Genomic DNA, 56,289 nt, shown 5'->3' with positions numbered 1-56,289 from the left:
TGCCAGTCCAGGTTCGAGCGTGCCAGGCGTGACACCTCCAGGGCAAGTACTGCACCCACTTGCCCCATCGAGACATCCGCCACCAGCGTCTTGAAGTCCTCGCGGCCCGTCATCTGCGCGCCCGAGTGACCGAGGTCCCGGTCCAGCGTACGGATCGCCGTTTCGGTCCAGCCCAATGCAAGCGCCTTGTCCTTCAACGCGTACTGGCGCTCGGTGCTCTCCTGATGGTGCAGCACCTGGGCTTGCGTCGACTGGCGGATATAAATGTACGCCGGCTTGCCCAGATGTTGCGGGGTGATCTTGGGGTTCATCGACGGCCTCCTCACTCGGTTCCAGCGCGGACCCGGCGGTGAGCCAGGCCTCGAGCATGTTGGCGATGAGTACGCCGGCCAGGTGCGGATCGATGCAGTCGGTGAGCGATGGCGTCTGGCTCACCGACGTCCCTTAGATCGCCTCGCGGCGGCGCAGTAGTTCGCGGTTGATCTCGCAGATCTCCTCGATGATCTCGCGAACCCGGTGATAGTTCGCCAGGCGCTCGGTGACGTCGGCGTAATCGTCTTGCGGCACGTAGTCCATTTGTGGCCGGCGGCCGGGAAAACTCACCGACAGGTAATACTTGGGGCCATGACCGGGGCCGTCGGCACATTTGCAGCCAGGTTTGCCGCAGCGCTTGTAGCGCTCGATGAGCGAGCCCCTGAGCAGCGTGTCCAGAGCCGGCATTTGCCGCAGCAACTGGGCACGACGCCTGCGCAAAGTCGACGATGGTGTGTCTTGCATGATCAGACCACGTATCTAACTGGTCTGATACTAGGTCAAGAATATCCATTGATCAAGCTCCTTTGGTGGATGACTTCTTCGAGGCCGAAACGGCAAGCTGGTCGATCAGGTCGATCAGCTCTAGCAGCATGTCCAGATCGAAGCGGCACGCGGTGACGCCAGCACCGTCGTGAACAGAGGGCATGCCCCAGTCGGTCCATTCGCGGGCAATGCTGAAGCTGCCGCGTTCTGCATGACCCAGAAGCAGCGTATCAACCCCGCCGACGCGCCGGGTCTTCAGTACTGGAAAACGTTGACCTTTTAACGGATGGAATGGATGGCAGATCTCAGCCCATCCCAAATACTCGTTGAGCGCTGGTGCAGTTCGCGCTAACCGTCCCCGTGATGAAATGCCGCGCCATGCAGGCGTTACATCTGCTGGCGTTGGAACCCGTTGCGGAAACCACCGCCGATCTGAATTCTTATGGGTTCAGACCGGAACGCTCTACTGCTGACGCTGGAGGACAATGCTTCATTTCTCTGGCAAAAAAGGCGAGTGCGGAATGGGTGCTGGAGGCCGACATCCAAGGCTGTTTCGACAAAATTTCCCACGACTGGATGATCGCCAATATCCCCACGGACAAGGTGATTCTAAAGAAGTGGCTCAAAGCGGGATACGTGTATCAAAACGAACTCTTCCCCACTGACGCCGGCACCCCGCAAGGGGGAATTATTACGCCGCCTACAATGTTGCATACTTTTCACTCCATCGTCTGAATCATTCGAATTCTCGCCTGCGAGAAGACCTCCGGGCTGCGGATCGATCCGGAATACGACGAGGATTTCATCCTTGTGGATTTCGACACGCTTGACCAGAGCCAGTACGATCTTGCGCTTCGTTTCGAGATCGATCGTAGCGAGTTTGTCCGTAACGGCACTTGCAAATTCCTCCAGCCGGTTGATGACCAGAAACAGTTCACTTTGAGCCACCCCGTGCTGCCGGGATTCCTGGATCTGCTGATCGACCTGCTCTAGCCGGTTCTTCAACTGCTGTATCTTCGGCTCGAAGTCCGTCCTGTCGATGATACCGTCGGCATAGCTGTCGATGAGCCGCGACTTGCCTTTCTCCAACTGAAACCTTTGCTTTTCCAGGCTGGCTGTGTCGAAGCCACTCTTTTCATTGCGTTCCATCGTCTCCAGTCGTCGTTCGTATTCTTTCTTCAGCCGACCTGGATGCCTCAACAGATCCGCGACCTGCTGCCATACGAGGTCATCGAGCCGATCCGTTCGCACTTGCAGGTTGTCGCAGATGCGTTGACCACCGAAGCGATAGGCATCGGTTCCGACACAGCGGTAATAAGCATAATCTCGCTGATGCCCCTTGGCCGCCGCCTTGCTGATTTTCTTGCCGTAGTACGCGTAACGGCATTGCCCACAAACAGTCAGCCCCTGAAGCAGGTAGAGCGGCGCGTTCTGGCGGCGTTGGCGCGCCAGCTTGCGATTCTCGGCAAGCTGCTCCTGGACTGAATGGAACATCACTTCGCTGACAATCGCCGGCACCGGGATTTCGATCCACTGCTGCGGGTCTGTGCTTGTTGTCGAGTATGTCCTCCTGGGCACTTCGGCGCTGTGGCGTTGGGTACGCACGCGGACATGCGGCAGGCGATCACGAGACTGGGTTTTACCGAATGCCGCTCGCCCCATGTAAGCGGGATTACGCAATATTCCCCATACCACACTACGGTCCCAGTACAGCTTGCCGGATGCCGTCACCGTGCCCGCCTCGGCAAGACGACGAACCACTTCGCCTATGCTCAGCCGGTCCATCCCGATCCACTGGAAGATAGTCTTTACCGTCGCCGCCTGCGGCAGTTCAATCACGTACTGGGCCGGTGTCCCATCGAGCTGCTTGCGGATATAACGGTAACCATAGGGAGCCGTTGATAGCACATTCACGCTTCCACGCTTTGCGCCATGAAGCTTACCGCGTCGATTACGCTCGGTGATCTTTGCCCGTTCGTACTCCGAAATCATGCCCTGCATCTGCAACAGCAGCGACTCTTCCGGTGTCGTGCCAATCTCATGATTGAGAAACACCACCTGCACGCCACACGCAGAGAACTCCTCCATCAGCAATGCCTGGTGTGCATACTTGCGCGCCAGCCGGTCGGGAGACAGGATGTACAGCCGATCAACCAGCCCGAGTGCAGCACGATCCCTGAGTCGCTCTAGCTGCGGTCTGATCAGCGTCGCGCCGCTTATCCCGGCGTCTATGAAGCACATGTCGTCGACAAGCTGCGCATCGTCAGCCGCAATGCGCTCCCTCAGCGCGGCAATCTGGCTTTCAATGGTGCCGCGTTTGGTCTGTTGTTCGGAGGACACCCGCGCGTAGAGCGCGACCATTGCAGCGTTGCTCATCGCTTACCTCGCTTGATAGCCGCTCGCCGTGTCTCCACGGGCCGAACAGCGGATGGCTGTGCCGTAGCGCGTGAATCTATCGGACTGAGCTGCTCGTACGCCTTCTGCAGCTGTTCGCCGGCATATCGGTTCGGTTCAAAGGCAAGACGGACACGCCAGTTCTTACGTCGTCCTCGGGTCATTGTCGCGCCTCCCTGTCCGCGGGAGCGATGGTCTCAAGGACGAGAACCGCATCGACGTCAGGACATCCTCTGGACCACGGCGCCAGACACTCCCTTGAAATGCGCAGACCCCATTTTACTCGCGAGTTTGCTATGTTGTTGGCGGAGCTATTTCCCCGGTGGCAGCCAACATGACGCTCGATGGCCTCGAAGCTATGCTCGCGGAAAAATTCCCGCGAGCGAAGCAGAGAGGACTGAAAATGAACATGGTGCGTTACGCGGACGACTTCATTATTACCGGCCACTCGAAGGAGTGGCTGGAACATGAAGTCAGGCCGGCAGTAGCTGAATTCCTGGCGGAACGCGGGCTGGTCCTATCACCAGAAAAGACCAGGATAACGCACATCAAGGATGGGTTTGATTTCCTCGGATGGAACATTCGCAAGTACAACGGCAAGCTATTGATGAAGCCGTCGAAAGCGAACGTCAAGGCACATCTTGACAAAATTCGTGAAATCATCAAGGCCAACAAGACGGCTAAACAGGCGAACCTGGTAAAGCTGCTCAATCCTGTTTTACGAGGATGGGCGAATTACCATAGCCATGTCGTCGCCAAGAAAGCCTTCGATCGGGTTGATCACGAGGTCTGGTCAATGCTATGGCGATGGGCGGCCAGAAGGCACCCCAAAAAAGGCGCCCCATGGATAAAAAGCAAATACTTCAGGGCCAAAGGTCTGCGGGACTGGGTATTTGCCGCCACAGAAAAAAAAGAGGATGGCACGACAAGAGAGGTCACCTTGCTGAAGGAATCGGACACGCCAATAAAACGGCACATCAAGATCCGAGCGGGCGCAAATCCGCACGATCCGCAATGGGCACCATACTTCGAATCCCGATGGGGCCAGAAGATACTGAACTCGACGCGCGGTCGCCGTAAGCTGTACCGTGTCTGGGTAAGGCAAGATGGCATGTGTTCCAACTGTCAGCAGCCCATCACAATGAACACCCGCTGGGATGTTACGCATATTGTGAAGCAAACTGACGGCGGCACGGATGCAGCAAGCAACCTCCAGGTTAACCATCTCAATTGCCGTAGAAATCCACAGTACGCCGGAAAATGAAGTTGTACTACCGGGTGTCGACAGATGCCTTTGCAGAGGCTTGAGCCGTATGCTCCTAAAGGCGCACGTACGGTTCTTAGGGGGCAGCAGCGCAGCAATGCGCTGCTGCTACCCGACCAGGACCACCGTGCCATCAAGCGTCGCACCCGACCGATGCTGGGCTTCAAGAATTTTCGTTGTGCACGCATCATTCTTGGCGGCAGCGAGTTCATGCACATGATCGTCAAAGGCCAGATGAAGGACGGGGGCATCGCGCAAACTCCCGCCCAACAGTTCTACTCTTTGGTCGCATGAGTAGTCCTCATCATATCGACATTTGTTTGACTCGTCTTCCTTATCGCGACAAAACCCGATCCACCGGGCTCGGGTATATGGCGAGCGCAAGCAGAACTTCGTGGGTCAACATTTCTGGGCGCGTGGGTATTTTGTGTCCACGGTGGGACGAGACGAGCAGCTGATTCGCGAGTACATCAAGCATCAGGAGCAGGAAGATCAGCGGCTAGATCAGATGCGACTGTGGTGATAGACGCGTGCCACCGATAGGTGGCGCAAGAAACCGGGGCGCGTTAGCGTGGACTATGGATCTCATTGACTTTCACTCTAAGCTCCTGATTTTTCGATACGTCGACTCGAATTGACCAGGGCTTCAGACATCCACGCTGGCATAACCGTGTCATCGGCATGGTGGGTGGTACGCAATGGCCTCGCATCGGGTGGTTTGGAACGAACACGAATACTCTGCTTCGGACAACAGCTTCAGGGCGAAGGCGGTGAGCGACGTTAGATTGGACCGCAAATCGATTCGCTGAACATCTCCGTTCGCGACGCGTGCCTATGACCAGGAGTGTGCCTGATTGAATAAAATCGTCTAACGAATGAAGGTTGTGGCCTTCTCGTGTGTCTGCATTCCAATCGTCCATGAACGAGGGTGTCACGCTTAACTTTCTTCACATTGACGCTGATCAAGGGACTAACAGCTTCAGGATTTGGGTCCAGCACGTTACCTGTTGCTCGCGCGGTTTGCGGGCAGCGACGTTGCCCGCCAGGTTGAGAAGAAACTGCATGCGCTACGTTCCCCTCCGGGTGTTGATCCCATCCGATTCAAAATGAGCTGGCCATGCCTGCGCTCTTGTATCGCTAAATGCGAGGTAACCGCCAGGAGCAATAGGAAGTGCGCTGATGAGGCGGTTTATCCCAGTTCATCCGCATCCCGGGTCACGGCGATGGCGGGATTCGTCCATCAAGACGTCGACCATCTCATTTATCTATGCAATTGCGTTCCGGTTCATTGTTTTCGGAGCGGCCCACTCGTGGCAGCACGGCACTACGATGAAACCTTGATTCACATCACTCGGCTGGTGAGAAGCGATGGCAAGATGGAGACGCAAGGTGAATAGGGGGGATGGCGAAATCGAGGAGCTTGGGTATGAAAGCGGCAAGCCTGTTGTCACATCAGGTCGACGCACTACGGGTGGGGATCAGAGCGTCGCTGATTCACATCTGAGCAATTGGCATCGATCTGGGTAAATAGGGCATAACCCGGGGCCTGAATGTTATGCGGGCGATATCCTGTCGCGCGAGTTGTGTCCAGCCACCATGATGTATCGATCAATATCGCAGCGAGGTAATTGTCATCAACGTATCGAGTGATGTTTGCGAAGGTGACTGGTCGGTTTCGGTAGAAACGAACCAGGCGGTTGGCGGCTTCGACTGCCGGATCCACATCCACCACAGTGCGCCAGAAGGTCCGTTTGAGCATGAATTCAAACACAGCAGCATTTTTGCGACCGAGCGCGAAGCGGTTCTCGCTGGTTTGCGTGAAGGCATGGTGTGGATTGAGCTGAAGATGTCGAAGTCGCTCAAGGTCTAGGCCCGAAACTCGTGCTGCCGCTGGCCATGTTTCGACGTACGTCGACGGCTGTGCCGGAACGGCGTATCCGCGGTAAGTCGGAATCAGGCACGCGTGGGTCGAGAAATCATCCGGCAGGCGCCGTTTCGCGCAAAGGGGCACCCGGCTCGGCAAGATGCCAGTCCACAGGGCGGCGAGTTTGCACAAAATGGGAGGCACCGGTCGAGAGGCGGCTTTAAGGGTGGGCGCGATGGCTGTTGCGATAGGAGCATGCGGGTTAGGCAGGACTTCACTCGGTTGGCATCGCTCGCAAGAGGCAGCGCTGCCACAGCGCGTTCTTTGTGCCGCCCCTTGAGGCTTGACGTCGACGTCGTCAAGCGGCTAGCCAGAGCGCGGGACGAGCCGGATAACGGCAGTGAGCAATGCTGAAAGTTACACGGGGCATCCTGGATGACGACGCGCAATATCGACTATCTGCTGCTTGGTGGGGGCGCGACCAGCGCAACTGCGGCTCGTGTGCTGCGCAGCGAAGACGCGGTGGCCAGAATTGCGATCTTGTGCGGTGAGATGCTCGCGCCTTATCAGCGCCCGCAACTGACAAAAGGGTTCCTCGGCGGCACCCTTGACGCATCACAGATGGCGATTCATGCGCCGGGGTTCTACGCGGAGCGCCACATCGAGCTTCTCCTCGGCGCGCGCGCCGTCAGCGTCAACCTCGCCGCCCACACCGTGCATACCTCCGACGCGCGCGCATTCCACTACCGTAAGTTGCTGATCGCCACCGGGGCATCCGCGCGCGTGCCGGATTTGCCGAACGCGACGCTGCGCGGGGTCCATTGTCTGCATAGCGTCGCCGACGCTGCGGCGATTCGCGAAGCCGCCGCAGGTGCCGGGCGCGCCGTGGTACTCGGTGCGAGTTTTATCGGACTGGAGGTGGCGGCATCTCTTCGGACGCTAGGGTTGAACGTCACGGTGATCGAGCGTGGCCGGCGGGTTTTACCGCTGCTAGGCACGCAAATCCTGTCAGACTACTTCATGCATCGATGCGTTGAGCGGGGCATCGAAGTGCTGCTCGATCGGAGCATTCGCGAGTTTGTGGGGAGCGGTGCCGTCGAAGCGGTCATGACCGACCGCGGCGAATCGATGCTATGCGACCTCGTGGTGGTGGCGATCGGTGTCACGCCTAACTGCGAGTTTCTGCGCGACAGTGGCCTCGTGCTCGAAGGCGGCATCGTTGCCGACGAGTTCTTGCGCACGAGCGACCCCGACGTGTTCGCCGCTGGCGATGTGGCGAGTTTCCCCGATGCGGTATTTGGCGTGCGCCGGCGCATCGAGCATTGGGACAACGCGATCCGGCAGGGACGGGTCGCCGCGCGCAATATGGTGGGCGGAAGTTTTCCGTACCGGGACGTGTCGATGTTCTATGGCGATGTGTTCGACGTTTCATACAATTTTCTCGGCCGCGCGGAAGACATCACGCAGACGGTCGAGCGGGGAACGCTTGACTCACACTGCTACTCGCTGCTCTATCTGAAAAACGACGTGTTGCAGGCGATGTTCTCGGTGGGCCGCACCGCGGAAGAAACCGCGGCGGCCGAAGAACTGATTCGGCGGCGGGTCAACCTGCATGCGTCGAAGGCGCGCCTGCGCGATGAGGCGTTCCTGCTCGATACGCTGCCGTCGCAAACCGTGCTGATCCTGCAGGGCGGCGGTGCACTCGGCGCGTTTGAATGCGGTGCGGTGCGCGGACTCGAGGAGCGCGGGGTGCATCCGGACGTCGTGGCGGCGGTGTCGATCGGCGCGTTCAACGGTGCGATCGTCGCGAGCCATCCGGGCAATGCGGCGGCGCCCCTTGCCGAATTCTGGCGCGAACTCTCGATCGCGCTGCCGGCCATGCCCGATCCGTGCATTCATCAGGCGCTGTTGTCATGGTACGTGCTGTGCATGGGCGTGCCCAACTTTTTTCAGCCGCGCTGGTGGAACTCGCAGATCGGCCGGGAGGCATTCGTTCCGTGGTGGACCAGTTTCTACGACCCGGCGCCGATTACCCGGCTGATCACGCGCTACGTGGATTTCGAGTCGCTTGGCCAAAGTCCGGTGCGCCTGTTGCTGAGCGCAGTGGATGTGGCAACGGGAGAACGGCGCATTTTCGACAGTTACGTCGACCGGCTGACGCCGCAGCATCTGCTCGCCAGTGGAAGTCTGCCGCCCGGTTTGCCCTGGACGACGGTCGACGACAAGCAGTACTGGGATGGCGGGATTGTGAGCAATTCACCGCTCGATCTCGTGATCGAGCGATGCGGCTCAATCGGCAAGCGCGTATTCGCGGTCGACCTGTTTTCCGGTAGGAGGGCGATGCCTGCCAACCTCCTCGAAGTTATGCTAAGGCGGGATGAGATTGTCTATACGGATCGCGTGCGCAACGACCTGCGTTTCGAGGAATACGCGAACGATTTCAGCGAACTGGTTCAGGACATCCTGCGCCATGTCGATCCGCTTGAGGCCCGGCGGATCCGCCAGAATCCGCGTTACATCCGCTTGATGGGAAACCGCGTGCCGATCCACGTCTCAAGAATCGAATTGTGCGAGGGAGCGTCAACCTCGTTCGCGCGGGACTACGACTTTTCGACGACCACCGTGCAGCAGTTGCAGGAGCGCGGCTATCAGGCAGCGCTCGCGGCGGTGGCGCGTTCGCGACATTGATATCGCTCTGCTGCCATATCCTTGTCTGCAGAGCGCGTAAGCACGGCTAGCCGGAAGCGCGCCAGAAAGCGGCGAGTGCAGGGTGGATGACCTCCTGCCATCTCGGTCCGGTGAACAGGTCATAGTGGTCGCAATCCGCGATCGTCAACATTTGCCGCCGGGCCGCCGGGACCGCGCTGCAGAGTGTCTGCGCAGCATGGGTTTGACCGGCTCCGGTGATGTCATCGCGAGCGCCCTCAACGGTGCACAACGCCGTAGACGAGAGATCCTGCGGCCGGACGGGATTCGTGCCGACCTTCCAGGTTCCGCAGGCAAGCCTGTGTTCCTGAAACGACACGCGAATCGTGTCGAGAAAGTAGTCTTCGGCCATGTCGAGTACCGCGGAATACTCGTTAAGCCGCCGCAAATCACCGGCGATCGCTTGTGCATCGCCCGAACACAGGCTCGCCCAGTAGCGGGATTCGAGTGCCCATTGGCGATGGGGGTGCGCGGCGACGATCGCTGCATGCTGGACGAACCCGGGATACACGCGGCGTCCGGCGCCAGGGTGGGGGGACGGGACTGTGTCGATCACCGTGGTGCGAAACCAGTCGCGGCTATGGGTTTGAGCAAACCGGTCGATCGCGGTCGGATTGAGACGAGCGTCGATAGGTCCTCCCATCAGAGTCACGCTGCGCGGAGGAGCTTCGCCCGCGCTCGCCGAGATTGCTGTCGCCGCAAGCGTGGGTCCGGTTGCCTGGCAGACCGCAACGACATGCAGGCTGACACTGCCCGCGGTGCGCAGAAAGCGCTGGATGGCGAGAACGTAGTCGTCGAGTCCGAATGAACCTGCTGCAACCGGCACGTCGCGTGCGTCGGCCCAGTCGGTGACGTACACGTTGCCGTCCTGCAGCAGTGTTTCAACGGTTTCTCGCAACATGACGGCGTGGTGCCCGGCGAGCGGCGCACAGAGAAATATCTCCGGAGCCACCGGAGCGCGGAGCGTAGTTGTCGACGCGGCAGAGGGCTGTGCGCGCGTGAACTTGCGCAGTGCGCAAAACAGCGTGCTATCGACCACCTGTTCGACGATTGGCACTTCCTCGCCAGCGATCTGAACGGTCGAAATGCCGAAAGGCGGTGGCTCCAGAGGCGGTTGAATCAGACGGTATATCCAGTCCCAACCGGCTGCGGCCACCCGTGAATCTCGCGATTGCGCCGGTGCGCTGCCACTTTGAGCGCGTGTCGCCCACTCACTGAGCATCTGCATCAGGTTGCGTTCTGCGTCCAGCCACGCGTACCACATGCTGTCTCCTGCTTATCGTTGCTTCGGATGCGTCGAGCGCCGCCGGTGCGCGTTTCTTAGTGCTGCCACGAAAGGTCACGCGCGCTGTTTTGCGAGTTCGGGTTGATCGGCTCCAGTTCGGTCAACGTGCTCACGACGTTCAGCGGTCGACCGGGAAAGGCGCTACCATAGGCTCTGGTGCAAATAGGCGATATGGACGAGATATTTTGTTATATAAAGGACACCTGATCAGGCAGACAGGACGGCCACCCTGACTGCGGGCGCAGCGGTATCTTTGAGGCGGAGTTTCGCGAGGCTGAATTGGCCCTTGCGAATACGCTGTACCAGTTCAATACCGGAGAGAGTGATCGCCGCGTTCCGGAAACGTTTGAAGCCGAGCATGACTTTCGTCCGGGACTTGATGTTGCGGTGGTCCTGCTCGACCATATTATTGAGATATTTCGAGGATCGGACCTTCGTGTCCTCCGGCAGCAAGCCATCGGCCTTCATTTCGCGCACGGCGCGGTGCGAGGCGGCGTAGCCAACGAGCATGATAGTCTTCAGTGGCTGGCCTTGATGTTTGATTGCCTTCCTGAAAAACGCCTTTGCCGCCTTCACGCCGCGCCTGGCGCTGAGCATGAAGTCGACCGTCTGACCAGCCCGATCCACCGCCCAATAAAGATAGACCCACTTGCCGCGCAGCTTGAGGTAAGTCTCGTCGACACGCCACGACTGGCCGGTGGACCTGCAAAAGCGGTTCCACCGTTTGACGAATTCCGGCGCAAAGCGACGCACCCAGCGAAGGATCGTCGTGTGCGCCAGCGACAGACCCCGTTCCGCCATCATTTCGACCAGATCGCGCAGGCTAAGCTTGTAGCGCAGGTACCAGCGAACACCCAGAATGATCACATCGCGGTCAAAATGACGGCCCGCGAGCAGTTCCTCCAGACTCTTCAGCTTACTCATCGGCGGTTCTCAATTCGTTCAGACCGACACCTTAACCGATTCGCCCCCGCGCTATTTGCGCCAGAGCCCGCGTGCCTACGTCGGTGTTGTTGCCCGCTTCAGGCTTTGACCGTGCCGCATGCCCGAGCCGGCGTATCTGATGACGCCGCGCGCTCACTCGGTTCGAGCCGCAAAGCGCCCCAGCCGAGCGGCGCAAACACGTGGCCGCCCGCGAGTTCGACCTGCTCCACAAATGACTCGAGCGTGATGCCCGCCATGATGTGAATCGGTGCATTGCCGACAAAACTTTGTGTACGCAGCCAGGGCATCTCGCCGCGATTGATTTCGTTGACACTGCGCTCCTTGCCGTCGTAGCCGAGATCGGGCGTATACAGCGGACCATCGAAGGCGACGGTCAGGATCTGCTCGGGACTGTTGGTATAAGGGGGGCCGGCGTGCTGTTCATAAGGCACGCGTTCCCAGCCATCGCCCCATTGCTGGTCGAGCGTCATACGCGTGAAATAGGCCCAGGGAGCGCGCACGAAGCAGAGTCCATACGCGTGACGCACGCCGTCAAGATTGACAGTCATTCCCACAGTAGCACCTCATACCGGTGGCAGTGTCGACAAGCCTCACGGGTTGTCGTCGGCGGCGAAGATGCCGTCTTCCGGCTCCGTGTTCTCGTTGTCGACACATTGCACGTGCCAATGGCCTGCCATCAGCGATCTGCCCGCATCGGAGCACCATTGTGCGCGTCCGGTTTCGCCCTCGAATGGCCCGGACGTGACGTTCAGATCGAGCCCTTCAAGTACGCAGCAGGGCGTCGAATCGTGCGGTCCGCAGATGAGCGTGTTGCCGCAATCGACGTGCAAGGCGCCCCATTCGGGCAGTTCGAGCCCCATATGCCCCTCGCGTGACCATTGACGTGTTTCATTGTCGAGCCACAGGATGGCGAATGCCATCGGATTGACACGATCGAACGTGTCGAGATGGATGGTGAGGCGCATGAGGTTCTCCGTACATTCCAGGAACATGTGCAAACGAACTGGGTGGCTATTGACTCAAAACCCACTGGACCAACGTGTGAGCATCTTCTGGTGTCAACGGACCGCCGCGATCCGCGGGCAGCGGCATTGACATGTCGCCCCAGTGGGCCTTGCCGCCGAGTCGCAGCTTGTGCTCGAGCATCACGCTGGCGTTTGGCACGTCGCGATAACGGTCCGCAATCTGTTGGAACGAAGGCGCGAGGAAAGGCGCGTCTCGGGTATGGCAGAACATGCAATGTTGTTGATCGACTAGCGCGGTCGGTTCGGACTGGGCAAGCGCTGAGCCGCTTGCCAGCAGCAGCGCAAGTGCTCTTACAGTGAGGTAGTGCAGGTGCGGGGCATTCACGAGACACACTCCAGTACAGGTGCTGAGTTCAGTGTAGGGTCAGTGCCGCCCGCGCGATTGACTCATATCAAGCCCATGATTCGCCTTGCGTTCGACTGTCCGCCATGGTCAGTTGCTTTCCAGCCTCATACGAGCTAGGCGGAATCAGGTAATGCAAGCCAGGACGGCGACTGCGCAGCGTCATCGTGCGCTTCCGTCATATTCGATGCTTGACTCAAATCAATCGCCTTTCTCATGCGCGCAGACGTTGGCTTGCCGGCGCGCGGCCGACGAGGTCACTTGATCTGAGTCAAGCCAGATCGCTGGCGAAAATATGGCGGCGCGCAAACGGCGCCTATTCTGTTCACAGACGGGTGCCACGCGTGGCGGCACTCTCTTCGCTTTGCCGCCGCGGGCATTACAGTCGCTCGCATGACGGCGCCTTAAGAGCCACGCCTATCTTCAGGCTGCGGTCATGAATATTCATTTTCCCCAGGAACGTCCGGAATATTGCGCTCGCGATCTGGTCATCGCCTTTCCAGCAGAGATCGGCGGCGTGCGGGTTCAGTGCGCGATTACCGCGGAGGCGCTCGAAGATCACTTTGGCGCAGCATCGTTACGTGAAGACGACCTGATCGCCGCGTTCGATACTCATCGTTATCCGATCGAACAGGCCGCGCGGCGTTTGCTGGACGAAGTGGGCGGCAAGCCGGTCATGCTGCACAGCGGCTACTTCCGCTTTTGCGACTGAAGCGGCCGTCAGTGGGCCGCTTCGTCCCTACGACACGACTTCGGCCAGCGGACGCCGTCGCGAATGAGCAGCTTGCCGACCGCGGCCGATACGCAGCAGCAATTGCGGCACGCCGTCCAGATTCAGGGCGGCACGCAATGTGTCGCGCAGTGAAGCCACTTCGATCGGCTGATTCAGATAGGATGCCGTAATACCCTCGTCCGTCGCGGTAAGCAGCACCCGTTCAAGCGCTTGACCTGCCACCAGCCACGCAACGGCATCGTCCGCTCCGGTGGCGATACACAGAAGTAGCGGCGAGCCGGCGGCCAGCGTGTGATGGGCGGCCGCCATGCCGCCACCCAGGTCGAACGTGCGAATCACCGAACCTACCAAGGGCACCGCGAGATCGAGCAGGACGCGCATTCCCGGCGAGAACGCCGGCATGCCATCCTGACCGCGTTTCGGATGAATCCAGCTCGCGAGTTCGCGCCTGAAGCGCGGATCCTGGAATTGCGCCTGATCGGCTTCAGCGATCAGCGTGGCGAGGCGCTCGCGGATGACCGTATTTCCGGCGCAGACGATATCCGCGCCCTCGGCGGCGCCCGCTTCCTCGAGCCGCAACTGGAGTTCGACCGGGATGGGCTCGTCGACGAAGGTTTCACGGGTCGTCACGCGCCGCGGCATTGCGTCGAATAGCGGTGCAAGGCTGGCGTCGCAATGGCCATCGCGCAGGATCCGCAGATGCGCCAGCACGTCCACGTCCGCAGGCGAGGGAAACAGCGTAATCGCGTAAGCCAGACCGAAGCGGCTCAGCGCAACGCGGAGATTGAACAGCGCCGCGCCACAACTGATGATCAGCTCGCGGTCAAACGGATCGACCACCGGCAGCGCCCGCATACGGTCCGCGCACAGCGTGACGCAGTCACCGTCGACGATGAAGTGCCACGGCTGCGTATTATGGTTGGATGGCGCCAGCACTGCGTATCGCAGTGCAAACCGCAGTTTTTCTTCGACGTCGGCATTCGGGTCCAGTTGATGTTCGTCGATGGACCAAGCCGTGTTCTGGGGAAGTGCGTTCATTCGGGGCCTCCTGCGCTTTTTCCGGATCGATCGAACCGGGCATGCGCTGCCGGTTGTCGGGTCACGTCGTTAAGCCATCGTGTCAGATGACTTTATGCATGGCTTGACTCAGATCAAGCGCTGGTGGTGATACTGCGGTTAAATAAATGACGGAACCTCGGTGCTATCGATCCGCTAAACGCTGCAGCAGCGCGAAAAAAAGGCGGCTAACTGCGCCGCCTGAGCACGCCTCTTCCGAGGGTTCGCTCGTAAAACGCCTTGTCAACTGAAGCTGCCGCGTCTGGCACCATGCATTTCACGTCCGGGACTACACGCGCGCGAGGCCTTCGAGGTCGAGAATCCTGATCTGCTTGCCACGCGTGTCGACCAAACCGTCTTTTTGAAACTTCGAAAACATGCGGCTGACGGTTTCGAGTTTCATCCCGAGGTAGCAGCCGATCTCCTCGCGCGTCATGCGCAAATTGAATTCTGCCGGCGAGCAGCCGCGTGTCTTGAGCCTTCCTGACTGGTTCAGCAGGAATGCGGCGACCCGCTGCTCGGCGGACATCGTGCCGAGCAGCATCATAAGTGTCGCCTCGCGAACGATCTCACCGCCCATCAGACTATGGACATGCTTCTGCACGACTTCCACCTCGCGGCACATGGCTTCGAGCACATGAAACGGGATGACGCAGACGTTGCTGTCTTCGATGGCGATCGCGTCGCAACTGTGCTGCCCTGAGCAGACGCCGTCGAGACCGAGTGAATCACCGGCCAGATGAAAGCCGGTGACCTGTTCCCGGCCGTCGCGATGCATGACGACGGTCTTGAACGAGCCGGCGCGGACCGCATAGATGCTCTGGAATGAATCGTTGGCGCGGTATAGCGATTCACCGGTTTTGATCGTGCGGGAAACGCACATCAGCGACTCCATGCGCTCCAGTTCTGCCGGCGTTAAGCCTTGTGGCATGCAGATCGAGCGCAGCGAGCAGCTCGAGCAGCGCGGGGCGGGCCGGTACTGACGGTGCGAGCGCGGAATGGCCTGAGGCCGGCAGTGGGGCACGCTGCAGCGGCATGATTTCAGAATATTCGGCGACGTCAGACATGATGTGCTCCTGTGTAATTGAGGCCACGTGCACAACGCGCGTGGGGAATCCGCGTGATCGTGTCGCATGCAAGATCGAACTCACTGGTCTTGTCGAAGAAGTACTGTGCGCCAGCCGCGAGGCATGCCTGCCTGAACCACATACTTGAGTGATTCGTCAGCACGATCGTGATCGCCGGCGACATGATCTTCGCGATACTAACCAGCAGTTCGATACCGGTGCCGACAGTCAGGCGCAAATCCAGGACCATGACGTCGGCTCTGGTGGTGTCGATGCCGGAGAGCGCGGCGCCTGCTTCCTCAGCCTCGCCGACGATCTCGACACCATCGATTGCGCCTAAGCGGGCCGCCATCCGTTGTCTGATCGGATCGTGTCTTCAACGAGGAAAACGCGCAGTGCTTGCTGGGACAGGCTGGAGTTCATGGCTCGAAGTATCGGCCGCGCCGTCTCAAAATAAAATCGGCGGCGAACGAACTTCGGGTAGGCGAGCACGAAGGTGTGTAGGGAATTTCCTACACGCGGCGAATGGGAGGGTGGATCTAGCAGCGCGACCGGTGAATTGATGTGACGATTCGATCGGGCTCTGCGGCCCGGGCACCGCCTTGGAGCTAGATTTCGTCGTCTTCCCCGAGCAGCTTGTGGCGCAGCGCGTAGCGCACCAGCGCGGCTTCGTGTGGCATCTGCATTTTTTCGAGGATGCGAGTTTTATAGGTGCTCACCGTTTTGCTGCTGACGCACAACTCCGCGGCGATTCCGGTCAGGGTCTGCCCTGCGGCGATGCGGCGGAACACATCGAACTCCCGGTCGGACAGGCGCTGATGAGGCAACGTGTCGGCAGGCTCGTTCAGGCTCTGGGCGAAACGCTCGGCCATCGCGAGGCTCACATAGACGCCCCCGGATGCGACTTTGGTGACCGCAGTGACCAGTTCGGCACTGGCGCTTTCCTTGGTTAAATATCCCGATGCTCCCGCCTTGAAAGCGCGTACCGCATACTGCTGCTCCGCATGCATGGTGAGCACGAGGATCCGCAGCGCCGGCTTTTCCTCCTTGATCTGTTTGATCAGCTCGACGCCGTTTCGTCCCGGCATCGACAGATCCAGCACGAGCACGTCGGCCGCGTTCGAGCGGGTCAGTGCAATCGTGCTGACGCCGTCATTGGCCTCGCCGACCACCTCGAAGCCACTGGTGCTTTGCAGGATATGGCGCAGACCGTCGCGTACGAGGGCATGGTCGTCGGCAATTAGCACTCGAATCATGTTTGCATCTCCTGCTGTTGCACCGCCAGTACCGGAAAAGTAACGGTCAGCGCAAAGCCCTTGTCATTGGAAGTATGGATTTCGACGGTGCCACCCAGCATGTGTGCACGCTCGCGGATACCGAGAAGGCCAAACGATTTCTCGCCGGGGTTCGGTGAGCGGTTCGCGCCATGGCCGTTGTCCGCGACCTGCAACACGCAAACGCCCCCTTCGACGTGCACCGTTAGCGTGACGAGCGTCGCTTCCGCATGCCGGGCGACATTGGTCAGCGCTTCCTGCACGATACGAAATAGCGTCGTTGCGCCCGTCGGCGTAAAGCTGGTGTCGCCGACTTCGATTCGGCGTTCCACGTCGATGCCGTAGCGGTTTGTAAAGTCATTGGCGAGCCATTCGATCGCTGGAATCAGACCGAGATCGTCGAGCATGACCGGGCGCAGATCGGCAGCGATCCGGCGCACCGAGGCGACCGTCGCATTGATCAGCCGGCGCATCCCACGCAGTTGCTGCAGCAGGCGCGCTTCAGCCGTGGTTTCAAGCTCCTGTTCGACCGAAGAGATGTCCATCTTGAGGGCGGTCAATTGCTGCCCAAGGTCGTCGTGCAGCTCGCGTGCGATGCGGGTTTTCTCTTCCTCGCGCGATTGCCACTGCGCATTTTCCGCCTTTACCCGTTCTGTGATGTCGCGCAGCATGACCGTGTACAGCTTGCCATCGCCGTCGTGGATCTGCGAAATCGACGCTTCGATAGGAAACTCTTCGCCGTTGCTCCGTAAGCCGAACAGCACACGCTGCTTGCCCATCTGCCGGTCGGAAACACCGGTCACGCCGAACTGTTCGACATGCCGCTGGTGTCCTGCGCGAAAGCGCTCGGGAATGAATCGCGAGAGCGAGGCGCCGACCGCGTCCATCGCGGAGCATCCGAAAACCTGTTCAGCCATTGGATTGAAGATGACGATGTTCTGCCGTTCGTCGACGGTAATGATGGCTTCCATCGAAGAGCGGATGATGCCCATCATGCGTGCCTCGTTCAGGGTCGACTGGCTGCGCGCCTTGCTCGTCGCTACAGATCCGCCGCCGCGTTCGCGGGCTATCAGGAAAGCCATGGCGCCGAACAGGCATGCTGCCGCAACGCCGGCGATCAGCACCGTGGTTTCTGCAAATTCTTCCCCGGCGCGCAGATAGCGACCGCTCGCCGTGTAGGAAAGCGTGATAGGCACCCCGCCGACGCGCAAGGTATCGGTTCTACGGATGACCGGGGCCGTGTCCACCAGGTCGTCGTCTCCCGCAGCGGACGAATAAAGCAGCGTGGCAGGGGTTCCGCTAAACACCTGCAGATCGATGTGCCGTTGCGGGGCGAGGGCGTTATCGAAAACACGGCCGGAGTCCAGCGCCGCTACCAGCAGCCGCTTGATGCCCGCGCGGCGCGCTTGCGGAGTCGACGGCAATCCGGCGTCCGAATACACCGGAAAATAGAGGTAAAGACGAGCGTGAGGGCTCGAGCCGATATCGCCGAACGGCGCTGTGTCGGCGTCGAGCGCGCCTGCTCCCGTATCGATGGCGTCCAGCAACGCCGTACGGCTCGCGGGAGCGCTAGCCAGGACATAGCCGACTGGCATCGCATCGATGGTGGCCGGCGCCATCTGGGTCACCGGCGCGACCGGTCGCGGCGCAGCGGCTTGTCCGGCCACGTTACCGGTGCCGCCCGTCAGGCGGGGGATACCGGCGGCGTCAGCATCAGCATAGCCAAGCGCGCGCACCACGGATGACGTTTCGTCCAGATCGAGTTGCGCGACATATCGGCGCCAGGCGTCGGCATCAACCACCGGCGCGACGGAGAGCAAACCGCGCGCGCCGCGTAGCAGCGATCCGCCGGTGGCGAACTCGCGCTGCAGATCAGCGGTGATACGCACAGTATTCTGATCAAAGCGGCTGTTGGCGGCGCGCAATGACTGCTCGCCGACCCAGCGCCACGCACCGAGCGCAGCCGCAAGAACAACCGCAAATGTGACCGCCACGACAAGCACAGCACGTCGCTCAGGTGGGACAACCCGCATGGGCGAAAGAGATTTCCTGGCGACGGGCGTCTTACCGCGAAAGGGCATGTGCGCCTCATTGGATGGTGGGCAATCCGCCACCCTGGCAGATGGAGCTGGTGCGGCGCGGATCGGGAAACATCACCGTGATCTTTATTAATTGCGGCCAGCCGGAACAAGGCGTGCGCCGCCTATTGTGCGCGATACGCACGGATCGTGCCAGTGCAGCCAGCTCACCCCGGAAGCCTCGCCGTGCACGAATGTTGACGGATAGCGAGCCGTCGGCGCTTGATCCTTATCAAGCGCATTCTGGGCTGCGAATCGCAGACTGAAAGTGTGCCGCCGCCTGATAGTCGCAGCCATTCGGGACGGGGGCGAATGAAGGAGAAGGTCATGTACAAACGGATTCTCGTAGCAATCGATGGCAGCCAGGCCGCGCAACTCGCGCTCGGCGAAGCGCTGAAAATCGCCCAAGCCGCGCAAGCGACGGTGACGGCGGTATTTGTCGACGAACATGTTGCGCAAATGGTCGACGTAGGAACCGGGTTGGTCGAGGAGCAGGCAACCAGTACAGCGGTTGCAGCAGCGATGGCGACGCTCGAAGACGCCCGCGCGCTTTTTGAACAGTGCAACGTGCGTGGATTGACCCGGACGATTGACGCCTACGGCGAAGACATCGTCACCGTCCTCTGCCGATTGGCAGAAGAGTGCGAGGCCGATCTCGTTGTAATGGGCACGCACGGGCGTCAAGGCATCGGCCGGATGTTGCTCGGTAGTGTTGCCGAGGCATTTTTACGGCGGGCCGGGATGCCTGTTCTGGTGGTTCGGCGCGAACGCGACATCGACGAAATACCGTCATACCTGTAATTGTGCGGTGGCGCGCCCGGGAAACCGAGGCTCCCAAAAAAGAAGCGCCCTGAAAACTGGGCGCTTTAATTTGCGCGAGGGCTTTTTTCGCGCAATTCGCGACTTGTCAGATTAATGCGACATCAGCACCGGCACGGTCATAGACTCAAGCATGGTTCGTGTGACGCCGCCGAGCAGCCGTTCCTGCACGCGCGCATGTCCATACGCACCCATCACCAGCAGATCGATATGACGATCGGCCAGCATGTTCAGCAGCAGCGCGCCTGTGGGGACGCCGGCCACCTTGGGCGCGGCCGTAAATCCCGCCTGGATGCCGTGCCGGTCAAGCCAGGCGGCGACGTCGATGCCGGCTGGCGCTTCACTATCCGGGTGACGCTGCAGGGTCATCACGGTAACGAATTTCGCGCGTTTGATCAGCGGCAAGGCATCGGCCATTGCCCGGGCGCTCTCGCGGCCACCGTCCCACGCGATCAGCACGTTTTCGGCGAACGAACGGACAGTCACGGCATAGGGCAGCACGATGCCGGGGCGGCCCGAGGCCATCACCACGTCCTCGACAAAGTGGCGCGCGATATAGGACGAAGAGTCGTCCGGATCATCCTGACCGAGGATCAGGAGGTCGGCATGACGTGCGTGCAGGATCGCGGCTTCTATCGCAGGCCCTTCCGGCGCCCGCCATTCCACGCTGCGCCCGGCTCGTTCTCCTGCCGCCAGGAAGCGCGTCTGCGCGCCTTTCAGGTTGGCATCGTGTTGCGCTTCGCGAGTCGCGAACCACGCGCGTTCGCCGTGAAGAAACTTCGGCTGCGTCAGATCCTGACAAACGACGTACAGCCCGATCAGATGCGCGTCGTGCCGGCGGGCCAGTTCAAGTGCGAATTCGATCCGTGCGGCGCTATGGGTGCTGTCGTCGAGATGCACCAGCAACGTTTTGCAGTTCATGACGGTTCCCTGATCGGTTCGGTTGCCTGTGCGTCGCTTGTCACAGGTTTGGCGCTGTGCGCCGGGATCATCAGTACGGCACACTGCGCGATGCGCAGAAAACGTTCGGCGACACTGCCGAGCACCAGCCGCCGGACCCCCCGCCGCCCGTGCGTGCCCATTACCACCAGGTCAGCCTTGAACTCGCTTGCCGCGCGCAGTATGCAATGGGCGATGTCGTTACCCGCCTGGTCGGTTTCGGCGATGCGCGGCGTGCCCTGCAGGCCGGCCAGCTTCATGCGCGCAACGGCGTCCTCGATCACACTTGCGCCTTGCTCCAATAGCGCATCGCGGGCATGGGTCAGGTCGGAACCGGGCAAGTCATATACCAGCATCGGGACGTCCACGACAAAAAGAGGTTGTAGTTTTGCGCCTGCATCGCGCGCGAGCTGCAATGCTGCGTCAAGGGCGTGCGCGGACGTTTCACTGTCGTCGACGGCAACCAGAATCTGTTGATACATGGTGAACTCTCCTGAATGGACCGGACTCGAAGCCTCAGTTCATTAATGCGACATCAGTACCGGCACGGTCATTGATTTGAGGATCGTGCGGGTCGCTCCGCCCATCACCAGTTCCTGCCAGCGAGCGTGCCCGTAAGCACCCATGACGAGCAGATCTGCGCCGATCGCGGATGCCTGCGACAACAGCGCGTCGCCGATCAACGTGTCCGTGTAGGCTTCAACATCCTTGAGCTCGACGTTGACGCCGTGCCGTGCGATGAGCGTCGCGATATCCGCGCCCGGAATGCGCGGGCGCGGCTCGTCACGCGCGCCGTTGATGGTGACGATCGTGGTGGTCTTCGCCGCGCGCATGAATGGCAGCGCGTCGTGCACCGCACGGGTGGCTTCGCGGCTACCGTCCCAGCAGACCATCACATGCGCACCGGGCGACGTGACGCTGCTGGCGTACGGCACCAGCAACACCGGCCGGCCTGCGGACATGATCAGGTTTTCAGGAAAAAAATCGCCGACGTACGATTCCGGATCCTTCGGGTCGTCCTGGCTGGCGATGATCAGATCGGCGCACCGGCCACGATGCGACACGGCGAGGCTGGCCGGGGCGTCGACAGCGATCCACTCGCCGGCAACCTCGGCTCGACTCAGTTCCGCATGAAAGAGCCGTTCGAGAGCGCCGCGGCGTTCCTCGCGCAACTGTTTGTGCGTAACGTAGTATTCGGCGGTTCCCGCCATCACGTAGAGCGAGCGCGGATCGGGCGTGAACACGGCAAACACGCCGGTCAGATGGGCGTCGAACTGCTTGGCGAGCCGCAGCGCGAGTTCGAGCCTGGGATGCGCGCGCTCACTTGTATCCAGGTGAACGACAATGGTCTTGTAGGTCATTGCAACGCTCCAGAAGTGGGTGAGTGGCGCGTGAACGCGTGATGTGAGTCTAGGAGCCGGGTAGTCGCGCGCGTTGATTCAGATCAACAGCGCGGTAGCGCGAAACCCTTCATCTGGGTGCGCCGACGGCGATCCGGCCGATCTCCCCAATCGTGACGAGACGCCACAATGGTTGATGGCGTAGATCGATTAACCCATGAGCGATTCTCGACGCCGCGCTGTCGAGTACGCTGTATAGGCCTATCTTGATGGTTGAGGAACCGGGATTGAACGTCAGCAGGAGTGGGGTGCTCATGATCGGATCGGGCCTTCCAACGTGCGTTCGACCGCACGGGAGTTGTGCGACGCAACAGTTTCCGGATGTCTGGGCACTTAGTCGCCCGCAGGCCTTGGCCTTTGATCTCGGTCAATCGGAATTCGGAGGCGCGGGCTAACCGATCGCCGAACGCTGTTTAGGCGCACAAGACACGCGTGCCTGCCGTGCCGTTTGCCATTGCCTCGATTCGGCCGAGTGAGCCGATGACTGCCGGCCGGCCGGTGCGCAAGACGAACTCGCATGCTGCCTCGACTTTCGGTCCCATTGAGCCGGCCGGGAAAGGCATCGACCGGAGTCCCGTCACCGATACCTCTTGCAGTACACGTTCGCAGGGCGTGTGCCAGTCGGCATAAACCGCATCGACATCGGTCGCGATCAACAGCAGATCGGCGTCGATCTCAGCCGCAAGCAGCGCGCTGCACAGGTCCTTGTCGATCACAGCCTCCACGCCGCAGCGAGTGCGGCCATCCGCTGCAACCGTGACCGGAATTCCGCCGCCGCCGGCCGCGATCACCACGGTATCGTGGTCGAGCAACCATTGAATGGGCTGAAGCGCCGCGATGCGTCGCGGTTTCGGCGACGCGACGACGCGCCGGAAACCGGCGCCGTCCCGAGCGACGGTCCAGCTGGTGCTGATCACCAGACGTTCCGCCTGCGCCTCTGTGTAAAGCGGACCGATTGGCTTGGTGGGGTGAATGAAGGCGGGGTCGTCTGCGTCGACCTTGACGCGCGTCAGCAGCGTCGCCACCTGCCGTTGCGGCGGCAAGGCGTTAGCCAGTTCCTGCTCGAGCAGATAACCGATCATGCCTTCCGATTCGGCGTCGAGTACATCGAGGGGCGTCGCACCAGCCGCACCCGCGGTGGCGGCCTGCAATGCCAGCAGGCCGACCTGGGGTCCATTACCGTGCGCGACGATCAATTGATTGCCGTCTGCGAGCCGCGCGATCTGCTGTGCGGCGCGGCGGATATTGGCGATCTGGTGGGCCATCGTCATCGGCTCGCCGCGCCGAAGCAACGCGTTACCGCCCAGTGCGATCAGAATGCGCATGATGATTCCTTAAGCGAGTGTCGCCATGAGTACCGCCTTGATTGTGTGCATGCGGTTTTCAGCCTGCAAAAACACCATCGACGCATTCCTTGATGATCCCGATTCCTTGTCTTTTCCCGGCTGCTTACGAGATACGTTGATTAGGTCACTTCGGGACGGCTGGCCGATTGATCCGGATCAGCCATTTCAGGGTCGGACATCGCCGTTGCCGCGCAGGGATGAATGTCTGCATCGCCAGCCTTTCCGGGCAGTTCGACGGATTCGAGGTAGGTGGGTACCTCGCAGCGCCAGTGAAGCGTTTCTTCGATATGACGCCGCAGCGCGTCAGCGGCGCCAGGCTCGCCGTGGGTGACGAACGTTCGTTCCGGCGGCACTGAGATGGAGTGAAGCCAGGTCGTCAGTTCCTAGTAGTCCGCATGCGCGGACAGCGACGAAAGCGTGACGACTGAAGCCCGCACAGGCACATAGCCGCCATGAATCTTGATCTCGGGCATATGGGCGGCAAGTGCCGTGCCGCGTGTGCCGGTCGCCTGGTAGCCGACTAGCGCGATCGCATTGCGGCTATCGGGCGCGAACGCCTTCAAGTGATGCACGACCCGCCCGCCGGTTGCCATCCCGCTGCCGGCGATCACCACCATCGGACCGTGCCGGGCCGAGACGGCTTTGGATTCGTCGACGGTACGCACCATCTCGGCCGCGCTGCTGATCGCGTTGGCTTCGGTCATCGTGAGGCGATGCTCTCCCACGTGATGCCGGTACAGTTGCGTGACGCTCGACGCCATCGGGCTGTCGAGAAAAACCGGCACATTGGCCATCCGGCCAGATGCCTTCAGGCGGGCGATGTAGTGAAGAATGGATTGCGCACGGCCGACCGCGAAACATGGAATCACGACCACACCACCGTGCTGGAAGGTGCGCGCGAAGATGTCGGCGAGTTCGGTGGCCGGATCCGCGCTATCGTGCAGACGATCCCCGTAGGTGGACTCGACCACCAGATAGTCGGCGTGCGCAAGCGGCATGGGTGCGCGCATGATCGGATCGTTCGGACGGCCAACGTCGCCCGAGAACGCGATCACCTTGCCTTCCATGCACACCACGACGCTGGCGGCGCCGAGAATGTGCCCGGACGGCAACAGCCGGAAGCACGCTTGCTCGTTCAGTTGCTTCGGTACATCGAACTCACGTGGCACGAGCAACTGCAGCGCGTTTTCGGCGTCTTCGAGCGTGTATAGCGGCAGCGCCGGATGATGTTTCGAAAATCCATGCCGGTTCGCGAAAGCAGCCTCTTCTTCCTGCAGATTGGCGCTGTCGCGCAACAACACTTCGCACAGGTCGCGGGTGCCACGGGTGCAATAGACGGGTCCCCGATATCCCATCCGCGCGAGGACTGGCAGATAGCCGCTGTGATCCAGGTGGGCATGCGTCAGGATCAGCGCATCGAGTGTTTCGACCGGAACCGGGAACGCGCTCCAGTTAAGCAGGCGCAGATTCTTTGTGCCCTGAAAGAGCCCGCAGTCGATCAGCACCCGAAGGCCGGCTCCCTCCAGCAGATACCGCGAGCCGGTGACGGTTTCTGCCGCACCTAGAAAAGTCAGCTTCATGGCTTCACCTCTTTTGGCGGATGAGCCGCCCGCCCGTCACATTGCCGCGCGTTGGCCGAAGTTGTTGCAGAGCGCTTCAGCAAAGCGTCTGAAGGCGTGCAGCGAGCCCGCGATGCTTTGGTATTTCTCCCGGCCGATTTGCCCATCCAGCGTGATCAGCATCCCGGACTCGCGGGCCAGCGCAAGAATTTCATCGAACTCACTGGCGGCGTCGCATGTGTCTTGCGGTTGTCCGACCAGCGCCGTGGCGCGGACGGAAAAAGTATCGTTCGGCATGGCTGGTCTCCTTACAGGTCAACCTCGGCGCGCTTATCGAGGGCGTCGCGAGGGCTTTCGATTGCTTCTGTCCTGAAATTAAGTGTCGGTCACTGCATGGCCGATAGAAATCAGGCGGCGCTGAGCCTTACGTAGGGTGTCCCGCGCTCTTGTCGGGGATTTCCTACACGCCACGGCGTGGTAATGACACTCAAGTTCATCGCTTGACATGGATCATGAGAACGCGCCCAACCGCACCTATGCTCGTGGCATGCACTGCGAATCCCGCATGTGAGCGCATGGCGGCGTGCGCTCAGGAGATCGAAAATGCCCGAAGCGAAAATTCTTGTCGTCTATTACTCGCGTACCGGCACCACACGTTCGCTCGCGTCGGCGCTCGCCAAGATGCTGGCCACCGATCTTGAAGAGATCTGCGATTGCAGCAATCGTGAAGGGCCTGGCGGCTATCTGCGCTCACTGTTCGATGCCATCCGCAAGCGGCACGTTGAAATCGGACCGGCGGGGCTGGATGTCTTGGCGTACGACCTTGTGGTCATCGGATCGCCCGTCTGGGCCGGTTCGGTATCGGCACCGGTGCGTTCTTACCTCATCGAGAATCGGGCGCGGCTGCCGCAAGTGGCGTTCTTTTGCAGCTTCGGTGGACGAGGCGCTGACAAAGTCCTGCGTGAGATGCAGCAGATTGTGGGCAAACCGGCCGTCGCCGAATGCAAAGTCACTGCGAGCGAGGTTCATCACGGCGCACACATCGCGCTTTCGGCTTTTGTCAGTGGACTTAAGCGGCACATCGCCAAATCCCAGAATCTCGAATGGATGTGCTGATTCATCGGGGGAATGAGCGCACATGGACAATAGATTGATTCTGGCCTGTGCCATCGCCGGGCTTGCGGCATGCACTACGCAGACACGCGTTGCTGCGCTTCGCGATACCGAGATCCAACTCGAAGAGGCACGCACCCACGCGTCGGTGGAATGTTCCACACACGCAGATTGCGATCGCCTTTGGAGCCTGACGAAGACGTACGTTGCCCAGCGTTCAGTGACGCCGATCCGCCGCGCCGACGAAACGGCGATCGAAACCGCCGAGCCGCACGTGTTCGGCGCCGTCTATGTGTGGGCGACGAGAACGACCGACGATAGTGGAGCCTCCACAATCAGCATCAAAGGTATGTGCCGGGGGATGTATCGCGCAGACGGCGACGCGGGCTGGTTGTATGAAAGTTGCGCCGAGCAGATCCGCGCGGCGGAAATGAATTTCCGTTCGTTCGTCGGCGCTTCGTGACAATTTGCAGGGAGTAGTCGGTCTTCCGCTCAGGTATTGCGAGGCGTCATTTCTCATGCGTTTGATGGAAGTTACCTTATCGGCCGATCGCGGCGGTATCGTGGGGCTATCTGAAAAGCGGCCGCAAGGAATCCTCGATATGTCGACTCATTCAATAGCACCCTTGCCAGCGAGACAGCCCGCCGTAAGCGACGGCTGCGTTGTCGCTGTGCGGGGTGCAGTCGTCGACTTCAGGTTTGCGGGTGATCAGCTTCCGGCCATCGACGACGCGCTCCTTATCCTGCCGGACGATCTCGCGCCGGTTCTCGCCGAAGTTCAAGCCCATCTGAGCGAAACAACGGTGCGCGCGCTGGCGCTGCAATCGACGGCGGGATGGCGGCGCGGCGCGCGAGTGCGGGTCTGTGGCGGTCCCATTGAGGCACCGGTCGGCGAGGCGGTGCTCGGCAGGCTGCTCGACGTCACGGGCGCGACGCGCGCCGACGGCGCGGCGCTCCCCGCGCCGACGGCGCGGCGCTCCCCGCGCCGATCGAGCGCCGTCCGATTCATCGTGCAGCGCCGCCGCTCGCCGCGCAGACCGGCGCCACTACGCTGTTTTCGACGGGCATCAAGGTGATTGACCTGCTTGCGCCGCTCGCCCAGGGTGGCAAGGCGGCGATGTTCGGTGGTGCGGGCGTCGGCAAGACCGTCCTGGTCATGGAATTGATCCGTGCGATGGTCGAGCGCTACCAGGGGATTTCGGTGTTCGCAGACGTTGGCGAACGCTCGCGCGAAGGGCACGAGATGCTGCTCGACATGCGCACATCGGGCGTGCTGGCGCGCACGGTGCTGGTGTACGGCCAGATGAACGAACCGCCTGGCGCACGCTGGCGCGTGCCGTTTACGGCATTGACGATCGCCGAGTATTTCCGCGACGAACGCCGGCAAAATGTACTGCTGCTGATGGATAATGTGTTTCGCTTCGTGCAGGCGGGCGCCGAGGTGTCGGGCCTGCTGGGGCGCATGCCTTCGCGAGTCGGCTACCAGCCGACACTGGCGAGCGAAGTCGCCAGTCTGCAGGAGCGCATCGTGTCCGTCGGCGACGTATCGGTCACGGCAATCGAGGCCGTGTACGTGCCCGCCGACGATTTCACCGACCCTGCCGTGACCGCGATTGCCGCGCATATCGACAGCATGGTCGTGTTGTCCCGTTCGATGGCCGCCGAAGGCATGTATCCTGCCATCGATCCGATCGAGTCGTCTTCGATCCTGCTCGATCCGCTCGTGGTCGGCGAGGAACACGCGGCAGTCGCGACCGAGGTGCGCCGGATCATCGAGCACTACCGCGAATTGCAGGACGTGATCTCTTTGCTCGGTATCGAGGAACTGGGCGCCGAAGACCGCGCCCTCGTAGGGCGTGCGCGGCGCCTGCAGCGCTTCCTGACGCAGCCGTTTGCCGTGACCGAAGCCTTCACGGGCGAAGCAGGCCGCTCCGTGGCAGTCGCCGACACGATCGCCGGCTGCAAGGCGATTCTCGCCGGCGAGTGCGATACATGGCAGGAAAGCTCGCTCTACATGATCGGCACAAGGCCTTCGCAAGGAAGAGGCTGCCGCCTCGCAGGACGTGGCGGCGCACGGCGCGGAGCCAGTGCAATGAGCGCCGCGCCGTTGATCCTCACTGTGGCGACACCGTTGCGGGTATGGTTCGACGCTGTCGAGATCGTGTCTCTGCGCGCCGAAGACGCAAGCGGCTCGTTTGGCATCCGCGCCGGACATGCCGATTTCGTGACGCTGCTGTCGCCGTCGGTGGTCCGCTGGACCTGCGCGGACGGTACGACGCGCTATTGCGCGGTCGATGGCGGCGTATTGCTGGTATCGCGCGGCGTTCAGATATCGATCGAGTGCCGCGAAGCGATCTCCGGCGATTCGCTGGAAAGTCTGGAAGCGGGGGTCCGCAGCCGTCATGCCGAGGAGGACGATGCGGCGCGGCGTGCCCGTGTCGAGCAATTGCAACTGCATGCTCGCGCCGTGCGTCAGATGTTGCGCTATCTACGGCCACGCCCGGGCGTCGACGGTGCCGACGGACCCGGTATGGGAGCCAACCCACGATGAATCCACATCAGATCGACGAGCGCAAACGGCCTGACGACAGGATGGCCGGCGCGGCCCGCCAGGCGGCCGAGCTCGATTCGCGCGGACGCGCTGAACCGGAGCCGTCGCTGGGTAGCAGGCTCGGCCAGATTGGCATTCTCGGCTGGGCCATTGTCCTGCCGACGCTGATGGGACTCGCGATCGGACACTGGCTGGACCGGACCTTCGGCACGCGCGTGTTCTTCTCGGCACCGTTGCTGATGATCGGCGCTGCGATCGGTTTCTGGTCGGCATGGAAATGGATGCATCGTCAGCAACGGGGGCGCGATGACTAGTCTGTTGCCGTTGATCGCACAGTTGTCCATGGGACTCGCGCTCGGCACGTTGGCCGGCGCGTGGCACTTCATGTCGCTGCGCTGGAACTGGCCGCTCTTCGCCGAGGGCCGCGCGGCAGCGGCGCTGGCGTTGCAGCTTGCCCGCTTCGCGCTCAGCGGTGCGCTGCTGTTCATGCTCGCGCACGTCGGCGCATTGGCGCTGCTTGCCGGGTATGGCCGGCTTTCTGCTCGCACGCGCCATCGCAATGCGGCGCCACGGAGGCCAGCCATGACCGCTTCGCCGCTGGCCACCGCGCCGCTTCTGCATCTCGGTCCGCTGTCCATCACTGAGCCTGTGCTGGCGACCTGGGCAATCATCGTCCTGATGGCCGCGGTGTCCGCCTAGCTGACCCGCAACCTGTCGCTCACGCCGGGCAAGGTGCAAAGCGTGCTGGAATTGCTGGTCGAGACGATCGATCAGCAGATCCGCGACACAATGCAAACCGGTCCCGCCAACTATCGCGCTTTGATCGGCACACTGTTTCTCTTTTTCCTGATCGCCAACCGGTCGGCCCTGGTGCCGGGTGTGACGCCGCCCACCGCGCACCTCGAGACGGATGCCGCGCTCGCTCTGATCGTGCTGGGTGCGACGATTTTCTACGGCATTCGCACGCGCGGCACGGCGGGCTACCTCGCTGCTTTTGCCGAACCGAGCTGGGTCATGATTCCGCTAAACGTCGTCGAACAGATCACGCGCACGTTTTCTCTCGTGGTCCGCCTGTTCGGCAACGTGATGAGCGGTGTGTTCGTGATCGGCATCATTCTCTCGCTCGCTGGCCTGCTCGTCCCCATTCCGCTGCGCATTGGACCTGCTTACGGGCGCCGTGCAAGCCTATATTTTTGCCGTTCTGTCGATGGTGTTCATCGGTGTTGCGATCAGCGATACCCATCATCCCATTAGTGTGAAAAAGGGCGAAGCCTCATGAATAACCTCATTGAAATCGTCAGCATCGCCGCCGCGGCGCTCGCCGTATCGTTCGGCGCGATCGGCCCGGCGCTTGCCGAAGGCCGCGCCGTCGCAGCCGCGATGGATGCCATCGCGCGGCAGCCCGACTCGGCCGGCACCGTGTCTCGCACGCTATTCGTCGGGCTTGCCATGATCGAGACAATGGCGATCTATTGCCTCGTGATCGCCTTGCTCCTGCTGTTTGCCAACCCGTTCGTGAAATAGGCGGCGGTCATGCGAATCGACTGGTCGACGCTCGCGCTGCAGACGATCAATGCCCTGGTCCTGATCTGGCTGCTGGCGCGCTTCCTGTTCCGCCCGGTCGCGGGGATCATCGCCGAGCGCCAGAAAGCGGCGCGGACGCCGACGCGGCGAAGCGCGCGGCGGTTCTGGAGCGAGATACAGCGGCTCGCGAGACGCAGCAGCTGGTCGCCGCGCGTGGCGACGCCCTGAAAGCGGTGGCCGCGGACGCGCGGCGGAAAAGGCCGCCTTACTGGCTGCCGCGCAAGCCGATGCGGACAGGCTGCGCGCGGCCGCCGACGCCGAAGCCGAGGCCGCGCGCGTCGAACAGGACAAACTCGTCGCGGTCCAGGCCACCCAGCTCGCCGTCGACATCGCGGCAAAGCTGCTCGCGAAGTTGCCGGAGAACGTGCGCGTGAGCGGCTTCGTCGGCGGTCTCGCCGACGCCATTGCGCAACTCCCCGAGCCGGTTCGCTTGCAGCTCGGTGCAGACGGCGTGGCGCTCACGCTCGCCGCGCCGCGTGCGCTGAGTCCGCAGGAGCTGGAGCATTGCCCCACGCCACTCGCAGCGTGCCTGAACCGGGCGGTGTCTCTTGCGATCGAGGTCGATCCGCAACTGATTGCCGGGTTGGAACTGCGGGCCGCCCACGCCGTGGTGCGCAACAACTTCGGCGCCGATCTCGCGCAGATCAAGGCGGCGCTGCTGGGTAGCGAGCATGTGCCCAGCTGACATGGCCGACGATCCGTGGCTCGCGGCGCAGCGCAACACGCTGGCCCGCACCGCTGTGACCCCCTATGCCGAGACGCTCGGACGGGTCGAGCGGTGCGGCGATGGCATCGCGTTTGTCTCGGGCCTGCCGGACGCGGCCCTCAATGAACTGCTCCATTTCGACAGCGGCGCGACGGGCTTTGCCCACACGCTGGACGCTGACCTGATCAGCGTCGTGCTGCTGGACGACGGGACCGCGGTCGAAGCGGGCGCGCGCGTGACACGCACCGGCACTGTGTTGGAGGTGCCGGTCGGAGAAGGGCTGCTCGGGCGCGTGATCGACCCGCTCGGGCGGCCGCTCGACCGTGATAAGCCAATCGTGGCGGCAATGCGCATGGCAGTCGAACGGCCGGCGCCGGCGATCATCGAGCGTGATCTGGTCAGCGAGCCGGTCGAAACCGGTGTGCTCCTCGTCGATGCGCTGTTCGCGATCGGCCGCGGGCAGCGGGCAGCGGGCACTGATCATCGGTGATCGCGCCACCGGCAAAACCGCCCTGGCCATCGATGCGATCGTCAACCAGAAGCAGTCGGACATGATCTGCGTGTATGTCGCGATCGGCCAGCGCACGACCGCCGTGCAGCGGGTGATCGAATCCGTGCGTCAATATGGTGCCCCCGAGCGCTGCATCTTCGTTGTCGCCGCCGCGGCATCGGCGCCCGGGCTGCAATGGATCGCACCGTTTGCGGGCTTCACCATTGCCGAGTACTTTCGCGATCGCGGACAGCACGCGCTAATCGTCATCGACGATCTCACCAAACATGCTGCGACGCATCGTGAACTGGCGCTCCTGACGCGCGAACCGCCGGGACGCGAGGCCTATCCTGGCGACATCTTCTACGTTCATGCCCGTCTACTCGAGCGTGCGGCGAAGCTGTCAGCAAAACTGGGGGGCGGTTTGCTGACCGCGCTGCCGATTGCGGAAACCGACATGGGCAACCTGTCCGCGTATATCCCGACCAACCTCATTTCGATCACGGACGGCCAGATTGTGCTGGATGCCGGACTGTTCGCCGCGAACCAGCGGCCGGCCGTCGATGTGGGCTTGAGCGTGAGCCGTGTCGGTGGCAAGGCGCAGCATCCGGCGTTACGCGAGGTATCGGGCCGCTTGCTCCTCGATTACGCGCAGTTCCTCGAGCTGGAAATGTTCAGCCGCTTCGGCGGTCTGACGGACGCGCGTGTCGCCGGCAAGATCGCTCGCGGGGAGCGCATCCGTGCGCTGATTGCCCAGCCGCGCTTCAGCGCTCTGCGTACCATTGACGAGATCGCGCTGCTCACCGCACTGTCGGAGGGCGTATTCGACGCGGCGCCGGCCGGGATCGTTGCCCAGGTGCGAACGCAACTGGCGGCACGACTGCAGAGCCAGCGCGTGCAATCCGAACTGGCGAAAGCGCACGCGGGCTCGACGTCCGCACCGTTTAACGCCGATGCGCAGGCCGCCCTGGTCGCCGCGGTTCGCGAACTGGTTCAGCAGTTGACGCTCCCAGCCACCAGCGGCACGTCGGGCACAGGGAGCGCGCGATGAGCGGCAAACTCAGCCAAATCGAATCGCGCAGCGCCACTGCCCGGCAACTCGACGCCGTGATTGGGGCAATGCGCGGTATCGCGGCAGCCCGCTCGCGCGAAACGCAACGGCGGCTGCCCGGCATCCGTTCTTCGGCTTCGACAGTCGGGGCCGCGATCGGCGCCTTACTCGCGCACGGTGCCGGGGCGCCAATGCGCGTGCCGGAGCGCGGCACGCAGATCGTCATCCGACTGTGCGCGGAGCAGGGTTTTGTCGGCTCATTCAACGAGCAGATCCTTAACCGCGTACAGTCCCGACTCGCGTCGGCGCCATGCGAGTGTCTGCTCGTGGGCACACGCGGCGAGATCGCGGCAAACGAACGTCGCCTCGCATTTGCCTAGCGTTCGCCGGCCGCCTCCCATGCCGACGATGTGCCCGCACTCGCCAGCCGTATTACCGACGCACTTTATCTACGTCTCGACCAACGGGTGGTCACCGAAGTCTCGGTCATCCACGCGGTGCTAGGTATCGCGGCCCATAGCGAGATCGTCGAGCATCGCCTGATTACGTTTGACTTTTCGCGCTTTCAGGTCGTGCGGCGCAGTCAGCCGCCGTTGCTCACCTTGCCTTTTGACCGCCTGCTTGCGGGACTGGTCGAAGCGTATATCTATGTCGAGTTGTGCGAGGCATTGATGCTCTCGTTCGCCGCGGAAAACGAAGCGCGCGTGCGCGCCATGCTGGCCGCGCGCGCCAATGTGAAAGAGACGCTCGAAGCTCTGACGCAGCATTACCGCCAGGTCCGTCAGGATGAAATCACGGCGGATATTGTGGAACTGGCGGCGAGTGCAGGTACGGCCGTCTGAGCAGCGATGCCTCCTGCGACGCCGTACGAGTCGTCAGCCGCGCGCTGCGCATGGCACGGACTAACGGTCCCGTAGCGTCGAAAATGCCTTGTAGACGACCCGGGGATCATGCTGGCCCTTGTAGACCTCGGGCGTCGCGAGATCGAGTCCGAGCAGCGCATACAGCGCGTTCTGCGCCGAGCGCACCGAGTATTCGACGGTGAACACGACGTCGTTGGGCAGTTCGCAGAACTGCCCGGTGAAGGCGAGGTTCTGCCAGCCTTCGGGCACCACGGCAAACCGATCGCCACGGCTGCGCGGCAGGAACTGGCTCGTGATGAATGGCATCAGGCAGGGGATGCAGTTGGCGTGTTCGAGGATTCGGGCAGACTCCGGTCTCCACCTGCAAATGGCCAAGCATCTCCGTCAGGATTTCGCGGCCGGTGCAGGCCTGCATGGGCTTGCCGACAAAATCGCCGGGCTCGTCGACCCGCAAGCCGTAGCCCCACAACACCTGCATGTCCGCGGGTTGGTCGATGAAATGCGGCTGATGCGGCAGCACGATCGACGCCAGCCAGCTCGACTCCGAAAAGGTAGTCAGACCGCCTTCGCCCGGCACGTTGCCGGTCAGGTCGCGGATCAGCCGGAACAGGGTCGGGTCGCGCAAGGTCACGGTGAACGATAGCCACTTCGAGGCGTCGGCGTGATCCGCGAAGACGGACGGGTGGCCGAATTCGGGGCGGCCCGCGGCGATGGTTTTCCAGAGGCGCCAGGCGCCGGTGTCGTCGGCGCTGGTCACAGCCGCGGGGCGGTCCATGACGCCCAGGCTGGAAGCGGCTGTCATGGAGCCGAGCGTGACGATGACCTTGTCTGCCGGCCCTACCGGCAGTTCGATACGCTGATGCGCGGTTTCGCAGACAATGCCGCGCACGCGCTTTTCCGCACCGGTTTCGTCGAACAGCAGATTCGTGACCCGGGTGTCCGGCCGGAACGCAACGCCGTGGTCGTCCAGCCAGCGGCGCAATGGCCGGACCATCGAATCGTACTGGTTGTAGACCGTACGCATGATGCCATGCAACTGGTTGAACCCGGCCGACACATACGCGAAGCGCAGCATGTAGCGCCGGAGTTCTACTGCGCTATGCCACGGCTGAAAAGCGAAGGTCGTGCACCACATCAACCAGAAATTGGTCTCGAAGAAGGACGAATCGAAGTGGTCCGAAATCCGGCTATTGCCGAGCATCACTTCGGGTTCGATCGACAGGCGGCCCAGCGCCAGCAGATGTTTTTCGTCGAGTCCATATTCGGGCGCGTCTTCGCGTTTGCCGTTCCTGACGAGGCGCGACTTCGATGAGGTTCTGATTGTCTCGTTCCAATCGAAGATCTCCTGCGTCACGCTCTTGCTGTCATCCAGCGTCGGGATCGACGAGAACAGGTCATAGGTACACAGATACTTGCTTTCGAGCATGCGCCCGCCACGTACGATGTAGCCGCCTTCCGCGGTGCCGGCGCCGTCTAGGCTGCCGCCGGGTTTGTCGGGCGCTTCCAGAATGGTGATGTCGCAACCGCGCACATGCCCGTCGCGAATCAGGAACGCCGCTGCCGCTAACGAAGTGATGCCACCGCCGACGAGGTAGAACTTGCCACTTGCAGGGTCGTGGACGTCGAGGTCGGCGTCCGCGCGCAGTGCTGCTGCGTGGATCGGGTCAGAGTTTTGCACGTCGATCTCCTTTTCATGTTCGCCACTATTCGAATGCAGTCGCACCGCTCCGAGGCGTATTGCGGACGTTGCTCCAACATACCCGCTGTGTCGGCGCGCCGATTGAGTTGGATCGACCCGCGATCGCAGCAACACTTTTGATCGGGGCGGACACGGGCCGATTTGCTTCATTCGCTGCGGCTGCTCATGCGGCGAAAATCCGGCGCATTTCGCTGTTTTGTGATCCTTATCAAGAACACCTGAAAGCACGTTCGTACGATGGTCCACCACAGGGCGTCGTCCGCGTGGCCAAATCAGCGTCCTAACCTCGAATTCGGTGGCGAAATGAACGAGCGTTTTCGCATTGCGGGCCTCGGCGGTGTCGATCCCCATGACACCGCGCGGGCGGTGCGTGCATGGCGCTGGCTACAGTGGGTGCTGTTGGGATTCAGCCTGCTAGCCATTCCCGCTTTCTACTTCGAACTGGCCGTCGATTTGCCGCTGCTGCATCCGGCGGGCCGGGCGCTCTACGCCTGTATGGCGGCCGGGTTTGCCGTTTCGCTCGCCTGGATGGCCCATCTGAGCCGCCATCCCAGGCGGTTTCTAATGCGAAACCGTTACGACCTGTTGATCACAATGGGCGCGGCGGCCAGCGTCGCGTGGGGCGTGTCCACGTGGTCGTCGCTCGAATGGGTGCTGCGCATTCTGTTCGTGGGACTGGTGGCGGCGCGCATCGCCGTGGCGCTGCGGGCGTTTTTTTCGCCCAATCGCTTACTTTTGCTGTTGGCAATTGCTGCGGTCCTGCTGGCGTCGGCGGGCGCGGGTTTTTACTGGCTCGAGCCGAGCGTGCACAGCTATGCCGAGGGCGTCTGGCTGGCGTTCGAAAGTAGCGCGACGGTGGGCTTCGGCGACATGGCGCCGACCACGCCGGCGTCGCGGGTTTTCGCGGCCTTCGTGGTGTTGCTTGGCTACGGTCTGCTGTCGCTGGTGTTCGCGAGCATTGCGGCGATCTTCGTCGAACAGGAAGAGCGCCTGCTGCGCCGTGAAATGCATCGCGACATCAAGACCTTGCAGGCGGAAATCGCGGCGCTGCGACGGGAGGTGGGCCGCATCGGCGCCCAGGCGCACGTCGACGAGGGGGCTATTGCGCGCGATCGTCCTCCTGAATCGCGCTGAGGGGGAGATGAACAGCAATCCGGAAGCCGGCGCCGGGTGCGCTTGCTATCTGAACGAAACCGCCCAGCTGGCGCGCGCGCTCGCGCATGCCGAGCAAGCCGAATGAGCACGGCCTGCGCTTATCGTCGAACTCCGTACCACGGCCGTCGTCTTCAATACTTATGGTGCAGGTGTCGGCGCTGGTCGATATCGCAATCAGCACGTGACTTGCTTCGGCATGCTTCGCGACATTGGTCAGCGCTTCCTGGACGATACGGAAAATCGTGGTAGACGCGGACGGCGTGAAGCTCGCCTCATCGAGACCGGTGTCGACGACGGTCTCGAAGTCGTAGCGATGGGTGAAGTCGTCGGCAAGCCACTCGAGAGCGGCGGCCAGGCCGAGGTCGTCCAGCATGGGCGGTCGCAGGTTGGACGCGAGACGCCGCAGCGATGCCATCATGACGTCGATCTGCCGTTGCAGTTCGGTCGTTGCGGCCAGCGTGGCAGGGTGCGGGTCGCTCGCCGCCAGTTGCGCCTCCAGCGCGGCAATGCCCATTTTGAGCGCCGTCAGTTGCTGACCAAGATCGTCGTGCAATTCGCGAGCGATACGCTTCTGTTCGTCCTCACGCGCACTCTGGATCTGCGCCGCCGATTCGCTGCTGTGCTCGAGGTCGGCCAGCCGCATGCGCTCGGTCATATCGCGCGTGACCTTGGCGAAACCGAGCAGCGCGCCGGACGGATCGTGCACCGCGGTGATCGTGACGTCCGCCCAGAAGCGCGAACCGTCCCGCCGCACTCGCCAGCCCTGGTCTTCCGCCCGGCCACGGGCGGCGGCAATGGCAAGTTCATGCCCGGGCTTGTCCGAGGCGACGTCTTCCGGCGTATAGAAAACAGAAAAATGACGGCCGATGATTTCGTCGGTGGAATAGCCCTTGATTTTGCGCGCGCCGCTGTTCCAACTCGCCACGCGGCCGTCCGGATCCAGCATGAAAATCGCATAATCCTGCACCGCATCGATCAGCAACTGATAGCGGTCCTCCAACGGGACTTTGGAGTCGTTTGCCGAGCCAGCCTTGTGCTTTGCATCGTTCCAGTTGAAATCCACCGTTATCTCCCGTTCCACGTTGCACACCTCCCGAATGCTGTCTTCAGAACGGCATATGGCGGTAGGTTACGCCGTTTGCCGAAAGGTTAGCACCCGCGCACAGGGCGCGTTCTGGAATGGAGTTGGCAGCGGCCGACGCAGGGCCCAACTCGCCGCCACGCCACGCCGCTTCCAATCAATCAGGCGATTGGGGGCAGCCGTCCGCCTGATGTCTTGACACAAGTCAAATGGCCTCGGCCATTCACGCCGATCATCCAATCATCCCGCGGCTGTATCTTGCCGGACTAGCGACGCGATTGCGGCGGGCGATTTCGTGACGGACCCCGCGCGAAAGCACTGCAAGCCTGGGAGAAGCGACATGGGAGTCGGTATGCAAATCGTCTATCTCGGCTTTGCCGGGACGTCGCAAATCGAAGCCGAGGCGGCTTCGCAGTTGGTGCGCCTTGAGCGTTTCAGCAAGTCTATTTCGGGCTGCCATCTGGCGATCGAATCCATTCGTGCCGCGCCCGAGCGCTTCGGGGCCGACGGGCTGGCCGGTGACAGGCGTAGTCTGGTGTTTGACGCCCGGCTCGATCTGATCATGCGCAATGGCGAGCTCGTCCCGATCGGACATTGTCTGGACCCCGATGCCAAGGCTGCGATACACGCGGCATTCGATTCCGCTGAGCAGCAACTTGAACGGAATTCTGCGCGCACTCGCTCCTGATCGTCCCGAGTCGGTTCCGAGGCCGCTCCGGTTCTTTTGCAAGGTGCTACGAGGAGGAAATCATGTACGCGAACATTCTGGTGGCTGTGGACGGCAGTGAAGCGTCGAAACGGGCGCTCAACGAAGCGATTCGCATGGCCAAACTGGCGAGCGCCAGACTGACGGCGGTGTACGTCCTCGATCAGTCGGCTGCGTTCACCTACGCTGGCGCGTGCGATCCCCATCTGCTGACCGACAGTGAGCGCCAGGTCGGACACAGCCTGCTGGACGACGCACTCATGAAAATGCAAGCACTCGGCGTGGCAGGCGATTCCGAGATTCTCGAGACCCAAGGTATCGCCGAGGACATCGCGGGCTGTATCGCGCGCTGTGTCGAGCGGCGCGGCATGGATCTCGTGGTGATGGGCACCCATGGACGGCGTGGCATGCGGCGCATGGTGCTCGGCAGCGTCGCCGAGCGCTTCGTGCGCCATTCGCCGTGCCCTGTGTTGCTGGTTCGGGAGACCGGGGCCGACGCCTGAGCACAGCTCAACTGGGGCAGGGCACGCTGACGATAAGTATGGGCAGGTGCGCGCTTGATACAGGTCAACGGGCTTTCGCCGGCACCCCATACATTGGACGGACTGCTGCCTCGCGATCAATGGCGGCGCCACCCGCTGCGGCACAGAGCCGTTCGCCTCAAGGAGATCAGCATGTCAGTTAAGCGCGTTGCATTCATCACCGGCGGCATGGGCGGACTCGGCGCCGCCATTAGCCGGCGTCTCCATGCCGCCGGCATGGTGGTCGCTATGTCGCACTCGGAACGTAACGATCACGTCGCCACCTGGTTGATGCGCGAACGCGACGCCGGTCGCCACTTTCATGCCTACGAAGCCGACGTGACCAGTTTCGACTCGTGCGCACATTGCGCCGAGCGCGTCCTGAATGAATTTGGTTCGGTCGACATTCTCGTCAACAATGCCGGCATCACGCGCGATTCGACTTTTGCCAAAATGAACAAAGACGACTGGGATGCGGTTCTGCGCACCGATCTCGACGCGTTGTTCAATATGACCAAGCCCTTGCTCGGCTCAATGATTGCGCAAGGCTTCGGGCGCGTCGTCAATATCGGCTCGGTGAACGGTGAGCGCGGCGCCTTCGGGCAGACCAATTACGCGGCGGCTAAAGCCGGGATTCACGGCTTTACCATGTCGCTGGCGCTGGAAGTCGCGAAACACGGCGTAACGGTCAATACCGTATCGCCTGGCTACCTCGAAACCGCGATGACCGCAGCCGTGCCGAAGGACGTGATGGAAACGAGGATCCTGCCGCAGATTCCGGTGGGCCGGCTCGGTCAGCCTGACGAAGTCGCTGCGCTGATCGCGTTTCTCTGTTCTGACGACGCGGGCTTCGTCACAGGCGCGAACTTCGCGATCAATGGCGGCATGCATATGGGCTGAAGGAGGGGACGCCAGCCTCACTACGCGCGGTTGGCGGAAATTGACCGAGGTCATTCATTCCGCTGCGTGAGCGCCGATACGTATCGCTGGATTCATATTAATCGAGTCTGCGTGAGCCACGCCTAAAGTCGATCGTACAGCAGGCTCGTGTCGATCAACGGAGGCAACCCCCATGAAAGCGCTTGTGTATCACGGTCCCGGTAAGAAATCGCTCGACGATCGGCCCATTCCCAAGCTCGCCGCACCTGGCGACGCGATCGTCAAGATGACACGTACCACGATTTGCGGCACTGATCTGCATATTCTGAAGGGCGATGTGCCGACTTGTGAGCCGGGACGCATTCTCGGCCACGAGGGGGTAGGCATCGTGCAGGAGGTCGGCGCGGCCGTGTCGGCGTTCAAACCAGGCGGCAGGGTGCTGATTTCATACATCTCGTCGTGCGGAAAATGCGATTACTGCCGGCGCGGCATATATTCGCATTGCACCACCGGCGGCTGGATTCTCGGCAACAAGATCGACGGCACCCAGGCCGAGTACGTGCGCATTCCCCACGCCGAGACGAGTCTGTATCCGATTCCGGCCGGTGCCGATGAAGAAGCGCTCGTGATGCTCTCGGACATCCTGCCGACCGGCTTCGAATGCGGCGTGCTGAACGGCAAGGTGCAACCGGGCAGCACGGTGGCGATTGTCGGGGCGGGCCCGATCGGACTCGCCGCACTGCTGACCGCACAGTTCTATTCGCCGGCGCAGATCGTGATGATCGACCATGATGCGAACCGTCTTGAAGTGGCGAAGCGCTTCGGCGCCACCGCATGTATCGATAACGCCCACGCCGATCCGGTTGCAGCTGTGATGAAGCTGACGGAGCAGACGGGCGTTGACTGCGCGATCGAGGCGGTCGGCATACCGGCTACGTTCGAGTTGTGTGAGGGGCTCATTGCGCCCGGCGGCGTGATTGCGAATGTGGGCGTGCACGGCGTGAAAGCCGATCTGCACCTTGAAAAACTGTGGGATCGCAACATCGCGATTACGACGCGCCTCGTCGATACCGTGAGCACGCCGATGCTGCTCAAAACCGTTCGTTCGGGCCGCATCGACCCCGCCCGGCTGATCACGCACCGCTTCCAACTTGAAGATGTCGCAAGTGCTTACGACACCTTCGGCCGCGCGGCCGAGACGCATGCACTGAAAGTCATCATCGAGGTGTCCTAGCCGTTGAGAAAACTCGATCCACGATGACGACGCATCAACAAGGAGCGACGCATGACAATCTCGGGTAACGTGAGCGACGGCGACTGGTCGGTTGCCGCAACCACACATCGCACAGCAGGCGGCTTCAATTGCTCGATCCAGTTCAGCCATCACACGCCAGAGGGAATCTTCAAACATGAGTTCATGCACAGCAATGTATTTCCCACGGAGCGCGAAGCCGTGCTTGGCGGTTTTCGCGAAGGCATGGACTGGGTGAGGCTCAAAATGTCGAACACGTTTTCGATTCAGCCTGGCGAATCGTCTGTTGGGCCGGAGTGAATGCTGTCACGCCCTCCTTATCTATCACTTCGCAGGGCGTTGTCACGGTGGATCGATCGACAGGTGCACGCAACGGCCTTCGAGATGATCCATGTCAAACGACAGGACGCCGTGCCGGCCTAATCTCAAACCACATGAGGGCTTGCCGGCGTCCGGACACTGACGATCGAGACGGGCCGGTCCCACGAATTCAAGGATCCTAACCGTTCAGGAGGCTTACCATGCGTGCATCAGATGTCATGACCAGCAACGTCATATCGGTCACACCCGACATGACCGTGCAAGAGGTCGCCAGAATTTTCGTCGACAACGGCATCAGCGGCGCGCCGGTCCTTGATCCGGACGGCCATGTTGCCGGCATGATCAGCGAAGGCGATCTGCTTCGCCGCAGCGAAATCGGCACCGAGGAGCGCACGCGAACTTCGTGGCTCGATGTCTGGTCCGCGAGCCATGAAGCACGAGATTACATCAAGACCCATGCGGTGAAAGTGCGCGACGTGATGACCCCCGGCGTGGTGAGCGTTCAGCCCGAAACACCGCTCGGCGAAGTGGCCGGCATTCTCGAGACGCGGCGCATCAAGCGCGTGCCCGTGATGAAAGCGGGGCGGCTCGTGGGCATCGTGAGCCGCGCCAATCTCGTGCAGGCGCTGGCAAGTGTACCGGACGAGCCGTCAACGGATGTGACGCTCTCGGACGCCGAGATCCGCGCCATGTTGATGGGCGAACTGGCGGGTCGTAAGTGGAGCTTCGCGGGACGCAATATTGTCGTCACCGACGGAGTCGTACATCTGTGGGGCATCTTCCATTCGATCGAAGCCGTCGACGCGGTTCGTGTGGCGGCGCAGAGCATACCTGGCGTCAAGCGCGTGGAGGACCACACCGAGCCTTATCCGGTGATGCCAGGCATCTAGTGTCCCGAGTTAGAAATTCATTACTTTATTTGCGTTGTGTACTAACCTGGGTTGCAGGGTTCGCAAATAAGCGAGGCGACGATGAGAGGAAGACCGAAGGCGCCACTGGTGTTGAGTGAAGCGGAACGCGAACAGCTCACGGCGCTCACGATGCGGCGCAAGACCGCGCAGGCGCTGGCCTCGCGCGCACGCATTGTGCTGGCCTGCGCCGAGGGCATCGACAACAAGGCGGTCGCGACAAGACAGCGTGTTACCTCGCATACGGTTTCGAAGTGGCGCTCGCGATTCATCAATCACCGCGTGGACGGGTTGCTCGATGCACCGCGCCCGGGAGCGCCGAGGACGATCGAGGACTCCCAGGTAGACGCGCTCATTGCGCGCACGCTTGAGTCCGTGCCCACAGGAGCGACTCACTGGAGCACGCGCACAATGGCCCGCGAGATGGGGCTGTCGCAGACGGCCGTGACGCGCATATGGCGTGCCTTCGGACTTCAGCCACACCGGCAGGAGACCTTCAAGCTCTCCAGCGATCCATTGTTTGTGGACAAGGTGCGCGATATCGTTGGGCTGTATCTGGACCCGCCGCCCAAGGCCATGGTGTTGTGCGTGGATGAGAAGAGCCAGATCCAGGCGCTGGACCGCACCCAGCCTCTGCTGCCGCTGGCCCCGGGCATCCCTGAGCGACGCACGCATGACTATATGCGCCACGGCACGACCACACTGTTCGCGGCGCTGGACATCTCCGCGGGTGAAGTCATTGGCGAACTGCATCGACGTCATCGCAGCAGTGAATTCCTGCAATTCCTGCGCACCATCGAGGCCAACGTGCCGCCCCAACTGGACGTGCATCTGGTGATGGGCAACTACGGTACGCACAAGACCTCCTCGATCAATACCTGGCTGGCTCGCCATCCGCGTTTCCATGCGCATTTCACCCCGACCTCTGCTTCGTGGATTAACCAGGTCGAACGATGGTTTGCCACGCTCAGCGAGACATACATCCGCCGTGGCACTCATCGCTCCACCCGGCAACTCGAACAGGCTATTCGCCAATACATCCAGATCAACAACACTGATCCGAGACCTTTCAACTGGACCAAATCGGCCGACGACATCCTTGCCAGCGTCAAGCGATTTTGTCTACGAATTTCTAACTCGGGACACTAGCGGACGGCGACGGAAACGGTTCGGCATTCAGCATGGGAGGCGCGATGGGCTCAGCTCATTCCCGCGCAATGGCTCAGTACGAGGTCGAGACATGTGGAAAACTATCGCATGGGCAGTCATGTCGCTCGTCGCTGTCACTTTGCTCAGTGGCTGCCTGCCTCGCTACGTGCCGGTGGACGATTTCGACGTGAGTACCGCGCTGAAGGAGGTCCTTCAGCAGTACGAGAAGCGTGCCGAACTCACCAGAGACCTGATCATGCTGGTGCAGCCCGCGGCGAGTCGAAACGATACGCTTGTCGCGGCAGTGATGGCCGCGCAAGCCGATCTGGACTGCATCCGGATAGCCCCGGGAGCGCTGGTGGAGCAGGTTGCCTTCGAGCGGTTTAAGATCGCACAGCGGCAATTGGGCGACGCGCTATCACGTCTTCTGGTCGAGTCCGGCAATGACAGGTACTTTCACAAAGACCCCCGCTTCAGGTCGCTGTCGAGGCAACTGGGCGGCGTGGACAGGCAGATCGCCGTCACACAGAAAGCGTACGACGAGGCAGTCGATCGCTATAACGTCAGCCTGCATGCCTTTCCCCATGATGTCGAGGCGCGCATCCTGGCGCTGCACGAACGGCCTAAATTCAGCGCTGCCGCCGTGACGGCGACGCGGCCGCCGCGCACCGATTTCGGCACGCTGCGCGGCTCGCTGCGAGTGTGATGAAAACTGCTCTGCGCTTGCGGAACCGTCCGTCACTGCGGTGTCGCTACGCCCTGATCGTCGTGAGCGTATGGAGACGTCGCGCCTGGGGCGCGGATTCGATCCAATCGCGGCACGCTTGACCGCGATCAATCGCATCGTGCAGGGGCGTAATAGGCTGGGTATGTGGCGCATATACGTTGGGACAGGACTTGCCCTCCGGGATGCTTGCCGCGCTGAATCAACCTCGCAGCAGCCTCTTGTTACGCTGCGCGGTCATTTTGGAGGACAACTTCCATGAAGTCGGACAGTCAACTGAAGCAGGAAGTCGAGGACGAACTAATGAGCAACGCGGCCGCCGACGCAAACGGGATAGGCGTTGCCGTGGTCGACGGCATCGTAACCCTCACCGGACACGTTCCCGACTATGCGAAGAAAGTCGCGGCTGAAAAGTGCGGACTCAGAATCGCCGGTGTCGTCGCGGTGGTAGTCGGCATCGACGTGAAACTTCGCGAGTCTGAACAACGCACTGACGAGGACATTGCCTTGAGCGTGAGCGCCGTTCTCGACTGGATCGTGGGCCTCGAAGAGCGTGCGATCAAGATCAAGGTCGAGAAGGGTTGGGTGACATTGAGCGGCGAAGTCGAGGATGGTTACCGTAGTCACATGGCCGAGAAAAATATCGTCCACATGCGTGGCGTAACCGGCGTCACGAACAACATCAGGATTCGTGGCGTGGTATCCCCGCTCGACATCGAATACAACATCCGCAAAGCCATCCAGCGCCATACCGATCGCGAGTTGAAGCATGTGGGTGTCGAAGTCGACGACGGCGCAGGTGCACCAGATCGCGGCGAATGCCACCGAGGCCCGACAGGGTTGGCAGTTTGCCGGCGAGCAGTGTTTCATCCACGTCGTTGGCGGCCTGCGCTGCCGTGCGAACAATGCTGATAAGTACATCGGCCTGTTCCTGCAACAGATGGATCAGGAGAGCCATCGGGCTGCGGAAAGTTTCCCCAGCCTCGACCGCCTGTCTTAACTGGCTGACTGAACGCAGCGGGGAACTGCGCACGCTAATGAGACAACGTACGCCGACGTTCACCCATAACGTCGCGACCTTGAGCGGCTTCTTCCGCTCAAGGTCGTACTCGACATCGTTAAGGACGGCGATGAGGGTCTGGTAAACATGCGTAATTCGTGTCGAGCGAGAGCCTTCCCTAAGGGTATCGCCAAACGCCTCGGGTAGTTGCACATGTTGCAGTGGCCAACCCTGCAGCACGGTAGGGATGTCGTGAAAATGCAGCCAGATGAATTCCGCACTGCCTTCGTCACGATGCTTTAACCATTCGACGGCTGTGTTCGCGTCGATCTCGCGGCCCACGCCGTTCCCCGAGAACAGATAGCCACGGTCCAAAGGGAAATGATCAGTGTTTTGCGCCGACAGAAGTTCGGTGGCCATTCAATCCTCCATCTTGCCGGGGCGCGGGTCGCGCGGCACCCATGTATCGGCTTGTTTGACGTACGAGCGCTTAACCGCCGCCCATGCAATCCGATGAGCGATTTCTTCCTGACGTGACTCTCCGGCATGCGCTGAATAGGCAACGTTGAACGCGTTGCGATAGATGTCCTGCGCATGCCCGGGAAGATGATTGCGTACGGGCGCAGGCAGATCGGCATTGAAATAGTAGGGCATCGGTGTGCGGGGAAAAGCACGGTATCCCCGATGCGGGTTGAGGTACAACCAGACTAGGTTTAGCGCAGAGGCTAGGGATTGACATGTATCAACCTCCAGAGGTCGGTACGCCCGGCTAACACGCACTGAGCACGCGAGATTCGCTCATCATCCAGTCGAAGTCGCTGGTGCGGTATCTGCTTGACATGGGTCAAGAGCCTGGGCCTTGAGCGGGCTATCGTGCAGGGACACATGCACCACAGGCAGGATCGGAATCTAAGGAAACTACGGTGACGAACTCGACGAACCGTAGTTTGCTCCTGGTTGCGTTCACCGTATGACCTGCGCTTTGGAATCGGTCACGCCCGGCGCGGCCGACCGGAGAAGGGCGACGTGCTCAATTCCCGATCGCTCGCAGAACTGCGGCCATTGCTGGCGCGCACGCTCAGCGTCGCGGAATCGACCTCACACAGCCACGGTGTGGCGACCCCAATTCGTAATCGGTGAACGGGCATGAAGCATTTCGATGTGTTCAACGGTGACGCCGACGGAATCTGCGCGCTGCACCAATTGCGTCTCGCGAAGCCATTGCGGTCCTTGCTTATCACGGGTGTCAAGCGCGACGTGACGCTCCTTAGCCGCGTTCCCGTCAGACGGGGCATATCGGTGACGGTACTGGACATCTCTCTCGAAACCAACCGAACCGCGTTGCTTGCATTGCTTAAGCATGGCGTCAAGGTTGAATACTTCGATCATCACTTTGCCGGCGCGATTCCCGAACATTCTGACCTGAGCACGTACATCGAGACGACACCCGATATCTGCACGAGCATGCTCGTGGACCGTCATCTGGGAGGACAACACCGTCTCTGGGCTATTGTTGGTGCCTATGGCGACAACCTCGCGCACGCGGCACAAACACTTGCCGCTAGCAGCAGGCTCCAACCTGGCCAGGTCGAACAACTGCGTGAACTGGGAGAGGCGATCAACTACAACGCCTATGGAGACTGTGAGGCGGACCTCCTGATCCCACCTGCGAGACTTTACGAAACGCTGCACGCTTATGCCGACCCATTCCAGTTCGTGGAGAATGAGCCGATTGTGCAGGCGCTGTGCGACGCAAGAAGGCACGACATGGAACTGGCGCTGGGACAGTATCCCAGTGCTGTCCTCTCTGGCGGGTCAATGTATGTGTTGCCCAATGAGGGATGGGCTCGAAGGGTGCGCGGCAGTTTCTCCAACTTTCTGGCGAGAATGTCACCTGATCGTGCCCATGCCGTCCTTACCGTGGATGTGCAGGGCGACTATATGGTGAGCGTGCGTGCGCCGCTCGCCAATCCTTACGGCGCGGATGAGTTATGCAGACGGTTCGCAAGTGGCAGCGGCCGGGTCGGCGCGGCCGGCATTGGTCGGCTTCCGCATGATCGCCTGAGGGACTTCATGCACGCGTTCGACCAAGCCTTTGACGGAGGCGTTGCCGTGACCGGCGACACGCCGCCATCCTGACCGCGTGTCGTCCACTCGACTACATGGCCGGAGGCGCTCTCAAGCTCATTCGGCGTGGTAAGTTGCCCACCAGGTTGCAAAGGCAAGCGGACAGCCTCCCGGACTACGCCGTCAGTCGTTCTGCTTGCGCAGGGCATCGCGAAACTGCTTGAGGCGAGCCTGATATTGCTCTGACTTGCCATAGAGCAGGAAGCGCTGGTACCTCGCGTGCGTACCGAGCACATTGTGAGCGTGCTTGATGGGGCACCAGTACTGTTCGGTGCGTGCGGCGATCTCGGTCGCGTAGGCGATGAGCCCGTTGACATATTCGCAGTACGCGCAGTGGAATCTTTCCATAACGTTCAGGTATCGCAATTGCCATCGGTCCATCACGATGTAGTCGGCGCGCCTGACTTTCACCATGCCATAGATCGGAAAGCAGATCGTCTGGTAAAGAGATAGGCAGATGTCGAGAAATGCAAGTGGGATGATCAGCCCGTAGATGAACGGCGCCGCCACAAAGTTCAGCGGCGCGCTGTCAAGAAGCCACCGGCCGATGCTGGTTTTCGACTCCTGATGAAGCTTTCTGACCGCCGCGTCGAATTCGACTCGTTTGCCGCTCGCCCGATAGAAGAGCGTGGTTTCCTGTTGATGCAACTCGGCTCTCAGATCATCTTCCAGTGTGCTGATCTGATTCAGAATATGCTGGATTTTTTTATCCACATCGACTTCGCCGAAGTGAAGAAACTGCATGTGTTGCCGGCTGTGCGTCGCTCAGCCTGCTTCCGGTCGATCTTCAGGAGCGGCGCGTAACCGAGCGCTTGGCCACGACTCTAATCTATTGCTCCCCGCCAACCACCGGTTGATCCAGGTCAACCCCACAGTCATACGCGCGCGACTACCGCCATAATTTGCACGGAAGGTACGATAACCCCACGAAGCGCTCAGCATCACCGAACTCGCTCAGGCGCAGCTTCATGCCGTCCAGGTTGTCCATCCGTGGCGTGCGTCGCCTTAGGCCGGTTACTACAACGCCGAGGCCCAGCGTAGTGTGCTGCGGGAATACGGCCGGATTACCCTAGCCGCAGCATGTAGGGCGACGGCCGAACGCGGCATGTCAGGTGGCACTGAAATCGACGAAACAGAAAGGGCGGCGGAGGACATCCCGAGTCGCCTGCGGCGCTGCGTGCGACGTGAGGGTGGCAACCTTGTCGTGATGGGCACGCAAGGCAGACGTGGCGTGGGCACGGTCGTGCTTGGCAGCGTCGCCGACCGGCTCCTGTGCATGCCGACTCGCCTAGTCATGCTGATCCGATCCGAGACAGGCCTGTCACAGTGAAGCCGCGTACCAACCGTGCAACTTTGCCGGCCTATCCGGATTGGTATAACGTCAATCCTTGACCGCCAAGCGATGGATGCGCATCGCAGCATCCGTTCCTCATGAGTCTGCCGCCAGTATGAAATATAAAGACTATTACGAGACCTTGGGTCTCGAGCGCAGCGCGTCTCAGGAGGACGTCAAACGTTCGTATCGGAAGCTCGCGCGCAAGTACCACCCGGACCTCAGCGAGCACACTGACGCCGAAGATCGCTTCAAGGAACTGGGTGAAGCCTACGAGGTGCTCAAGGACCCGGAGAAGCGCGCGGCCTACGACCGCATGGGCAGCGAATGGCGCAACGGCCGGGACTTCCAGCCGCCGCCGAACTGGGACGAGGGCTTCGAATTCCGCGGCGCGGGCAACGAGGCCGGCGAACAAGCCGATTTCCACGATCTCTTCGAGAAGATGTTCGGCGGCGCGCGTGGCGCGCATCGGCGGCAGCGGCCTTTCGATGTGCGCGGCGAAGACCATCACGCGAAGGTACTGATTGATCTCGAAGATTCCTATCGCGGCGCCCAGCGCTCGATTTCGCTGCAAATGCCGGTGATCGATGCACAAGGCCATGTTTCGCTAGAAACGCGTACGCTCGATGTATCCATTCCAAAGGGGATTCGCGCGGGGCAGCGCCTGCGGCTGAGCGGGCAGGGAGCCGCAGGCGCCACGCCCGGAACTGCCGGCGACCTCTACCTGGAAATCGCCTTTCGGGAACACCCGCGCTTTCGCGTGGACGGGCGCGACGTCTCGCTCGAATTGCCGGTGGCGCCGTGGGAAGCGGGCGTCGGCGCGCAGGTTACCGTGCCGACGCCTCACGGTTCGGTCGAGATGACGGTGCCAGCCGATTCTGCCGGCGGCAGGCGCTTGCGGCTCAAAGGCAAGGGCATTCCAGGCAACCCGCCTGGCGATCTGTATGTGATTCTGAACATCGTGCTGCCGCCGTCGGATAGCGACACTGCGAAGGCTGCTTACGATGCGATGCGGCAGGCGTTCAACTTCAATCCTCGCGCGCACTTCTATCGGTGATCATCGTGAAAGAGACGAGTACAACGACCTATTTGCAAGGGCAGATTGTCGACGAGAATGTCGAGTTTACCTTGGTTGAATTGAGCCGGGTGAGCGGGGCATCGGAGGAGGAATTGACGCTCTGGGTGTCTGAGGGCGTGTTTGAGCCACGAGGCGAGCGGCCGCAGGAGTGGCGCTTCAGCGGCGCGGCGCTGCGGCGCGTCCGGACCGCACAACGGCTGGCACACGACTTTCAGATCAACCCTCCCGGAATCGCGCTAGCCCTCGATCTGCTCGACGAGATCGACGCATTGCGCGCGCGTGTGAAGCGCCCTCGTGGAAACTAGGCGAGCCTGTGCGTGATGTTCTGCTGCACGGCGACCGCCGGGGCCGATCCGAATGATCCGGGCATCAGTCCTGCAAACGCGGCGCTCTGAATCTGAAGTTCGACGCAGCTATTCAGGACAATAGCCTGTATTTCCTACCTCTGAGCAAGTTGGGTCGACTGGGCCGCGAAGGCGTCGTTGATAGCCAGGTTATACGTTACCTCGCTGAATCCGGGATTATCATCCAGCAGTTTTCTCTCCAGGGTTTCGCAATCAGGACGCTTGTCGAGTGCTGCCGAGACATATGTCCGTGCGTCCTGGTTCAGACGGCTGACACGCGCTATCGCCTCGTCTATCTGTTGCAGGGTCTGGTTCGGGTAGATCTCCGAAACAATGATGGCCCCGGAGGATGATGAAGATCCCAGCGGTGTGTCGACGAGGCTATGGTTATAGCGCTCGACACGAAAGACACCATCCAGGAACTCTCCCTCTGACGCAATCTTCAGCGCGTGATCGCGCCCTGTAACTGAGGGTGATTGAAGATCACTCATGGCCTCTCCCGATTTCATGGTGAATGCCTGTTTGGTTAGATTAGCAGATCCTGGCGTGTAGGGTTGCGCTGCTTAAAACAGGGCCACGATGTAGTCTGGTCGCCGGCGGAGCACCTCGTTGGTTCAGGATTGGACCGGCTTCACCCACCATCTGCCAGTCGCCAGGCGGGCCAACGGACCTTCGATAAGCGATTCCGGGGCGACCGACGTTTGCCACGTCAATCGATGTCATCGACGGTCTGGGCAACGTAGTCGCCCAGACCGCTTCCTTGCCAAACCCTAAACACCTGGGCTCATAACACCCAGCCGGTGCAGCAGTGGGATCATCACCAGGGTTTGGACGAAGACGTAGAGCCTGGCCACGACCAAGGTCATTGTGACGAGGTCCTCTCGTCCGGTGATTGAGCGCTGCAATCCGATCGCGAGTGTCTATGGGGAGCTGGTGGCAGCAAGTCCGGCTACGGCGGTCATTCCATCGACGGCGATTCCATCGGTCCAGCAAACAGTGCTCGGTCGAAGAACGGGTCGTCCAGTTCCAATATTTCATCGTCACCGAGAAGGACCACGACTAACTGCCGTGAACCGTTCCCGGGCACGTCTGCGATCTCCCCGATTGTTTGCTTCGGCGACCGGTCGTCCGTAAATCGCACCCAGTAGTAACCCGGCGCTACGGGTCGTGTGTCTATCCATTCCATAACTGATACCTCCTGAAATCCCGGGGAATTGATCGCGACCGCATCGTCGATTTTATCGCCGCGGCGTCGACGGCAGTTGCACGGCACAGTCAGCCAGGAATCGTTGCTAGTCTGTGCAGACGCGCGTGCTGCTCGTCGACGCGCTCGCGCGTCGGCGCCGCCGAGCAGATAACTCACCGGAATGCGTGACGTCAATGCTGGCACGGGGTTGCGGGGTAAGCACTCTTACTGGCGACGGCCCACGGCCTAGCTGCGCCGCGCGTTGGACAGAGATTGTTTTTTGACTCCTATGTCTCCGGCCTGTGCAACTCCCGAAAGACTTCACCTTTGAACGTTGCTTTTTTAAAAATTCGACTAGCCGTCGCTGATCGCCTCACAATCCACAACCGTCAAAACCACGTCTATAAGTTTGGGGCTCATCTTGCATCATTTGCCCGAATTCCCGGCCGGCGGCCGCCGTTGCGATGGCCAGAAGGCTTGTCCTGGTAAATTTGGGAACAGCGACAGCAGATCAAAAGCTCGCCAATGAATTTACGAGGTGTGTGATAGACGTACTCGATTTCGCCCCAAGCGTGGCGGCCGACGGAAGCAGGATCGATTTCCGCCTGTCCAATGCGACTGGCTTCACGGACTGCGCGATTACACGCGAGGAGCTTGAAGTCCATTTCTGGCTGTCTCCACGCGCCGATGCGAGTCGTTTTCTCAAAACGTTCGACGACGGTCGAAATCGCATCGTTGCGGTCGCGGAGAGAAAAATGCGGGCGCGGCCGGATCAGCCCGTCCGGCTCACAACCGCTAACTTCCTCGGCAAACGCCAGGCCGCCCGCAGACGACGTTTGCGTCGCAAACCGCCGATTTCCCCTGCATGGGCGCCCGCGATCGCGAAGGATGGGATCTTGTGCGGCCTGAAAAAGCACGATCGTTCATATATTGATAAATCAGATTTATGACAATATCGGTGAGCCATACCGTGGTCGGGTAGTTAACCTGGCCTTCGCGCTGACCTGACGTTGCGAGTACTTGCGCGTACCCAGCTCCGCTGACCTACCCAGCATAGTGATATTGACGGATGTTTTGTGGTCTTTCGGGCCGCCGCATCTCAGATCCGTGGTTCGAGCATTGAACAACCAGGCCGGGATGTCGTTGTCGAGACGAGCACGCCTCCTGCGTGCCGGTGATTAGGGGACAACGGGGAAGACATCGGGCAGATTCTCCTGAAAAGACTCACCGGCGGCGCCCGTAACAGCTCACCTTCACGGGCGTGATTTACTCTTGATAAGTATTCTTGGTAAATCTGTTTGGATTTGGCTAACCTGGCAACCTTTTGAAGCCGGGGTAGCGGATGAAGTGCGTGGTAGACCTGAGCGAAGTCGAGGAAATGGCTCTGTCAAGTTGGTGGGCGCAGTCTACGTGCGCAGCTCAAGAGTAGTTATGCTTATCAGATAATTTTCTCGCCAGCGCCGGCAACATTCCAACTATGCCATGTGGCGAAACGTTGTTTCAGTATGGCACGATGATGTGCCGCGTTCATTTGATGTCTGGGCAACGCGAAGTGCTGCCGGATCGGGCCGAAGCTTGAGAGAAACGCCTGCGTGCGACGCGCATCGCGAAAGCCGCACATCTGGCGTTCGCGCCTGCGGGTCGGCTGGTGGCTGTTCTCGGCACGGTTGTTCACCTGTGCAGCCGCTTTGACGAAAACGTGCTTCACATGCGCGAGTTCGGGAATTTCAGCCTTCGCCGCCCGATAGCTGCGCAGCTGGTCCGTAACGATCCTGCGCGGCACCGGGTTTGAACGCAGCACTCTGCGGAAGAAGCGCTTTGCCGCAGCCTTGTCGCGCCGCTTTTGCACCAGCACGTCCAGTTCGGCACCATGCTGGTCGACCGCTCGCCACAATAGGTACGGCTCGCCGCGCAGCATCACGAACATCTCGTCCATATGCCATGTACTGCCGGTTTGGGCCGCGCCGCCTTGGCGCGACGGGCGAATTCAGCACCGAATTTGTCGCACCAGCAACGAATTGTTTCGTACGTGACCACGACGCCACGTTCGAGCAACAACTCCTCGATATCACGCAGGCTCAGGCTGAACCGGAAATACCAGCGAACCGCGCAGCTGATGACGACGGCAGGGAAGCGGTGGCCGTGATAAAGCGATTTCGTTTTCTTCATCGCTTCATTTTACCGCCGCCTGCCCGTCAACCTGACAGAGCCCGCGAGACACATGCTGGACGTATCGGAGCTTCGAGAGGTGCTTTTGCACCTGTTCGCGCCACGACGATAGCCAGCTGAAAGCCAGCGGCGCTTTTGTCCTTTCGACTGCTACCGAAGAGGGTGGCTGGCGATGCCCAGTTTGATCGTCGTCCAGCCCATCACTCACGAATGTGCAATTGTAATTCAAATGAATTACAATGTGGCATCTAGAGTGACGACACGTAGGAGTAAACGCCATGGCTGCGACTGCATTGGTGCAAACACGCATCGACCCCGCTTTGAAAGAGCGCGCGGCTGCGGTGCTCGACAATATGGGACTGACTGTCTCGGATGCCGTGCGAATCCTCCTGACGCGCGTTGCCAACGAAGGTGCGTTGCCGTTCGCCTTCGCGACCGACCCGGCCGTACACGACGCCTGGTTCCGCGCGAAGGTGCAGGAAGCATTGGACGACCCGCGCCCTGCTACCCCGGACGAAGAAGTCGAAGCTCATTTCGCCAGGCGCCGCGCCGCAGCCCGTCACAAAGCCGGCGAAGGTGACGCGTGAGGCTTGAATGGTCCGCTTTCGCAATTGAGGATCGGAACGCGATTTTTGATTACATCGAAGATGACAGTCCATATGCGGCCGTCGTCGTGGATGATCGGATTCGCGTGCAAGTCAGGCAGCTACTGCAGTTTCCCGAGACTGGCCGACCGGGGCGGATCAATGGTACTCGTGAACTGGTTATAAGCCGGACACCGTATATCGCGGCCTATCAGATCAAGGGGGAAACGGTCCGCATCCTGAGGGTATTGCACGGCGCGCAGCTATGGCCCGATGAGATGTTGGATTAGCCATCATTGGACAATTATCATGGTCGATCGCGAGCTGCAGCAGAATATCGCGTCAAAGGCAGCTATATGCTGCAAAATCGTGAGTGTGCTCGTTGACTGTAAGCGCGGGATACCATCGCTCGAAGCATGATCCCAATTGCTCATTCAAGACGGCCGTCCTCACCTACAGGGACTCTCAAACCCGCTTGGTTTGGTTGCAACCGGCAACCACTTGGGGGCGCAACGCCGCGACGAAACCAAGCATACTGGAAATCCTTAGCAATCCAATATAAATAAATGTGCACGCTGGTGGAACAGGAGGTTACTCACTCCAGTAACGAATCAGGATCGTCTTTGTTGACTCGCAACTCCCAGCGACACGGCTGCACATGATGAGCCGCCCTTCACGATGACGCATCTCACCGAATGCGATTCCTACGCTGTGCTACAACTGCTCACGGACTCCCATGATCCGACCGAGTCACCAAGATCCCCATCCGTTCCTCTGTCGTCGATCATAAACGCGTGCTCGCGTTGCCGAATGTCTGTCTAAAAATGTTCGATGCCGCGCAGTCGCTTCAATGGTCGCATGGCGTAATCGGCCTGCACGCGGACAAAACGTGGTCTGCAAGCGCAATTCGTTGCCAAGTGAAATTGCATAGAAAAAGGATTGCCATGGCTACGCGAACCGTCTCCCTCGCCCTGCGTGAAGCCTTTCGATGCTCTGGCCAGCAGTTCGACGCCATACTGCAGTTTGCCTAGGAACGGGGCTTGGAGGAGCTGCCCTTCTGTTCGGTGGTACTTGAATGGCGCCGGGTCGTGACTTTGGCTAGAACACTCGATTTGCATCGTGAAGATCGCGCAAAGTGACGCACCACCGCCTTGCAGCGGCCACGTAAGCAGACAGTTTGACCGTGAGCAGATTAGCGGATCCGCTCGGCTGAAGGCTTTCACGGCGAGAGCGCCGCCGCCGGGAATTAGAAAGGGCAGCGCACAAACATGGAAGGCTGCAGCCGTACCAAAAGACTCATTGCAAGACCGGATCTGCCAAAGGCCCTGATACGGTTTTCGTGCGAGACTGCGCACACATTAAGGCGTCTCGGCGCGGTCACCGCATTACCCGCCCGGGAATCCGATTATTGGCTTCATCCTCGTTTTTTTTGAATTTGACAGGCGGTTTCAAGGGTGAAGTGCAACAGCGAGATTAATGTTTAGAGCCTTGAGGTTGACTTGCTGATGCAAGGGTCGCGGCGAAGACCTCGAATGGTGAATGGAAGTCGTGAGTCGCGCGAGGCCGGCTGTTCAGACTGTCGGCGATGGCGTCGAGTTCGTCCTGACTGTAGACCGAAAGGTCGGTGCCTTTGGGCAGATACTGTCGCAGCAGCCCGTTGGTGTTTTCGCAGGTGCCCCTTTGCCATGGACTGTGCGGGTCGCAGAAGTACACCTTCACGCCGGTCGCGGCGGTGAGCTCTTTATGGCGCGACATCTCTTTGCCCTGGTCGTAGGTGAAGCTCTGCCGTAATGGCGCGACAATCGAATTGAGCTTGGTGGAGAAGCCCGCCAGCGCCGACGCTGCGGTGGCATCTTCCATCTTTGCGAGCAGCACCAGTCGGCTGGTCCGTTCGACCAGAACGCCTACCGAGGACTGGTTGCCCGCGCCCTTGATGAAGTCGCCTTCCCAGTGCCCAGGCAGCAGCCGGTCCTCGATTTCGGGCGGCCGTACATGAATACTGACCATGTCCGGAATCTGTCCGCGTCGGTCTGTGCCCCGTGTGCGCGGCATGCGCGTGCTGTGACCATGGCGCCGCTTCAGCCGGCACCGATGCGTAGCCAGCCGGAGAGCTGTTTCGCGTCAGTTCACGGCTGACGGTGGCCGCCGAGCGCCCGAGTATCCGGGCCATGGCCCGGATACTCGAACCCTGCAGATGCAGACTTGCAATGATGAGGCGCTCTTCCGGTTGAAGTTGCTGGTACTGAGTTCTTTCGTGCATCGCAACACCTTATACGAAACGGTGTTGCACTTCAGATTTGAGGCCACCACAGAAAAGAAATGATCAATTTTTATGTAACCAGGTAAATCAGCATTTGGTCGCAAGCGCTTCGGCAGCTTGCAAGTCGCGGCCACTTTGGGCCGTTCAGGCAGAACGGGCGACCGAGACGTTGTCGTCATCGGGCGTATCCGTTGCCATCAGACGATGGCTCTATTAGTGACCCGATGTCGAGGCCGTATTCGAATTTATTCCCGATGCGCCTACGGACCGTGCTGGTGATGCTTGTCAGGAGTCCATGAACTGACAAACGAGTCGCGGAGTGCGTGTGCAAGCTCATAAGTTGCCTTCTGTGCCGGATTAAGATTGAGCAGAGATGGATCGATTTGTCGCGCGAGTTGAACCATCTTTGATTCCACCTGCGGAGGCTCCACCATGCTGAGTTCGGCAACGTATAGTTCGCGAAACCGCATGCGTGCTTTTTCCAGTTCGTCTTTTGAGTGCGCGTCGGGAGTCGACAGGACTGCAGCTGTTTTCAAAGCTTCTGCGTATAAATTCTGACG

The 56,289-nt window shown here is 60.9% G+C and carries 52 protein-coding genes and 15 pseudogenes (1 of these 67 running past the window's edge); 35 read left to right on the top strand and 32 right to left on the bottom strand.

Translation table 11 applies throughout. The annotated features are described in order from the left end of the window. From HF916_RS06250 to HF916_RS06240, 3 genes are all read right to left on the bottom strand, one after another. On the bottom strand, positions 1-311 hold the 5' portion of the coding sequence (locus HF916_RS06250) for a recombinase family protein (RefSeq protein ID WP_240975130.1). 76 nt of this gene lie to the left of the window's left edge; only the first 311 of its 387 coding nucleotides appear in the window; it begins with the start codon at positions 309-311; the stop codon falls past the left edge of the window. Between the two features lie 133 nt (positions 312-444). Further along, a complete protein-coding gene (locus HF916_RS06245) occupies positions 445-720 on the bottom strand; it encodes a DUF6788 family protein (RefSeq protein ID WP_240975129.1) in 276 nt (91 codons plus the stop codon). Between the two features lie 109 nt (positions 721-829). Then, positions 830-1,117 (bottom strand): Y4bD/Y4pK family protein, encoded by a 288-nt coding sequence (locus HF916_RS06240; RefSeq protein ID WP_168788185.1) that lies wholly within the window; start codon positions 1,115-1,117, stop codon positions 830-832. Positions 1,118-1,146: 29 nt separating this feature from the next. Between HF916_RS06240 and HF916_RS06235 the strand changes: the two are divergent. Beyond that, positions 1,147-1,497, top strand: a pseudogene (locus HF916_RS06235) (reverse transcriptase domain-containing protein); the annotation flags it as partial. Here HF916_RS06235 and HF916_RS06230 read toward each other — a convergent pair. Beyond that, positions 1,408-3,174 (bottom strand): recombinase family protein, encoded by a 1,767-nt coding sequence (locus HF916_RS06230; protein ID WP_168788184.1) that lies wholly within the window; start codon positions 3,172-3,174, stop codon positions 1,408-1,410. The pseudogene HF916_RS06235 and the gene HF916_RS06230 sit on opposite strands and share 90 nt — an antisense overlap. A 340-nt stretch (positions 3,175-3,514) precedes the next feature. Here HF916_RS06230 and HF916_RS06225 point away from each other — a divergent pair, with 340 nt between their 5' ends. The 3 genes and pseudogenes from HF916_RS06225 to HF916_RS06215 form a co-directional block, all read left to right on the top strand. Further along, positions 3,515-4,456 carry a group II intron reverse transcriptase gene (locus HF916_RS06225; protein WP_206001696.1) on the top strand — a complete coding sequence of 314 codons (942 nt, stop codon included), beginning with the start codon at positions 3,515-3,517 and terminating at the stop codon, positions 4,454-4,456. A gap of 114 nt (positions 4,457-4,570) precedes the next feature. Continuing rightward, a pseudogene (locus HF916_RS06220) lies at positions 4,571-4,750 on the top strand (IS6 family transposase); the annotation flags it as partial. Positions 4,751-4,799: 49 nt separating this feature from the next. Beyond that, positions 4,800-4,979: pseudogene (locus tag HF916_RS06215) on the top strand (transposase); the annotation flags it as partial. Positions 4,980-5,921: 942 nt separating this feature from the next. On the opposite strand, the gene HF916_RS51680 reads toward HF916_RS06215, so the two are convergent. After that, a complete protein-coding gene (locus HF916_RS51680; RefSeq protein ID WP_206001695.1) occupies positions 5,922-6,512 on the bottom strand; it encodes a hypothetical protein in 591 nt (196 codons plus the stop codon). A gap of 243 nt (positions 6,513-6,755) precedes the next feature. Between HF916_RS51680 and HF916_RS06205 the strand changes: the two genes are divergently transcribed. Then, complete coding sequence (locus HF916_RS06205) at positions 6,756-9,008, top strand: FAD-dependent oxidoreductase (protein ID WP_168788182.1); 2,253 nt, start codon at positions 6,756-6,758, stop codon at positions 9,006-9,008. A 46-nt stretch (positions 9,009-9,054) separates the two neighbouring features. On the opposite strand, the gene phaZ is transcribed toward HF916_RS06205, so the two are convergent. The 5 genes from phaZ to HF916_RS06180 form a co-directional block, all read right to left on the bottom strand. After that, entirely contained in the window at positions 9,055-10,290 is a 1,236-nt protein-coding gene (phaZ, locus tag HF916_RS06200; RefSeq protein WP_168788181.1) for a polyhydroxyalkanoate depolymerase, read from the bottom strand. Positions 10,291-10,518: 228 nt separating this feature from the next. Continuing rightward, complete coding sequence (locus HF916_RS06195; RefSeq protein ID WP_168788180.1) at positions 10,519-11,235, bottom strand: IS6 family transposase; 717 nt, start codon at positions 11,233-11,235, stop codon at positions 10,519-10,521. 98 nt (positions 11,236-11,333) lie between these two features. Beyond that, entirely contained in the window at positions 11,334-11,810 is a 477-nt protein-coding gene (locus HF916_RS06190) for a hypothetical protein (RefSeq protein ID WP_168788179.1), read from the bottom strand. A gap of 36 nt (positions 11,811-11,846) precedes the next feature. Then, positions 11,847-12,221: a DUF3564 domain-containing protein gene (locus HF916_RS06185; protein WP_168788178.1), complete on the bottom strand. Its 375-nt coding sequence runs from the start codon at positions 12,219-12,221 to the stop codon at positions 11,847-11,849. Between the two features lie 46 nt (positions 12,222-12,267). Beyond that, positions 12,268-12,558 carry a c-type cytochrome gene (locus HF916_RS06180; protein WP_168789033.1) on the bottom strand — a complete coding sequence of 97 codons (291 nt, stop codon included), beginning with the start codon at positions 12,556-12,558 and terminating at the stop codon, positions 12,268-12,270. Between the two features lie 502 nt (positions 12,559-13,060). On the opposite strand from HF916_RS06180, the gene HF916_RS06175 reads away from it, so the two are divergent. After that, positions 13,061-13,336 carry a DUF1488 domain-containing protein gene (locus tag HF916_RS06175; protein ID WP_168788177.1) on the top strand — a complete coding sequence of 92 codons (276 nt, stop codon included), beginning with the start codon at positions 13,061-13,063 and terminating at the stop codon, positions 13,334-13,336. 27 nt (positions 13,337-13,363) lie between these two features. On the opposite strand, the gene HF916_RS06170 is transcribed toward HF916_RS06175, so the two are convergent. The 5 genes and pseudogenes from HF916_RS06170 to HF916_RS06150 form a co-directional block, all read right to left on the bottom strand. Next, positions 13,364-14,395, bottom strand: a complete 1,032-nt coding sequence (locus HF916_RS06170) for an Acg family FMN-binding oxidoreductase (protein WP_168788176.1) — start codon at positions 14,393-14,395, stop codon at positions 13,364-13,366. 307 nt (positions 14,396-14,702) lie between these two features. Further along, positions 14,703-15,476 (bottom strand): helix-turn-helix domain-containing protein, encoded by a 774-nt coding sequence (locus HF916_RS06165; protein WP_431311392.1) that lies wholly within the window; start codon positions 15,474-15,476, stop codon positions 14,703-14,705. Next, positions 15,473-15,903, bottom strand: a pseudogene (locus tag HF916_RS06160) (response regulator). The gene HF916_RS06165 and the pseudogene HF916_RS06160 overlap by 4 nt, the downstream one beginning before the upstream one ends. A gap of 185 nt (positions 15,904-16,088) precedes the next feature. Beyond that, positions 16,089-16,736: a response regulator gene (locus HF916_RS06155; RefSeq protein ID WP_168788174.1), complete on the bottom strand. Its 648-nt coding sequence runs from the start codon at positions 16,734-16,736 to the stop codon at positions 16,089-16,091. After that, entirely contained in the window at positions 16,733-18,748 is a 2,016-nt protein-coding gene (locus HF916_RS06150; RefSeq protein WP_240975128.1) for a sensor histidine kinase, read from the bottom strand. Before HF916_RS06150 ends, HF916_RS06155 begins: the two co-directional genes overlap by 4 nt. Positions 18,749-19,159: 411 nt before the next feature. Here HF916_RS06150 and HF916_RS06145 point away from each other — a divergent pair, with 411 nt between their 5' ends. Further along, entirely contained in the window at positions 19,160-19,633 is a 474-nt protein-coding gene (locus HF916_RS06145) for a universal stress protein (RefSeq protein ID WP_168789032.1), read from the top strand. Positions 19,634-19,744: 111 nt separating this feature from the next. Here the strand turns inward: HF916_RS06145 and HF916_RS06140 are convergent, their stop codons facing one another. The 7 genes and pseudogenes from HF916_RS06140 to HF916_RS06110 form a co-directional block, all read right to left on the bottom strand. Further along, positions 19,745-20,572: a universal stress protein gene (locus HF916_RS06140; RefSeq protein WP_168788172.1), complete on the bottom strand. Its 828-nt coding sequence runs from the start codon at positions 20,570-20,572 to the stop codon at positions 19,745-19,747. Beyond that, positions 20,569-21,072, bottom strand: a complete 504-nt coding sequence (locus HF916_RS06135; protein ID WP_168788171.1) for a universal stress protein — start codon at positions 21,070-21,072, stop codon at positions 20,569-20,571. Before HF916_RS06135 ends, HF916_RS06140 begins: the two co-directional genes overlap by 4 nt. Positions 21,073-21,114: 42 nt before the next feature. After that, on the bottom strand, positions 21,115-21,951 hold the full coding sequence (locus HF916_RS06130) for a universal stress protein (protein ID WP_168788170.1): 837 nt from the start codon (positions 21,949-21,951) through the stop codon (positions 21,115-21,117). Between the two features lie 109 nt (positions 21,952-22,060). Next, the gene (locus HF916_RS06125; RefSeq protein ID WP_168787326.1) at positions 22,061-22,246 is read right to left on the bottom strand and encodes a hypothetical protein; all 186 of its coding nucleotides are present in this window, start codon (positions 22,244-22,246) and stop codon (positions 22,061-22,063) included. 157 nt (positions 22,247-22,403) lie between these two features. After that, positions 22,404-23,315, bottom strand: a complete 912-nt coding sequence (arcC, locus tag HF916_RS06120; protein WP_168788169.1) for a carbamate kinase — start codon at positions 23,313-23,315, stop codon at positions 22,404-22,406. A 140-nt stretch (positions 23,316-23,455) separates the two neighbouring features. Next, positions 23,456-24,916 (bottom strand): annotated as a pseudogene (locus tag HF916_RS06115) (MBL fold metallo-hydrolase RNA specificity domain-containing protein). Positions 24,917-24,952: 36 nt separating this feature from the next. Continuing rightward, positions 24,953-25,192, bottom strand: a complete 240-nt coding sequence (locus HF916_RS06110) for a hypothetical protein (RefSeq protein ID WP_168788168.1) — start codon at positions 25,190-25,192, stop codon at positions 24,953-24,955. Positions 25,193-25,498: 306 nt separating this feature from the next. Between HF916_RS06110 and HF916_RS06105 the strand changes: the two genes are divergently transcribed. The 11 genes and pseudogenes from HF916_RS06105 (at position 25,499) to HF916_RS06055 (ending at position 33,232) form a co-directional block, all read left to right on the top strand. Then, the gene (locus HF916_RS06105; RefSeq protein WP_168788167.1) at positions 25,499-26,011 is read left to right on the top strand and encodes a flavodoxin family protein; all 513 of its coding nucleotides are present in this window, start codon (positions 25,499-25,501) and stop codon (positions 26,009-26,011) included. 22 nt (positions 26,012-26,033) lie between these two features. Then, positions 26,034-26,471 carry a hypothetical protein gene (locus tag HF916_RS06100; protein ID WP_168788166.1) on the top strand — a complete coding sequence of 146 codons (438 nt, stop codon included), beginning with the start codon at positions 26,034-26,036 and terminating at the stop codon, positions 26,469-26,471. 139 nt (positions 26,472-26,610) lie between these two features. Further along, a pseudogene (gene atpD, locus HF916_RS06095) lies at positions 26,611-28,109 on the top strand (F0F1 ATP synthase subunit beta); the annotation flags it as partial. Then, entirely contained in the window at positions 28,101-28,559 is a 459-nt protein-coding gene (locus HF916_RS06090; protein WP_168788165.1) for a F0F1 ATP synthase subunit epsilon, read from the top strand. The pseudogene atpD and the gene HF916_RS06090, both read left to right, overlap by 9 nt. After that, positions 28,556-28,873 carry an AtpZ/AtpI family protein gene (locus tag HF916_RS06085; protein WP_168788164.1) on the top strand — a complete coding sequence of 106 codons (318 nt, stop codon included), beginning with the start codon at positions 28,556-28,558 and terminating at the stop codon, positions 28,871-28,873. Before HF916_RS06090 ends, HF916_RS06085 begins: the two co-directional genes overlap by 4 nt. Then, a pseudogene (locus HF916_RS51950) lies at positions 28,866-29,027 on the top strand (ATP synthase subunit I); the annotation flags it as partial. The gene HF916_RS06085 and the pseudogene HF916_RS51950, both read left to right, overlap by 8 nt. 114 nt (positions 29,028-29,141) lie before the next feature. Further along, a pseudogene (locus tag HF916_RS06075) lies at positions 29,142-29,838 on the top strand (F0F1 ATP synthase subunit A). Continuing rightward, a complete protein-coding gene (locus HF916_RS06070; protein WP_012427417.1) occupies positions 29,835-30,083 on the top strand; it encodes a F0F1 ATP synthase subunit C in 249 nt (82 codons plus the stop codon). The pseudogene HF916_RS06075 and the gene HF916_RS06070 overlap by 4 nt, the downstream one beginning before the upstream one ends. 9 nt (positions 30,084-30,092) lie before the next feature. Next, positions 30,093-30,828, top strand: a pseudogene (locus HF916_RS06065) (F0F1 ATP synthase subunit B). Between the two features lies 1 nt (position 30,829). After that, a pseudogene (locus HF916_RS06060) lies at positions 30,830-32,390 on the top strand (F0F1 ATP synthase subunit alpha). Beyond that, positions 32,387-33,232: pseudogene (locus HF916_RS06055) on the top strand (F0F1 ATP synthase subunit gamma). The pseudogenes HF916_RS06060 and HF916_RS06055 overlap by 4 nt, the downstream one beginning before the upstream one ends. Positions 33,233-33,292: 60 nt before the next feature. Here the strand turns inward: HF916_RS06055 and HF916_RS06050 are convergent. Beyond that, positions 33,293-34,913 (bottom strand): annotated as a pseudogene (locus HF916_RS06050) (oleate hydratase). 342 nt (positions 34,914-35,255) lie between these two features. On the opposite strand from HF916_RS06050, the gene HF916_RS06045 reads away from it, so the two are divergent. Then, entirely contained in the window at positions 35,256-36,086 is an 831-nt protein-coding gene (locus HF916_RS06045) for a potassium channel family protein (protein ID WP_168788163.1), read from the top strand. Here the strand turns inward: HF916_RS06045 and HF916_RS06040 are convergent. Next, positions 36,052-37,188 carry a PAS domain-containing sensor histidine kinase gene (locus tag HF916_RS06040; RefSeq protein ID WP_240975127.1) on the bottom strand — a complete coding sequence of 379 codons (1,137 nt, stop codon included), beginning with the start codon at positions 37,186-37,188 and terminating at the stop codon, positions 36,052-36,054. The genes HF916_RS06045 and HF916_RS06040 overlap by 35 nt on opposite strands. A 340-nt stretch (positions 37,189-37,528) precedes the next feature. On the opposite strand from HF916_RS06040, the gene HF916_RS06035 reads away from it, so the two are divergent. From HF916_RS06035 to HF916_RS50540, 9 genes and pseudogenes are all read left to right on the top strand, one after another. Then, positions 37,529-37,876: an HPF/RaiA family ribosome-associated protein gene (locus tag HF916_RS06035; protein WP_168789031.1), complete on the top strand. Its 348-nt coding sequence runs from the start codon at positions 37,529-37,531 to the stop codon at positions 37,874-37,876. A 62-nt stretch (positions 37,877-37,938) separates the two neighbouring features. Next, the gene (locus tag HF916_RS06030; protein ID WP_168788161.1) at positions 37,939-38,397 is read left to right on the top strand and encodes a universal stress protein; all 459 of its coding nucleotides are present in this window, start codon (positions 37,939-37,941) and stop codon (positions 38,395-38,397) included. A 171-nt stretch (positions 38,398-38,568) separates the two neighbouring features. Then, on the top strand, positions 38,569-39,315 hold the full coding sequence (locus HF916_RS06025) for a beta-ketoacyl-ACP reductase (protein WP_168788160.1): 747 nt from the start codon (positions 38,569-38,571) through the stop codon (positions 39,313-39,315). Positions 39,316-39,487: 172 nt separating this feature from the next. Then, positions 39,488-40,528: a zinc-dependent alcohol dehydrogenase family protein gene (locus HF916_RS06020; protein WP_168788159.1), complete on the top strand. Its 1,041-nt coding sequence runs from the start codon at positions 39,488-39,490 to the stop codon at positions 40,526-40,528. A gap of 51 nt (positions 40,529-40,579) precedes the next feature. After that, the gene (locus HF916_RS06015; RefSeq protein WP_168788158.1) at positions 40,580-40,846 is read left to right on the top strand and encodes a UDP-glucose 4-epimerase; all 267 of its coding nucleotides are present in this window, start codon (positions 40,580-40,582) and stop codon (positions 40,844-40,846) included. Between the two features lie 221 nt (positions 40,847-41,067). After that, complete coding sequence (locus tag HF916_RS06010; protein WP_168788157.1) at positions 41,068-41,757, top strand: CBS domain-containing protein; 690 nt, start codon at positions 41,068-41,070, stop codon at positions 41,755-41,757. Positions 41,758-41,838: 81 nt separating this feature from the next. After that, positions 41,839-42,924, top strand: a complete 1,086-nt coding sequence (locus tag HF916_RS06005) for an IS630 family transposase (RefSeq protein WP_168788156.1) — start codon at positions 41,839-41,841, stop codon at positions 42,922-42,924. A gap of 91 nt (positions 42,925-43,015) precedes the next feature. After that, complete coding sequence (locus HF916_RS06000) at positions 43,016-43,630, top strand: LemA family protein (RefSeq protein ID WP_168788155.1); 615 nt, start codon at positions 43,016-43,018, stop codon at positions 43,628-43,630. Between the two features lie 276 nt (positions 43,631-43,906). After that, a pseudogene (locus HF916_RS50540) lies at positions 43,907-44,281 on the top strand (BON domain-containing protein); the annotation flags it as partial. 49 nt (positions 44,282-44,330) lie between these two features. Here the strand turns inward: HF916_RS50540 and HF916_RS50535 are convergent. Both HF916_RS50535 and HF916_RS05990 read right to left on the bottom strand, forming a co-directional pair. Then, entirely contained in the window at positions 44,331-45,068 is a 738-nt protein-coding gene (locus tag HF916_RS50535; RefSeq protein WP_240975126.1) for a CorA family divalent cation transporter, read from the bottom strand. Then, a complete protein-coding gene (locus HF916_RS05990) occupies positions 45,069-45,302 on the bottom strand; it encodes a ChaB family protein (RefSeq protein ID WP_168788153.1) in 234 nt (77 codons plus the stop codon). It abuts the gene before it with no gap. Positions 45,303-45,794: 492 nt separating this feature from the next. Here HF916_RS05990 and HF916_RS05985 point away from each other — a divergent pair, with 492 nt between their 5' ends. Beyond that, positions 45,795-46,787 (top strand): acetyltransferase, encoded by a 993-nt coding sequence (locus tag HF916_RS05985; protein ID WP_168788152.1) that lies wholly within the window; start codon positions 45,795-45,797, stop codon positions 46,785-46,787. A gap of 111 nt (positions 46,788-46,898) precedes the next feature. Here HF916_RS05985 and HF916_RS05980 read toward each other — a convergent pair whose 3' ends face one another. Beyond that, complete coding sequence (locus tag HF916_RS05980) at positions 46,899-47,519, bottom strand: hypothetical protein (protein WP_240975125.1); 621 nt, start codon at positions 47,517-47,519, stop codon at positions 46,899-46,901. A 361-nt stretch (positions 47,520-47,880) separates the two neighbouring features. On the opposite strand from HF916_RS05980, the gene HF916_RS50530 reads away from it, so the two are divergent. The 3 genes from HF916_RS50530 (at position 47,881) to HF916_RS05965 (ending at position 49,491) form a co-directional block, all read left to right on the top strand. Beyond that, positions 47,881-48,105: a universal stress protein gene (locus tag HF916_RS50530; protein WP_240975124.1), complete on the top strand. Its 225-nt coding sequence runs from the start codon at positions 47,881-47,883 to the stop codon at positions 48,103-48,105. Positions 48,106-48,223: 118 nt separating this feature from the next. Further along, the gene (locus HF916_RS05970; RefSeq protein WP_168788151.1) at positions 48,224-49,165 is read left to right on the top strand and encodes a DnaJ C-terminal domain-containing protein; all 942 of its coding nucleotides are present in this window, start codon (positions 48,224-48,226) and stop codon (positions 49,163-49,165) included. Next, entirely contained in the window at positions 49,162-49,491 is a 330-nt protein-coding gene (locus HF916_RS05965) for a chaperone modulator CbpM (protein ID WP_168788150.1), read from the top strand. Before HF916_RS05970 ends, HF916_RS05965 begins: the two co-directional genes overlap by 4 nt. A gap of 134 nt (positions 49,492-49,625) precedes the next feature. On the opposite strand, the gene HF916_RS05960 is transcribed toward HF916_RS05965, so the two are convergent. Beyond that, positions 49,626-50,021, bottom strand: a complete 396-nt coding sequence (locus HF916_RS05960; RefSeq protein ID WP_168788149.1) for a hypothetical protein — start codon at positions 50,019-50,021, stop codon at positions 49,626-49,628. A gap of 467 nt (positions 50,022-50,488) precedes the next feature. Beyond that, positions 50,489-50,893 carry a hypothetical protein gene (locus HF916_RS05955; RefSeq protein ID WP_168788148.1) on the bottom strand — a complete coding sequence of 135 codons (405 nt, stop codon included), beginning with the start codon at positions 50,891-50,893 and terminating at the stop codon, positions 50,489-50,491. A gap of 287 nt (positions 50,894-51,180) precedes the next feature. Between HF916_RS05955 and HF916_RS51670 the strand changes: the two genes are divergently transcribed. Then, a complete protein-coding gene (locus HF916_RS51670) occupies positions 51,181-51,666 on the top strand; it encodes a DUF1488 family protein (protein WP_346777692.1) in 486 nt (161 codons plus the stop codon). A gap of 488 nt (positions 51,667-52,154) precedes the next feature. Here HF916_RS51670 and HF916_RS05945 read toward each other — a convergent pair. Further along, positions 52,155-52,885: pseudogene (locus HF916_RS05945) on the bottom strand (IS6 family transposase). A 278-nt stretch (positions 52,886-53,163) separates the two neighbouring features. On the opposite strand from HF916_RS05945, the gene HF916_RS05940 reads away from it, so the two are divergent. Continuing rightward, a complete protein-coding gene (locus HF916_RS05940; protein WP_168788147.1) occupies positions 53,164-53,472 on the top strand; it encodes a type II toxin-antitoxin system RelB/DinJ family antitoxin in 309 nt (102 codons plus the stop codon). After that, positions 53,469-53,759 carry a type II toxin-antitoxin system RelE/ParE family toxin gene (locus HF916_RS05935; RefSeq protein WP_168788146.1) on the top strand — a complete coding sequence of 97 codons (291 nt, stop codon included), beginning with the start codon at positions 53,469-53,471 and terminating at the stop codon, positions 53,757-53,759. The genes HF916_RS05940 and HF916_RS05935 overlap by 4 nt, the downstream gene beginning before the upstream one ends. Positions 53,760-54,942: 1,183 nt before the next feature. Here HF916_RS05935 and HF916_RS05930 read toward each other — a convergent pair. Beyond that, positions 54,943-55,729 (bottom strand): annotated as a pseudogene (locus tag HF916_RS05930) (IS30 family transposase). Between the two features lie 260 nt (positions 55,730-55,989). Continuing rightward, a complete protein-coding gene (locus HF916_RS05925) occupies positions 55,990-56,265 on the bottom strand; it encodes a PIN/TRAM domain-containing protein (RefSeq protein WP_168788145.1) in 276 nt (91 codons plus the stop codon). Between the last annotated feature and the right edge of the window lie 24 nt (positions 56,266-56,289).

The sequence above is a fragment of the Paraburkholderia aromaticivorans genome (assembly GCF_012689525.1).
GTDB lineage: Bacteria > Pseudomonadota > Gammaproteobacteria > Burkholderiales > Burkholderiaceae > Paraburkholderia > Paraburkholderia aromaticivorans_A.
Note: the sequence above shows the minus strand (reverse complement) of the source record. Positions and strands in the feature narration are given on the sequence as shown.

What these genes read in the sequence shown, in the direction of transcription:
- HF916_RS05980 (WP_240975125.1), bottom strand. Translation starts at nt 47,519, where the DNA reads ATGCAGTTTCTTCACTTCGGCGAAGTCGATGTGGATAAAAAAATCCAG.
- HF916_RS05970 (WP_168788151.1), top strand. Translation starts at nt 48,224, where the DNA reads ATGAAATATAAAGACTATTACGAGACCTTGGGTCTCGAGCGCAGCGCG.
- HF916_RS06090 (WP_168788165.1), top strand. Translation starts at nt 28,101, where the DNA reads ATGAGCGCCGCGCCGTTGATCCTCACTGTGGCGACACCGTTGCGGGTA.
- HF916_RS06175 (WP_168788177.1), top strand. Translation starts at nt 13,061, where the DNA reads ATGAATATTCATTTTCCCCAGGAACGTCCGGAATATTGCGCTCGCGAT.
- HF916_RS05960 (WP_168788149.1), bottom strand. Translation starts at nt 50,021, where the DNA reads ATGAGTGATCTTCAATCACCCTCAGTTACAGGGCGCGATCACGCGCTG.
- HF916_RS06015 (WP_168788158.1), top strand. Translation starts at nt 40,580, where the DNA reads ATGACAATCTCGGGTAACGTGAGCGACGGCGACTGGTCGGTTGCCGCA.
- HF916_RS06035 (WP_168789031.1), top strand. Translation starts at nt 37,529, where the DNA reads ATGGGAGTCGGTATGCAAATCGTCTATCTCGGCTTTGCCGGGACGTCG.
- HF916_RS06205 (WP_168788182.1), top strand. Translation starts at nt 6,756, where the DNA reads ATGACGACGCGCAATATCGACTATCTGCTGCTTGGTGGGGGCGCGACC.
- HF916_RS05985 (WP_168788152.1), top strand. Translation starts at nt 45,795, where the DNA reads ATGAAGCATTTCGATGTGTTCAACGGTGACGCCGACGGAATCTGCGCG.
- HF916_RS06045 (WP_168788163.1), top strand. Translation starts at nt 35,256, where the DNA reads ATGAACGAGCGTTTTCGCATTGCGGGCCTCGGCGGTGTCGATCCCCAT.
- HF916_RS06170 (WP_168788176.1), bottom strand. Translation starts at nt 14,395, where the DNA reads ATGAACGCACTTCCCCAGAACACGGCTTGGTCCATCGACGAACATCAA.
- HF916_RS06125 (WP_168787326.1), bottom strand. Translation starts at nt 22,246, where the DNA reads ATGAGCACCCCACTCCTGCTGACGTTCAATCCCGGTTCCTCAACCATC.
- HF916_RS06245 (WP_240975129.1), bottom strand. Translation starts at nt 720, where the DNA reads ATGCCGGCTCTGGACACGCTGCTCAGGGGCTCGCTCATCGAGCGCTAC.
- HF916_RS06070 (WP_012427417.1), top strand. Translation starts at nt 29,835, where the DNA reads ATGAATAACCTCATTGAAATCGTCAGCATCGCCGCCGCGGCGCTCGCC.
- HF916_RS06010 (WP_168788157.1), top strand. Translation starts at nt 41,068, where the DNA reads ATGCGTGCATCAGATGTCATGACCAGCAACGTCATATCGGTCACACCC.
- HF916_RS06145 (WP_168789032.1), top strand. Translation starts at nt 19,160, where the DNA reads ATGTACAAACGGATTCTCGTAGCAATCGATGGCAGCCAGGCCGCGCAA.
- HF916_RS06000 (WP_168788155.1), top strand. Translation starts at nt 43,016, where the DNA reads ATGTGGAAAACTATCGCATGGGCAGTCATGTCGCTCGTCGCTGTCACT.
- HF916_RS06185 (WP_168788178.1), bottom strand. Translation starts at nt 12,221, where the DNA reads ATGCGCCTCACCATCCATCTCGACACGTTCGATCGTGTCAATCCGATG.
- HF916_RS06030 (WP_168788161.1), top strand. Translation starts at nt 37,939, where the DNA reads ATGTACGCGAACATTCTGGTGGCTGTGGACGGCAGTGAAGCGTCGAAA.
- HF916_RS51670 (WP_346777692.1), top strand. Translation starts at nt 51,181, where the DNA reads ATGGCCAGAAGGCTTGTCCTGGTAAATTTGGGAACAGCGACAGCAGAT.
- HF916_RS06195 (WP_168788180.1), bottom strand. Translation starts at nt 11,235, where the DNA reads ATGAGTAAGCTGAAGAGTCTGGAGGAACTGCTCGCGGGCCGTCATTTT.
- HF916_RS06020 (WP_168788159.1), top strand. Translation starts at nt 39,488, where the DNA reads ATGAAAGCGCTTGTGTATCACGGTCCCGGTAAGAAATCGCTCGACGAT.
- HF916_RS05990 (WP_168788153.1), bottom strand. Translation starts at nt 45,302, where the DNA reads ATGCCCTACTATTTCAATGCCGATCTGCCTGCGCCCGTACGCAATCAT.
- HF916_RS06130 (WP_168788170.1), bottom strand. Translation starts at nt 21,951, where the DNA reads ATGACCTACAAGACCATTGTCGTTCACCTGGATACAAGTGAGCGCGCG.
- HF916_RS06135 (WP_168788171.1), bottom strand. Translation starts at nt 21,072, where the DNA reads ATGTATCAACAGATTCTGGTTGCCGTCGACGACAGTGAAACGTCCGCG.
- HF916_RS06100 (WP_168788166.1), top strand. Translation starts at nt 26,034, where the DNA reads ATGGACAATAGATTGATTCTGGCCTGTGCCATCGCCGGGCTTGCGGCA.
- arcC (WP_168788169.1), bottom strand. Translation starts at nt 23,315, where the DNA reads ATGCGCATTCTGATCGCACTGGGCGGTAACGCGTTGCTTCGGCGCGGC.
- HF916_RS06155 (WP_168788174.1), bottom strand. Translation starts at nt 16,736, where the DNA reads ATGATTCGAGTGCTAATTGCCGACGACCATGCCCTCGTACGCGACGGT.
- HF916_RS06085 (WP_168788164.1), top strand. Translation starts at nt 28,556, where the DNA reads ATGAATCCACATCAGATCGACGAGCGCAAACGGCCTGACGACAGGATG.
- HF916_RS50530 (WP_240975124.1), top strand. Translation starts at nt 47,881, where the DNA reads ATGTCAGGTGGCACTGAAATCGACGAAACAGAAAGGGCGGCGGAGGAC.
- HF916_RS05940 (WP_168788147.1), top strand. Translation starts at nt 53,164, where the DNA reads ATGGCTGCGACTGCATTGGTGCAAACACGCATCGACCCCGCTTTGAAA.
- HF916_RS06005 (WP_168788156.1), top strand. Translation starts at nt 41,839, where the DNA reads ATGAGAGGAAGACCGAAGGCGCCACTGGTGTTGAGTGAAGCGGAACGC.
- HF916_RS50535 (WP_240975126.1), bottom strand. Translation starts at nt 45,068, where the DNA reads ATGGCCACCGAACTTCTGTCGGCGCAAAACACTGATCATTTCCCTTTG.
- phaZ (WP_168788181.1), bottom strand. Translation starts at nt 10,290, where the DNA reads ATGTGGTACGCGTGGCTGGACGCAGAACGCAACCTGATGCAGATGCTC.
- HF916_RS06230 (WP_168788184.1), bottom strand. Translation starts at nt 3,174, where the DNA reads ATGAGCAACGCTGCAATGGTCGCGCTCTACGCGCGGGTGTCCTCCGAA.
- HF916_RS06110 (WP_168788168.1), bottom strand. Translation starts at nt 25,192, where the DNA reads ATGCCGAACGATACTTTTTCCGTCCGCGCCACGGCGCTGGTCGGACAA.
- HF916_RS06025 (WP_168788160.1), top strand. Translation starts at nt 38,569, where the DNA reads ATGTCAGTTAAGCGCGTTGCATTCATCACCGGCGGCATGGGCGGACTC.
- HF916_RS06140 (WP_168788172.1), bottom strand. Translation starts at nt 20,572, where the DNA reads ATGAACTGCAAAACGTTGCTGGTGCATCTCGACGACAGCACCCATAGC.
- HF916_RS06105 (WP_168788167.1), top strand. Translation starts at nt 25,499, where the DNA reads ATGCCCGAAGCGAAAATTCTTGTCGTCTATTACTCGCGTACCGGCACC.